The sequence below is a fragment of the Oceanobacillus rekensis genome (assembly GCF_002153375.1).
In the GTDB taxonomy this organism is placed as follows: Bacteria; Bacillota; Bacilli; order Bacillales; family Amphibacillaceae; genus Oceanobacillus; species Oceanobacillus rekensis.
This window is the reverse complement of sequence record NZ_MTBQ01000004.1, coordinates 403699-461369: the sequence shown is the minus strand read 5'-3', so window position 1 is coordinate 461369 and position 57671 is coordinate 403699. Positions and strand designations below refer to the sequence as shown.

Genomic DNA, 57671 nt, shown 5'->3' with positions numbered 1-57671 from the left:
TCTCTCTCCTTAACTTGTGCTTCAAAACGCTCCCGTTGATCAATTGGGTCATTCAATTCACTAAATGCATTGGCATGTTCTCTTCCTACAATGAATAATTCAAAGCGATCTGTAAATCGATCATCTTCTTTATTTTTCTTAGCCAGCGGGGAAATCTCCACAGGGTGGCCATAGATAAACGTCGGCTGTATTAATGTTTCTTCTACCTTCTGCTCAAAGAATTCATTGACGACATGACCAAATGACATTGTTTCTCTTATTTCTATACCATGTTCTTTAGCTAAAGCACGTGCGTCCTCATCTGACATTTGCTTCCAGAAGTCCACACCTGTTTTCTCTTTTACTGCATCTACCATATGAAGTCTTGTCCATTCTGGTTCTAAATCAATTTCATAGTCACCATAAGTAACTGTTGTCGATCCAAGTACTTCTTTTGCAATGTGTGCCACCAGATTTTCCGTTAGTGCCATAACATCATGATAGTCTGCATATGCCTCGTATAGTTCAATCATCGTAAATTCCGGATTATGTCTTGTCGATACACCTTCATTACGGAAAACACGGCCGATTTCATATACCTTTTCCAGTCCACCAACAATAAGGCGTTTTAAATGCAGTTCAATTGCTATACGCATATATAACTCGATATCTAGTGCATTGTGATGAGTAATAAATGGACGCGCTGAGGCTCCACCTGGAATACTGTGCATCATTGGAGTCTCAACCTCTAAGAAACCTTGTCCATTTAAATACTCTCGCATGGATTGAATAATTTTACTGCGCAATACAAACGTTTCCCTGCTGTCCATATTAGTAATTAGGTCCAAGTAACGCTGACGATAACGCTGCTCGATATCTTTTAATCCATGATATTTTTCAGGCAATGGTCGAAGTGATTTGGTTAGCAAGTGGAATTCTGTAGCTTTTACAGAAAGCTCCCCTACTTTCGTTTTGAACATTAATCCCGTCACACCAACAATATCACCTAAATCAGCAGAATTAAATACTTCATAGGCATCGTCACCAATTGCATCCTTACGCACATACAATTGAATTTGCCCACTCAGATCCTGAAGATGTGCAAAGCCGGCTTTTCCTTTGCCACGTTTTGTCATCAAACGGCCAGCAATCGTAACTTTATCAGTCAATGCTTCCAATTCTTCTTTGGAATATCGATCATATTTTTCTATAAGTTCGTTTGATAAATGTGTTCTTGTATACTTTCCGCCGAAAGGATCGAGTCCTTTTTCCTGGTATTCGCTTAGTTTGTCGCGACGTACGCGCATCTGTTCATTTAATTCTTCTGACACTTATATCACTCCAGTCATTAATAATAGTAAGTATATAGTAAAACGCCTATTCTTTCACGTCTATTCCCTTGATTTCTCCTATATATGATTGTTAAGAAGTCCGGTAAAAATGACACTTCGAATTTCGCACGTATGCTGCTTTTCCGTTACTCACGTATTGATAACCTACGTTGAATAGCGTTGAATAGAGTCCTGTACCTCCGCCTACAAGCAAATTTGCTGAACTAGGCTCGCCGCCTCGAACTTCGGACGCACAGGACGTTGCGAACTTAGCCGACCTTGGTCCTTTTTATTCTCCTTTTCGAACACACAGTATATGTAAGCAGAAAAACCTGCCATAAAAAAACGGCAGACTCCCAACTTTAATAAATAAATGATTAGGAAACCTGCTCCGCATCAATTTTGTCTGCAAAGGTATATAAAATATCCAATAATTGCTCGCGAGTTTCTGCCGCATTAATAATTTTTCTTACACTGTCGTTGCCTTTTATCCCTTTTAGGAACCATGATGCATGTTTGCGTATTTCCATGATAGCAACATTTCACCTTTAATTTTAACAAGGCGTTACATATGTAGGCTGCAAACATCAATCTTTTACCTTGGAGATGGGTTTGGAAGGCATAATTACTCACACCTGCCATCGGTGCTAGTGCCACACGATTAAGAATTGTAATATCCCCAATCTAATTCATCTTGATGTTCTCACAGTTATTTTATTCTTTTGTCTCTGAACCGGACTTTTCCAATGTAAGCTCGTCCCTTGGTATGGATAGCTTCCCAGCAATTTGATCTAGCAATTCATCAGATGCTAGCTTTGTTCCCCGTTCTATATTTCCGAGCTGCGCAACAGATACATCTATTTCCTTTGCAAAATCTATTTGTGTAAATCCTTTAAGTTTGCGAAATGCCTTTACTCTTCTCCCAATTCGTTTTTTGTCCATAATCTTACATCCTTTATGTCTGTATCAGGAAGATCTTTAATAAAATCCGTGATTGGTCGGTTCCAGACAGGCAGTATCATATCTGGTACGATTTCCTGCAACGGAACAAGCACAAACGCACGCTCATGCATTCTCGGATGTGGTATTATCAATCGTTCTACTGTACTATTTTCTTGATTATATGTCAAAATGTCAAGATCTATTGTTCTGGGTCCGAAGCGAATATTCCTTTTACGGCCTAGCTGTAACTCCACTGATTGGCAAAATCCCAGTAGTTCCATAGGGGGAAGGGTTGTCTCCACTTCGATGACCATATTTAAAAAATCAGCCTGATCGGTATAACCAACGGGAGCTGTTTCGTAAATTGATGATTGTTTTTTTATTGAAATAGACTCACTTTCCGCAATGTTTTGCAAGGCTTCCCAGAGATGTTCTTTTCTTGGTTCAATATTCGTCCCTAATGCTACGTATGCTATATTCATTCTTTCTTCTCCCGATAGATTTCTACTGCTACAGACTGATAATGTCCAGGTATCGGCGGATCAGGTTTAATGACCTTCACCCTGCATGCCTCCAACAAATCAAAAGTAACGAGCAGCTTATCTGCGACTCCTTCTGCAACTGCTTCAATAAGATTTTTCGCTTCCCCTTCCACTACTTCCTTTACAGCGTTATAGACATGACCATAGTGGATAGAATCATACATATTGTCTGTCCGACCAGGCTTTCTCAAGTCTAGATGAAGTTCTAAGTCAACATTGAATCGCTGTCCAAGCTTATTTTCCTCTGGCAATAAACCATGAAATCCATAAAACTGCATATTGTTCAGTAAAATTTTATCCAATGTTGTTCCCTCCTTCGGCAAGCATGGCATCCATCATTTTGGCAACCTCTGCATTCCCCTTTACATCATGTACTCGTACAATATGTGCACCCTTAACAATGCCAAGAGCTGTCGTTGCAACAGTACCAATATCTCGTTCTCCAGCAGGTAGATCAAGCACACTACCAATAAATCGCTTTCGGGATGTCGCTAAAAGGAATGGGAAATTCATTGCAACCAATTGTTCTAGATTATTCATTACAACAAGATTATCTTTTGCAGACTTTGCAAAACCGACACCAGGATCTAGAATGATACTTTCCTTTAGTACACCTGCATCGACCGCAATTTGAATGCTTTCCTCGAGATCCCTTCTCATATCATCGATGATAGAGATATAATTTTCATCTGTCCGGTTATGCATTAAAATAATTGGAACTTGGTAATCTGCTGCTACTTTGGCTATTTCTGGTTCCTTTTTCGCACCCCAAATATCATTGATGATATCTGCGCCTGCTTTAACAGCCTCTTTAGCTGTTTCTGCCTTGTATGTATCAATAGAGATGGGTATATTAATTTTTTCCTTTAACGCTCGGATAACTGGGACAACTCGTTTAATTTCCTCTTCTATTGAAACCGGATCATGTCCTGGACGAGTTGATTCTCCACCAATGTCAATGATGTCTGCACCTTGCTTTTCCATTAGAAGGGCTTGCTCAATTGCCTTTTCAATTGTTATATAGTCCCCCCCGTCAGAAAAAGAATCTGGTGTCACATTTAAAATCCCCATAATAAGTGTTCTTTCCGATAAATCATATGTCCTTGTCTTTGTTTTTAAAATCATTACTATAAAACCTACCTTCATTATTTATAGTGTGTGATGCATCCACAGTATGTATTCTTCTCTATCGTACCGTATCTAAAACAAGAAAAAAAGGACCAGCAGGTTTATGCCAATCCTTTCCCTCTAATTAATTTGATTAGTTTTCTTCAAATTGATATAGCGCCGTGGACAAATATCTTTCCCCATTATCCGGTAAGATTGCAAGTACTTTTTTACCTTTTCCTAACTGTTTAGCAACCTTTAAAGCAGCGGCTATGGCAGCACCAGAGGAAATCCCTCCAAGAATACCATTTGTTGTAGCAACTTTACGTGATGCTTCAAATGACTCTTCGTTTTCTACTGTTAACACTTCATCATAGATTTCCGTGTCTAGTACTTTAGGTGTAAAACCAGCGCCAATTCCTTGAATTTTATGTGGCCCAGGTGATTTACCGGATAAAATGGCAGAAGCTGTAGGCTCTACTGCATATATTTTGACGTCTTTAAAATTTTCCTTAAGGACTTTACCAGCACCAGTTATTGTACCACCCGTTCCGATTCCAGATACGAAGGCGTCTAAACCGTCACTCATTTGCTCAACAATTTCCTTACCTGTCGTAAGCTCATGAATTTTAGGATTTGCAGGATTATTGAATTGTTGCGGCATAAAATAGCCGTTCTCATTTTTCAATTCCTCTGCTTTTGCAATTGCACCCTTCATCCCATCAGCTCCAGGTGTTAATACAAGTTCAGCTCCATATGCACGCAATAGATTACGACGTTCCTGACTCATCGTATCAGGCATAACCAAAACAGCTTTGTATCCTTTGGCAGCCGCAACCATTGCTAGACCAATACCTGTATTTCCACTGGTTGGCTCAATAATGGTGTCACCTTCACTTAAGCCGCCTTCCTTTTCTGCTGCTTCAATCATGGCAGCCGCAATCCGATCCTTAACAGAACTTGCCGGATTCATAAATTCAAGTTTTACATATACATCTGCACTTTCAGCGTCTGTCAGGTTATTCAGTTTAACAATTGGAGTTCCACCAATTAATTCAGTAATATTATTTGCTACTTTCATGTTAACTCCTCCCAATCCTGAGTAAATTTATATGATTTATTATAATGTACGGCTTTTTTGCAAAAATGTCAATAAAAAAATCTGAAAATACTGGGTAATTACTCATATATCCACTCAACATCTAACTTTTCCCATAAGGAATCTGCATTCAATGTTTGTCCAAGTTCCTGTAATGCCAATTCACTTTCCATATATGGTTTAATTTCTTCATATGTAAATTCAATAGCTGGCAGCTTTTTGTGCAGATATAGGATAGCTACACCACTTTCAGCCTGAAAAGGTTCACTATAATTATGTTCGTCCATCTTAGTTGCTTCTTCCTCATAACTACTTGGGAGGAATTGACTTGATGTATAAATCGATCCTAAATATCCACCATCATTCTTTGTTTCCTTATCGGTAGAGTACTCTCTTGCAAGTAATTCAAAAGAAGCCCCCTGATCTAACTCAGCGTAAACCTTTTCTGCTGTCTTAAAGTCATCGACAAGAATATGGGAAAGCTGTAAAGATGATGAAAAATTATATTGATCACCGTACTCATTGTAGTAATTTTGTAGTTCTCCCTCAGGAATGGAAGTATCTGTAGTTAACAACTGTTGTAGTTGGTAACGATATACAATATCTTCTCGCCATTTTTCTTCTTCCTTTGTTGCTTCCTCTTCTGTCATAGGTCCTTGCATGGTATAAAGAAAAGAAATATCTCGCTGCACAAGCTTTTCATCAACCTCAACCTGTCCCTCATCTGCTAATTCCTTTACTGCTTTATTATCAATCATTGCCTTTAACTGTTTTTGACCATGATTTGTCCGGAGTTCATCCATCCATTGCTGATAGGAAATTTCCTCGTCTGCAATGGATGCCACTGGTTCATTGCTATTAAGTTTCGTTTCATCATTTCCATTAACGGAAACATTTTCACCTTGATTCCAGATTATCAGGGAAGCAATATTTGTGATAAGAAGTACAACAATGATACCAAGTAATAACTTTTTTGACATAATTGTTAACTTCCTTTCTAGCTTTTCAGTTCTTCTAGCTCTTGCTCTGTGAATAGGTATGTTTCATTACAGAAATGACAATTTGCTTCTGCACCATGATCTTCATCAATCATGCTTTGAATTTCTGCATTTCCAAGACCGGTAATTGCATTTGCCAATCTTTCTTTTGAACATTTACAACGAAACTCGATTGGCATGGTTTCGTGAATCTTCACTTCTTCTTCGCCAAATAATTGCTGTAAGATTTGTTCAGGAGTCTTTCCCTCACGGATAAGACCTGAGATGGCTGGGAAAGATTGAATCTGTTCCTCAAGACTCGTGATCACTTCTTCATCTGCACCAGGCATAACTTGAACGATAAATCCACCAGCAGCCAAAATCGTATGATCCGGGTTCACCAATACACCTGCCCCAACAGCTGAAGGCAATTGTTCAGATGTAGCAAAATAGTACGTAAAATCCTCACTAATCTCTCCGGAAACGATTGGTACTTCACCAGTAAAATAATCTTTTAAACCTAGATCTTTGATAACACTTAGACTTCCTTCTGTTCCTACTGCACGAGCTACATCCAATTTCCCCTTTTCATTCAGTTCGAAATCCACATGTGGATTGTTAACATAGCCACGTACGTGTCCCTTTGCATTTGCATCCGCAATAATAGCTCCGATTGGTCCATTTCCCTGTATTTTAATCGTATTGGAATCTTCGCCTTTAAGCATTGCTCCCATTATAGCTGTTATCGTAATCGTTCTTCCAAGTGCTGCAGAAGCGGTAGCCCAAGTATCTTGTCTTCTCCGTGCTTCTTCTACAGTATTGGTTGACGTAATCGCATATGCTCGTACATATCCATTATATATTGTTGTTTTTACAAGGTAATCTTTCATCGTTAATATTCTCTCCTTTTTGAACACACACTTTATCGTTGTTGATTTACTTTCTGATGGATTAAGTAAAGTCCTTTTAAAGTTAAATGCGGATCAACGATATCAATCGTCGTCGACTCATCAGCAATCAACTTGGATAGTCCTCCAGTTGCAATAACCGTTGGACTGGTCTTTACCTCTTCTTTTACCCGATTAATTAGACCATCAACCTGTCCGATATATCCATAAAACACACCCGATGTCATTGCTTCGACAGTCGATCTCCCTATTACATGATCCGGTGACTGTATCTCAATCTTCGGTAGCTTGGACGCCTTACTATATAGTGCATCCATTGAAATATTAATCCCTGGCGTAATAATGCCACCAGAATATTCTGCGCTTTCGTTAATATAGCAATAGGTCGTGGCAGTTCCAAAATCAATAATAATTAATGGTGACCCATGTTCGTATATTGCCCCAACTGCGTTAACAATTCGATCTGCACCAATTTCCTTAGGATTTGGATAGTTCATTTTTAAATAAGTGGCAAATTCTTCCTTACCAATAACCATTGCTTCTATACTAAAATAATCCCTGCTCATTTTTTCCAAAGCAAACATAATAGGTGGTACAACGGAAGAAATAATAACTCCATCTATATCTGAAAAAGTAACATCTTTATGATCAAATAGAGATTTAATCAGCATCCCAAATTCATCTGCTGTTTTATGGCGATCTGTTTTAATCCGCCATTCATACTTTAATTTATCATGTTCAAATACACCAAGAACTGTATTTGTATTCCCTACGTCAAGTACAAATAACATGTCCCACCATACCTTCCTAGCATTTCTATTTTTTAAATATAACATACTTTGGAATTCATTAGAAATAGTAGCATAAAGCCTTTATGAACCAAAACAAAAGCAGCCACATAACTGGGCTGCTTTTGTTTTTGATTACTTATTGTTCTTATCTTCTGAATTACTCTCAGAATCTTTATCGTCCATAATCGGATCGTCGATATAACTATTATCTTTTTTAGCTTCTGTTTTTTCTTTAGCTTCTTCATACGATACAAATTCTGCTTCTTCATCATCTTTTGATTGAATGGTTACTTTAACATCCTCTGGTTTTACCGGTTCTGGTAGTTTACCTTCTTCAAATAATGATTTAATTTGTCTTGCATCCAATGTTTCAACTTCAAGAAGTGTTTTAGCGATTAACTCCAGTTTATCCTTGTTTTCAGTCAGGATTTTCTTCGCACGATCATAACAATAGTTAATAAAGTTTTGCATTTCTTTATCGATTTCTTCCGCAATGGCATCACTATAAGTTGATTCACTATTGATATCACGGCCCAGGAAGACATTACCGCCCCCACCACTTGTGAATTGAAGTGGTCCAATCTTATCACTCATACCATACTCGGTAATCATTTTATTAGCAATCGATGTAGCACGTTGGAAGTCATTGGAAGCACCCGTACTCACTTCTCCAAAGATAACCTCTTCCGCTACACGTCCGCCTAAAAGACCTGTTATCTTATCAAATAGTTCTGGTTTTGTCATGAAATAGCGATCTTCCCTTGGAAGCATAACTGCGTATCCTCCAGCTTGACCACGTGGCACAATGGTAACTTTATGCACCATATCTGCATCATCTAAGACCATGCCAATGACAGTATGTCCACTCTCATGATAGGCAACAATGTTTCTTTCTTTTGGCGAAATAACTTTATTTTTCTTAGAGACCCCTGCAATTACACGGTCAGTAGCTTCATCAATATCTAACATGCTAATCGATTTACGATCACTTCTTGCGGCTACAAGCGCAGCTTCATTTAGCAGGTTCTCAAGATCTGCACCAGAGAATCCTGGCGTGCGCATTGCAATTACTTTCAAGTCAACCGTACTATCAAATGGTTTATTCTTAGCATGAACATTAAGTACAGCTTCACGTCCCTTAACATCAGGGCGGTCTACCATAATTTGTCTGTCAAAACGTCCTGGACGTAGTAATGCAGGGTCAAGAATATCTGCACGGTTTGTTGCAGCTATAATAATGATTCCTTCATTTGCTCCAAATCCATCCATTTCAACAAGTAGCTGGTTTAGCGTTTGCTCACGTTCATCATGCCCACCACCGAGGCCTGCACCACGTTGTCGACCAACTGCATCAATTTCATCAATGAAAATAATACACGGGGCATTTTTCTTCGCATTTTCAAATAAATCACGTACACGGGAAGCACCAACACCGACAAACATCTCCACAAAGTCTGAACCACTTATCGAGAAGAATGGTGTTCCAGCTTCACCTGCTACTGCACGCGCAAGCAATGTTTTACCAGTACCCGGAGGTCCTACAAGCAGTACCCCTTTAGGAATACGTGCACCTACCGCCGAGAATTTGCGAGGATCCTTCAGAAAATCAACAACTTCGACCAGTTCTTGCTTTTCCTCATCTGCTCCTGCAACATCTGTGAAACGCACCTTTTGTTTTTCTTCACTATACAGTTTAGCTTTACTTTTACCAAAGTTCATGACACGGCCACCACCGCCGCCACCTTGAGCTTGACTAAGTATAAATAAGAAGAAAAGACCGATTAATAAAAATGGAACGATCCCAGTAAGAAAAGTTAGCCATGCACTTGGCTGCTCTTCTTCAGCAACATTTAAAATACTTTGTTCTGTTGCTGAATCCGTTATTTCTGCTATGATTTCTGTATTATCGGGAACCTGTGCAATAAAAGTTGTTTCTCCATCCGTCAAAGTTCCGTTAAAACGGATAATTCCATGCGACGGTTGATATGTCAACTCTTCAATCTCACCGTTATTTAATGCATCCATAAATTGCTGTACATTATATTCTTCTGCTTCTTCACCTTGCCCGTTGAATACTCCAATTACGCCAATGATTACAAAGAAAATGAGCATCCAAAATAGGACATTACGAAATATTTGACTCATTGCCAACCTCCTCCCAAGCGGGGAAAAACTATAGTATATCGTATCATACGAAAAAGTTGAAATACAACTTATATAACTTAAAATGGAGTTTTATTTTTTCCTTGTCGGGATATTGCCTCCCTAGAGGGAAATTACTCCTTATCTTCTTAGCCGTTACTTATTAAAAACGGTTATTCGCCACCATATACTTCCGGTTTCAATACCCCGATGTATGGTAAGTTACGGTATCTTTCTGCATAATCCAACCCATAACCAACAACGAACTCATCAGGTACATGAAAGCCGATTAAATCCGCCGAAATGGCCGCTGTTCTTCCAGAAGGCTTATCCAATAAGGTTACAATCTTAATGGATTTCGCTTTACGGTATTTAAATAAATCGACCAGATAACTAAGTGTCAAACCACTATCTATAATATCTTCAACGATAATCAAATCCCGTCCTTCAACCTTTGTGTTCAGGTCCTTGACGATTTTTACTTCTCCTGAAGATGTTGTCCCCCCACCATAACTGGAAACATCCATGAAGTCCATTTCCAAATGAACCTCCGTATAGCGAAGTACATCGGACAAAAACGGCAGGGCTCCCTTGAGTACGCCAATCGCAAGTGGGAATTTACCATTGTATTCCTCAGTTAGCTGCTTCCCAATTTCCTGACATTTTGCTTTTATTTCTTCTTCTGTAATTAATATATGGTCAATCTCCCCATGCATGTTGTCCTGTACCATTTGAAATCCTCCTAAGTTTTCCCTTTTTCAACATATAATTGAATGGTCTTTCCATGTTTCCATGGTGCTTTCGGTTTTCCCTTTTTCAGTCCGATGAGCCACAAGATTTCTCCCTGGTCATCTGTAACAACGGGCCAACGGTCCCTTTCACTTAATGGTATTTTGGCATCTATTAATATGTCTTTCAGTTTTTTGCTACCACTAAGTCCTTTCCAGCTCATTCTATCTCCTGGTTCTCTCGTTCTGATATGTAGGGGTAGTGTAACCTGTTCAGCAGAGAAAATATAGGAAAGATTTTCTTGTATGTTATTTTTTTCAACGAAGTTTGCTGTAATTGTAGAACCATCCGGCAAATCAAGTTTACCAGGAATATTCAACGTATAGTGATAAGAATGATTAGGAACCGTTTGTTGGTCAGAAAAGTAAAGAGACATTCTACCATATGAATTTTCCAATTTTAAGGCAGATGGAAAATCAAGTCGCACATTTCCTTCTTCACGTTGCAACAATGCAAAAAACTGTTCTTCATGTACATAGGATAAATCCTTTGGCAGGTCCTTGTAAAGATAGTTTAATATTAGATGATAGGCTCGTCTTTGTAAAGCGCGGGCGTGGTTTTTGAGCAATTTTGTATCGAAGGTTGCCAACTTGTTTCCAGCTTGGAATTTTACGATCCGTCCAACCACTATTTCCGCTTCTTTTCTGAGAAATTGCTCATCCTCCGAAAGTGTTTCACTTAAATGTTGAACAGTATTATGTATATTGCTATTTTTTTCTTTTATTAATGGCATAACCTTATTACGGAAAAAATTTCTTGTGTATTCCGTTTCATAATTGGTCGGATCAATTCTTACTTCAATTTGATGTTTCCTACAATATGCTTCAAGCACATCCTTCGTTATACAAAGAAACGGACGAATAATGTTGCCTGTTGCGAACTCTCTTCGAACCGGGATTCCCGCAAAAGAACTGGATGATGCAGCACGACTAAGTTTCATCAGCATTGTTTCCACTTGATCGTCCCCATGATGACCAAGTGCTAAAAAATCGGCTTGGAATATTTCCATTTGTTTCTTAAAAAATTCGTATCTAAGTTCCCTGGCTGCCACTTCTGTACTTATACCATTCTTTTTCTTATATGAAACAACATCTATTGAAGTACCGACAAACGGAATACCCCATTCGTCACAAATTCCTTTAACATACTCAAGATCTGCTAAGGACTCCTCCCCTCTTAATTGATGATCTACAGAAACAGCAATGAGCTTCAAATTCCATCCATGTTGAAGGGTCGATAAAAAATGCAGCAATGCCATGGAGTCCGGCCCCCCCGAAACACCAACAAGAACGGTTGTATTTTCTCTCAATAACTGATTTTTTTTTATAAAAGTAAGGACTTCTTTCTTCATTGATCACCAACTCCAACACTATTTCGCTTTTTAGTTATATACCCATTTTTACTTGTTATCTCCATCATAACTGTTAACGCTAAAAAAGTAGAGATAAAAGGTAATAAAGTACAGCAAGAATTCCAATTCCTCCTGGTTCAGCAAGTTGGAGTTTCGTTTTCGGGAATTTCTTCGTTCTGTGATAGTTTTGTCGCTTTTTCGTAACGTTTAAAACGGTTATAAGTTCTCTTTTCATATTTGCGCTCGACGCATAGGTACCCTTGACTGCCTTTTTCAATACAGTTCGATATGGATATAGATCCTTGACTTGATCGATTTTCTTGAATAGCAGCTTTTCAGATGGCTCTCCATTTTTAATGAACCGATTCGGATAATAGATGTTTAAAAACACCATTACAAATGCAAAAAGGTCATAACTAGGCTCCGCACGTCTTGTACCCATACCCCAATAACCACGATCATAAAACTCTGTATATTCCTTGATTGCTCTTCCGGTTTTGGTCGTTCCACCTACATCCACCCAGCGAATTCGTGGAGGTGGTGACAAGATAATTAAATTCTCCGGTTTTAAATCTCCAAATATCCAACCTGATTGATGCAATCTATCCAAGTCCTCCAGTAATTGGATCATAAAAACACCGAGCCAATCTTTATCATTAGCTTTAATAAAATGAGGTAATGTTTCACCATTCAAATATTCCATAACATAAAATGAATAAACTTCGCCTCTAGGATTCATCCAGTCATCCACATCAAGTAAAGAAGGTCCAAGATGATTTCCTTGGACCTTCTTCAATGACTTCAATACATTAACTTCCACGGTCATCGAAGTACCCTTCTCACTAATTTTAAGTGCTGCAGGCTTTCCATTATGTTCACATAGATAAACCGTTCCAATTGCTCCAGCTCCAAGCTTTCGCCCGATGGTATACTTATTTTGATGCCATTTCCCTCTAACAGTTGTTCCTGATCTTAGTTCAATTCCCTGTTTCTTCGATGCCGGATTCATCTTCATACCTAAAGCTCCTTAATAAGCTCTTTTTACCAAATTGATACATTGCTTCGCGAATCGCTGGTCCCGTAGGTGTAATTCCACCACTCGTCAGCTTAGGAAATACAGTTGAAATTGTATCTAGTCTCGGAGACCAGTCAAACACTTTTTGAATATCTTTACGCTTTCCTGGGAAACTGTAAATAGAAAAACGATTCCTGCCAATCCTAGAGTTCAGACTGATAGAAAGATCTATTAAGGCTTCTTTAACAGTTGGAAGTTTACGATTCATACTTGCACTCGTATCGACTAATACAAGAACTTCAAGATCACTAGTCTCACCAAGATCCTCAACAACCTCCATAATTTCACCGCGCTTTTCGGGATCTAGATTTTCAAGACTTTGATTGGAACCAAGTATCTGTCTTAACTCTTTATTAACAAAGCCCTGTAGTGTTTGCGTCATTGCTTGTTTTGTTACCATTTGAACGGTTTGGGATAGGGATTCACTGTAAACAATTTGACTAACCCCTCCACCAGATAAAGCAATATCTTCCACTTCTTGTAAACCATCTGGACTTTCAGTTTGATCATCATCAAGTATACCAATTACATTCACCGTTATACCTTGCTGATATGCAAGTGCCGCAGTAGCTGAAGGGTCCTCCCCCTTATTCGAACAACCATCCGTAAGCAATAATATCTGTTTCAACGTCCCATTCTTCAACGCCCCAACCTCCCTATTTAATCCACTACCATCATCACCAGAAATAATAGGGATTATACATAGAAAAGTGGAGGCGACTGGTTAGAGGCGAACGCATAAGGAAAGGACGTAAAGCGCATGAACTTGTGCGCTTAAGTGTCCATTGCTTATGACGGTAGCCTCTAGGAGCCGCAGCTGGACATAGAAAAGTATAGTGGGCTTGCCAGCCGCGGAGGCATAGTCAAGAGACTGTAGAGCGCATGATCTTGGCGCTCGGAGTGTCTATTGATTATGTCCGTACACGCTAGACCTTGCGTTACTAGACATGGCATCCTTACTCCTTATAATGCCTTATTACCATAAATAGGCACCGCCGCCCATTTCGGTGTGTTCTTAGCAATTTTGGCAACAAGAACGGTCATATCATCATTTATTTCACCTGACCTTGTCCGAATTACTTCCTCAAGCAGCAGGTCTGCCACTTCCTGTGGGTCATCTGTTGCCATCTCCCTAATCTTCCGCTTTAACCAGAGATCAATATTTTCTACATGTTTTGGCCCTTCAAAGATGCCATCACTCATCATAATGAGCAAGTCATCGGAATATAGATTTTCACTTACTATCTCTACATCAAATTCTTGAATTATACCCATTGGCAAATTGCTTGCCTCAACCTTCATCATGTTGTCTCCACGTTTAATGAAACTTGGTGTTGAGCCTATTTTCAGGAATCGGACGGATGCATCATGTAAATCAATTACAGCCAGATCCAGTGTGGCAAACATTTCATCAGTCGTCCTTAGTGAGAGAATGGAATTGATTGACTTAATGGCCACATTTTCTGGGATTCCCGTTTGCAGTATTTGCTGCAGTAAGCGAAGTGTCTCCATACTCTCTTCCCTCGCCCTTTTTCCATTCCCCATGCCATCACTAATTGCCATCGCAAACTTACCCGCTCCAAGTTCAATGGTTGTAAAACTATCTCCGGATACGAGACCTCCCCCTTTTGCTGCACTTGCTGCCCCCGTTTGAATTGCATATTCTTTTGCTGAACCAAATGCAAGATGACTGTAACCATTCGGAAAGGGTGATATCTCCTCCTGTTTGACAACAATCATTTCACTTAGAATATCGGAAAGTACTGGTGCAATTAATTTAGCCCCTTCCCCATGATAATTATAGAAAGATGCTGTCATTTCAATATCCACATTTCCTTTTTCCAATTGATAAATATCCAACTTTTCCAAATCAATCCCCATATGCTTTAACGCATCGATGATTTGGCTTTCCTGTATGTCGTGATGCTGGCGTTCCTTTAATATTTCCTTGGCAAAATCATCCATTACTTCAGATACTCCCTGCAATTGGTCTGCTACTAAACGCTTACTTTCCAGTACCTGTTGTCTCAGCTTGCGATTAGCTTCATAGGTTGTCATTTCTTCTTTCATCGCTTCTACTACTTTTCTTGATTTCACACAATGATTCTCAAACTCCCGCATTACCTTTCGATTTGGCTCCAGCCCTTCCGTGATATCACCCTTCATCTCTTCCATGTAAGAATAGGTCTGATCAAACTCTTTTTGCCAGCACCTATCCTTCATAAAGCAATTTTGGCATGTCTTTTCGGTAATTTGACTAAGAAAATAGTCTGTTTCCCGTCTCGCCTCCTGCTCGTCCGTTGGAAATGTTTCCGATACGGCGAAACTCTTTGACAACGCATGGAAAACTCCAGAAAACTGTTCGACTCTTCTTGCTGTCACATTTCTAACCTTCTGCAAGTACTGCTCTTGCTCATTGGTATACTCTTCCGTACCAGGTATATACCTGGAAATCCTACTAATAAAAGATGCAGGTGTTAGTAAAAAGAATAGGATTGCTATAGATGATTCAATGAGAGAAGGAATTAACGTAACTGCGTTCCCATAAATACCAATTAAAAAGGTACCGACAAGAAGGCCGACAGCCGTCCCCGGTTTCTTTCCTTCTTTTAGAAGACCACCAAGTAACCCGGAAAATGCAAGTAAGCTCATTTGATAAAGATTTGCCACATTTGCAAGCGATAAAATCAATCCAGCAACAACCCCTACTGTTGAACCAATGGCAGCGCCACCAATATAAGAAAAAAGCAGTACAAAATAACGAGAAAAAATCTGTTCTGCAGAAGCACCATAAAGTTCCCAGCCAATCATTCCTGTTAGTACAGAAGCGATAAGAATGATCATACAAACAATTTCTTCATTTTTTAATGCTGGTTTGTACCTTTTAGGTGATAATAGTGGAATACTCTGCATAAATATTAAAACTAGGACGGTCCCCAATACGCCTTCGACAATAAGTAGCATCCATTCATACGATGTGATCGTATCACGTAAAGAGTACAAGAACATTCTCGGAAGTGATGTCGAGGCGAATACAACAAGAGGTATGATAACCTGCTGATTTTTAAATTTTTTACATAAGGCTGCAAGTAAAATAAATACCGCCATTGACAACCCTATAAAAATAGAATGTGTCATGGAGTAGCTCAATGCTCCTGCCAAAACGGCAAGCATTGCTTTAAAACTCTTTTCTCTGTGAATAAACCACATGGAAGCGACAAACGCCACCGCAAACGGAGAAACCGCAGATAAAATAACAGCCCGTCCAAGTAAAAAACCCCCGATATAGAAAAGCCACCCATTCTCCAGCAGAATTAATCTTAGCTTCAAATAGATCCCTTTGCGGAATTTTCCTTTCTTTTCGGTTTTCTCCACACCGTAACCTTGTGATTCTACCCTTGGAATTGAACCCATCATTTTCACCCACTCCTATCTTTCAAACTAGTAAACCACATTACCCATTATTTTTTTGTCAAAATGGCAAAGCTTAATACATAAATCGTTCGACGTCTTTCTAAATAAGAGGCAGGTTTCAACAAATTCTTAGAAATAAATATATAGCCAAGCCTTTAATGAGGCTTGGCTATATATAGTAATCGCTGGCTTTTGCCGAATTCCAAGATGTTCTGACGAATAAAGTGTTCAAATTCCATGTAACACGCATTTATTCTACTAAAAAGTCACTTGCTAAAGTGGTAAAATATAGTTATAGTTGTTCATAGGCGAATTGTTCATGCATGAACCTTTCTAGTTACGAAGGAGTTGCGATATGGAAAAGGATGAGAAAATCACAAGCATTATTTCCTCTTTTAGAGAAGTAGATAAGTTTTTTTATAAACAGATGTGGCATCATGCGAATGAGTTAGGGGTTACCCTTGTTCAATTGCGAATACTTAAATTAATTTCTAAAAAGCCAAATTTGAGTTTACAGGAGCTCACCGAGAAAATGGAGATTAATAAAAGTACAGTGAGTGCAACGGTTGATCGCTTAGTAAAGGCTTCCTACATTATGAGAGAACAATCCACAATTGATAGAAGGGCGATTGTATTAAATTTGACAGTGTTAGGGAATGAGAAAGAAAAGGAAGGCCATGAATTATTTTATAAACGATTACACGGTTTAAATGATATTAGTGATGAAGATGTCAAAAGTCTGCTGAAGCTTCACCAGTTAGTAAAAGAAAAGATGAATGTAAATGGAGATGAGTAAACTTGAGAGATAGAACTGCTTTTGTAGATGCTTCGGAAGTGCCTAAAGGACCAATAATCTTTGTCATGGTATTAGGGGCTTTTGTTGCTATTCTAAATCAAACGCTTTTAAACGTAGCATTACCAGTGATGATTGTTGATATGGGTATGTCAGCGAATGCTGCTCAATCATTAACTACCATATTCATGCTGGTAAATGGAATATTAATTCCAATTACCGCTTTTTTAATGGAAAGATTCTCGACAAGGCATTTATTCCTCACGGCTATGTCACTCTTCGCCCTTGGTACACTTTTTTGCGGAATTTCATTTTCCTATCCATCCCTTCTTGCAGGGAGAATTGTCCAAGCTGCTGGTGCGGGAATAATGATGCCACTATTAATGAATGTCGTTTTAAGTTTATTTCCGATTGAGAAACGTGGCTCTGCAATGGGATATATTGGGCTTGCAATGATGTTTGCACCGGCAATTGGTCCTACACTATCAGGTATTGTCGTACAAAACTACTCATGGCGTGTTTTATTTTTCATTGTATTGCCAATTACAATTATTGATATTGCTCTTGCATATTTCCTATTACGAAATGTAACAAAACTATCCAATCCGAAAGTGGATTATAAATCAATCATCCTATCTACTCTTGCATTTGGTGGGTTACTCTACGGCTTTAGTAGTGCTGGTGAAAAAGGGTGGACTAGTGCCGGGGTATATATTCCATTAGGAATTGGCACAGTTATTATGTTTTTCTTTATAACACGACAACTAAGGATTAAAAGACCAATGCTCGAGTTCCGAGTGTTCAACTATAGTATGTTTTCCTTAACAACCATCATTAGTGTCGTTGTTACCATGTCAATGTTCGCTGCAATGATTCTGATACCGATCTATTTACAAAATATCCGTGGATTTTCACCACTTGAGTCGGGTTTACTCTTATTGCCAGGAGCACTCATATCCGCTTTTATGTCTCCGGTAACAGGTAAGTTGTTTGATAAAATTGGTGCACGTCCATTAGCATTAACAGGGCTTGGGATTACTGCAATCACGACATTCTTGTTTTCTAATCTTACGAATGAAACTGGATATTACTTTTTGATGTTTGCCTATAGTTTGAGAATGGTTGGTATATCGATGATTATGATGCCGATCATGACTGCCGGATTAAATCAGCTGCCAAGGAGACTATACTCCCATGGTACAGCAATGGCTAACACATTGCGCCAAATGTCAGGATCCATTGGTACAGCTTTTTTAGTGACAGTCATGACTAGCCAGACAGCAAGATATATGAATGATTCGATGTCTGCTTCGGGGATAGCTACGGAGAAGCAGCTCATAACACTTGAAAATATGGCAACCATTCAAGGAATAAACGACTCCTTTATGGTTGCGACATTATTTGCTGTTTTAGGATTTATTATTTCTATCTTTATTAAACGGACGGCCCCTGTCGAAGAAGATGAGGAATATAATCATCAAATTACTAGCAAGGGAACACAAAAAGTACAAGGACCCCACCAAGTAAATACATCACAAACTAGATAGGAGAATTATAATGCTCTGTACATAGGAGCATTATGACTCCCCCTTAAACATGATAAAATAGAGTTTTAACTGATTTTAGATGAAATCTATTGACACAACCCTTTCTCTGTTGTATCATAATTTCTGTTGACTTAATTTGGCGGCGTAGCTCAGCTGGCGAGAGCGTACGGTTCATACCCGTGAGGTCGTGGGTTCGATCCCCTCTGCCGCTATCATTAAAAGGTCCACTCAGGGGGTTGTATCCTTGGGTGGACCTTTTATTTATTTGCTGTTTTCTAAAAAATTGGGACTGCGGTTCACTCATCCCATCATAAATGACACAAAATCTATAAAAAACTTCAAAGTAGCTTAAGCGTGACTTCCTTCCATCCTTTAGAAGATGAGTGTTTTTGCCGCCGTCCGGGATCGCTCTGGGAAATACACGGAGACTTCTGCGTGAGGAAAGGCATCGGTGAGCCCGCGAAAAGCGTGGTGTATTTCCCAGAGCGGTCACCAAAGTATATCTTAAGTTCGTAGTTTATCTCAATTCTGCGTTTCCTATAAAGCAAGAATTCTTTTCGGGATGACGAGTAACGACAGTCCCAAACATTATAATTCTACACACAAAAAAGCAGGCATCTATTCGATGCCTGCTTTATATATATTAGAGCATTGTCCATAGACAGCATTGCTACCCTCTTTTGGCACCTCGACCTCCACGTTTGGATTCCGTGTGCTTTTTCAAAGAGGCCAAACGATCCTCTGAGTCTTTGAGAAAACGGTTCATTTTAGATTCGAAATTTTCAGTCCGTTCTTTCGGGCTTTTTTGACGTACTGGTCGATCCTTTGCCTTTTTAATGGATAAACCAATTTTACCGTCTTTTTCGACATTAATGACTTTTACTGTTACCTCATCACCAACACTCAAGTGTTCGTTAATATCCTTAACATAGTTATCAGCAACCTCACTAATATGGACCAGACCCGTTTTACCCGCTTCCAATTCCACGAATGCTCCAAAATTAGCTATACCGGTTACCTTCCCCTGCAGCTTACTGCCTACTTCGATTGACATAAAAAAAATGCTCCTCCTTAAAAGATTAAATGTAGTAGTTCTTATACAATATGAGTTCAAAGAAGAGGATAAAAAGGACCAAGAAGTTCCTTTCCCAAAATACGCTTATAGACGAAGGTACAGGAGTTCTATTCAACGTATGTTTTTATTTTCTCGCACGTTGGAGAGGGTAGCTTTTCTTTCTAGGAATGGAAAAGGCAAGCTAACTAGAAACATCGATGTGTCATTTTTATCGGGCTTTTTGAACATCCTCTTAATATAGTATATTAATCCACTTCAAAAGTGTCAATATGACGGATCTTCATTAGGAATCTTGAATATTTGTTCACCTTCTTTGGAGAAGAAGTAATTCGTTCGGGCAATATCCAGTACATAATCCTCATCTTGCAACAGTTCAATTTCTTCCGTTAGATATGCTTCCTCTTTCTCCAATGTTGCTAGTTCTTCTTTCAATTGTTCATATTGTTCTATTTTTTCCGCTTGAAGCTCACGCTGATTAAAATGGTATACAGCAGTGCTGCCAATAGCAATCGCTATGATTATAGAAAATAACACAAGACGTCGAATTAACCGCTGCTTTTTCCTCTTCTGTCTCTCTATGTATGCATCATACTGCTGCATATAATTCGAGTCTAATCTTGTAATCGTTTTTTCCTCGGACGACAAAGCCACTACCTCCTTTTAAACTTTAGATACTTCAGCCACTTATAACATATATTCTTTATTGTACTATAAAATCCTGCTAATTTGTGTGAAATGTTTTTGAAATTATTAGGCATTAATCGATAAATACCAATTAAAATCCATCTGAATGGAGTCAAAATCACTTTTAACGCGAAAAGGACAATCGAACCAACTAATGTAATGATGAATACAATAATACGTAGAATAAACTTAATGATCCATGTAATTGGCGTGATAATCAGACCTTGAATCAAGTTCCTGAAAAACCGAAGAATAGATGTCGCAATTCGTATAATCGATTCCAGCAAGCGTTTGTATACAGCCTTTCCAAAAACTTGATACATCGAAAATCCGAGAAAACAGGCCAGGAAAACATAGAGCCTTAGTTCCCCGGCATTCACACGAAATAGGACATAAAAAATGATTCCCGTTTGAGTTATCCAAAAAATTATTTCCAACAGGTATGTTAAAAATATACTTTTCTTCCAATACGGTGTAAAGCGCCGGAACGTTTCTTGTACGATACCCAAATAAAAGCCACTTGAAACCATGGCAATCAAAGTTAGAAATTGGACACTGAGTGTCATCGGAATAACTTGCTAAAGAATCCTTTAGCTTTCTCCTGTTGCTGTTCATCGACATAGGAAAGCTCATAAATTTTCCCTTTTATAGTAACGATACCCTCTGTCACGTCAAGGTTCTTCAATTGTAGATTTTGTCCACGTATTATCAGGTAACCCATAACTGTCTCCAGCAAAAACTCCTCATTGTCAAAACTGTCCACTTCTTTTACTCCAGTGATCTCCAGGTTTTTACGGTTATTCATTTTTACAGAGTGGTCTGTTTGCACACGATTTACCGTGTCCTTGTTCTCATAATAGTTCATTAAAAAAACCCTCCTTATCACTATTAATTTATGATAGGAGGGACAAGTATAGAACTCTATTCAACCTTTTCTTCTTTGACGATTGTATATAATGTTTCTGCCTCATCTTTCTTTACATTTTCCCTTAAATCATTGACTTTCACTGTTACGAGTTTTTGACCAAATCGAATAATTAGCTCGTCGCCTGCAGAAAGGGTTGTGGAAGCTTTGGCCTGATTTCCATTTACCGTTATTCTGCCTTGATCAGCTACCTCTTTGGCTAATGTTCTTCGTTTAATAATCCGTGATATTTTCAAAAATTTATCCAATCGCATCGGATTCACTCCCTTTCCTTTGCTTGATTCCAGTAGGCATCCATCTCTTCAAGGGTCGCCTGATTGATGTCTGCCCGTTTTTTTTCAAACTGCTTCTCTATAAATGTAAAACGCGATAAAAACTTCTGGTTTGCTCTGTTTAATGCAATTTCCGGGTTAATTTTATAATACCTTGTCAAATTAGCCAGTACAAATAGAACATCACCGAATTCATCTTCTATTTCATGCTTGGATTTCGTTTCGATAGCTTCCTGTACTTCTTTCATTTCTTCATCAAGCTTCCCCCAGATATCTGTTACGTTCTCCCAATTAAAACCAACTTTTGCAGCTTTTTTCTGGATTTTAAAAGCTTTAGCAAGAGAAGGGAGATGCTTTGGAACACCATCGAGGACGGATTTGCGCTGATCGCCTTTTTCCTCTTTTTTTAGCTCTTCCCAGTTTTTCTTGACGTCATCAACCGAACCGATTTTCGTATTTGAAAAAACATGTGGATGGCGGAAAATCATCTTATCTGTAATGGAGCGGATAACATCGTCAATTGTAAAATATCCATCATCCGCACCAATTTGACTATGTAGCATGACATGCATTAGAATATCGCCCAGTTCTTCAATCATATTGTCATCATCTTCAGCATCAATTGCATCAATTAGCTCATATACCTCTTCAATCGTATATTCTCTGAGTGATTCATGTGTCTGCTCCTGATCCCATGGACATCCACCCGGGCCCCTTAATGTTGCCATTACTTCCCTTAGGCGGTTAAATGTATGATTCAATACTGTTGGTGGTGCGGGCGGGACATACACACTCGTTAGGTTACTGATTTCCATGGAATGATCGAGTTCTTCCAATGGAATAGTTGTAATTTTTTCCTGTTTACTTCCTGCAGCTTCAACAATGGTAACTTCATAATCGGCTGGAAGATCTTCTAATAAAGCTAGCTTTACATCAGAGGCAATAAATCGATCGTATACTTGGCAAAAAATCAGATGATGGCGGTAATCCAATGCAGAGCGATTAAATGCAGTTCCATCAACAAATTGGAATCCATCAATCGGATCTATCTTTAGAGAAGTAAATAAATCATCCAAATAACTTTGTCCCCCAACAACAGTTACTTCCACCTCATTTTGCTCTAGTAAGAGTTGTACCGTCTTCTCAGCAAGCATCGGATGGCCTGGAACCGTATAGATAAGCGTGTCGTCTGAGCCTAATGCACACTTTAGTAAGGTTTCTGTAATGCGATTATATACAGCTCCAAATTGTTCTTCTTCTTCATACATTGCATCAAAGGATTCAAATCGGATTCCTTCTTCAATCAATGTTTTAATAACTGGATGGTCGATGGTACGTGTAAAGATAATGCTTTCCGTATTTGTTAATTTTTTATAAATACCTAATGGAAGCTGATCTACATCTCCAGCACCAAGTCCAATGATTTCAATTTTACTCATTTATTTTCCTCCCTTGTAAATCCAAATAAAAACCCGCGCCTTTGGAAGCATCGCTAATTGATCCTCTGTAAAAGCTCTCCCTCTTAGAAGTGTAATAATAAAAATGAGTCCTCCCGTTATTGAGATAAATAAAACATAAACCAATAATAAGACTCGAGTTGCCTCTACAGCATCGGAAACAATCCAATCAATCAATATAATATAAACTACCATTGTGATGCTTGCTTGAATAAGTGCCAACCAATTAATCCGGTTTATAAACTCTAGTCCTGGCAATTTCCTTTTCAGCTCTATCATTACGATGATAAATAACACAAGTAGGCTACCGATCGTTGCAACTGCACTCCCCATAATTCCCCAGATTGGTACGAGTAATTGATTACCCGTCCATTTTACGAAAAAGGCAATTAAAATAAACCCAGCGGTCCGTTTAATATGCCCCAAACCCTGAAGGATAGAAGAAGCGGTAATGGCAACCGAACAGAGGAATATCGCGATCACAAGTACTTGTAATTCCATTGTTCCCTTGGTATCCTGGAACAATAAAAGATTTGTCTCCGGGAAAATAGCAATTAATCCAATGGTCGCACCGACGGCTAAGTAAAAACTAAATAGCAGTGCAGTGCGGATATAGTTGTAAAAAGTGACCGGTTCTACTTCCAGCTTCTCTTTTGAAATGGATGGGATCAATGCCAATGCAAAAGATGATCCTAGAACAGTTCCAAGCTGAATGAGGGGTTGTCCACGATCAAAGATACCTTTTGCTTCCATGGCCTCCATTTGAGTTAACCCAAATTCCTTCAGGCTTTGAATCAATGTAAATGCATCGGCAAATTGAATAACAATCAATACCATATGATTAAATGCTGCAACAATACCGAGAATCAGTAAGGTTCTTAAATAATAATTCCAGGGAACCTCATATTTGTCACTGGAAACAGGTTTTTTTTTGATAAAGAAAAATACCAAAATAACAATTCCAACGATACCACCACATATGGATGCTAACGCTGCAGCCTGTCCAATTTGATATAACGGATGATTACCAAAGGCAATGTATAATGCTGCCAATATAATCATAAACACACGGACAAACTGTTCCCCTATTTGGGAAAAGGCTGTTGGCTTCATATAGTATTTCCCTTGGAACACACCTCTAAATAAACCAGCAAATGGTACCAGCAGAAAAACAAAAGCTGTAAGTTTATACGTATGTACTAGATTAGGATCCCCTACCCAACCCGCAATCGACTCTGCATTTAATAGTAAAAAGAGAAATGCAGATCCATTTATTGCAATTAAAATTAAAAAAACCGGAAGATAAAAGCTCGTAAAGGAGAGGCTTTTACCTGAAGCCTTTAAATCCACTGTCATTTTGGAGATGGCAGAAGGAAACCCGTATAACGATAGAATCATAACAATTCCAAGAATCGGATATACTTGCTGATATACATAAAATCCAATATCCCCTGTCAGATTCTGTAGGGGGATCCGGTAGCCTGCACTTAATACTTTACTGATGAGTCCTGCCAATGTTAGAAGCAATGCACCTTTCACCAGCTTATTTGTTTCATTTCCGTTCATAACCCGCGTCCTTCATGTTGATTTTACCTTATTATAACATAGGTTATAAATCCAAAAAAATCTGCCTCAAAGGAGTTGAACTCCTGAGACAGACACGTTCATTAAGTACTATTCCATCTGTTTAGCTAAAAATACTGCAGCTGTTTCTGCACTTTTTTGTTCTACTTTTCCGATTTTTTCTTCTTTAGAGAAGATCATCACACACCCGATAGGATCTCCATTTGCAATAATGGGACTGATACAATAGGAATTTATTTCCTGTTCCTGACCTTCGATTATTTCCATTGTTACCGGATCCACTTCAAATAGTTGTGATCTACTTTCTATCACTTTTGTTAATGGAGCAGCAATATTTTTATTTAAATAATCCTTTTTTGATTCACCCGCAATAGCAATAACCTCATCCCGGTCACTTATAATTACAGGTGATTGCAAAGAGTTAAACAGTGCTTCAGCATATTCTTTCGCGAAATGCCCTAACTCACTTATTGGGGAATATTTCTTCAGAATAATTTCCCCTGCTCTATCAACAAATATTTCTAATGGATCTCCTTCACGAATACGTAACGTTCTCCTGATTTCTTTTGGAACAACAACTCTGCCTAGATCATCAATTCGACGTACTATTCCTGTTGCTTTCATCTCTAAGCTGCCTCACTTTCTAATGATGATTACCATTTTATCCGTTCCTTTACTTAACGTGTAAAAATCACCAGGTGTGGTTTTAGTATAAATCATCCAGAAATAACTATACATTCCATGGAATATTTTATTTTTAAAGGTTGTTCAAAAGTCCAGAAGCATGTGATGTCGTATTTGTTTACTTGTCCCGATTAACGTCACTTAATTTCTTAATAAACTTTTCAACAACATCATATTTGCTGTGTTCTGTTTCTTTGGACCAACTGAACACAATTTTTAGGTTGTTATTTTCTGTCCCCAACCCGACATTGCGCCCAAAGGTATTTGCCAATTCAAAGAGCTTCGAACCATCAATTTGCTGGCTACGACTGTCATCAATAAGCAGCACAATTTTCTTATTTCGTTCCGTAATGGATTCCACACGTTGCTTTTTCGCATGAATCTTTAGAGAGGATACGATAAATAGATTTTCTACCTCTTTCGGATAATCACCAAAACGGTCAATTAATTCATCCTTTAGTTCTTCGATATCTTCGGTAAGGGTCATCCCTTGAAATTGTTTATAAATATCAATTTTCTGCTTCTCATCGTTAATATATTCATCCGGAATATATGCATCAAGAGTCAGTGTGAGCTCAGGCTCAAATGGCACAACTTCTTCAAGATCTTTACCTGCTTTACGTGCCTCAATTGCATCCATCAGCATTTGTGAATACATATCATAACCAACGGAATCGATGAATCCATGTTGCTGGGATCCCAACAGATTACCTGCACCACGGATGGAAAGGTCACGCATCGCTATCTTAAATCCTGAACCAAGCTCTGTAAACTCTTTAATCGCCTGTAAGCGCTTTTCAGCAACCTCTGTAAGTACTTTGTCCTTTTGATAGGTAAAATAAGCATATGCAACACGATTTGAACGTCCTACACGTCCCCTTAATTGATAAAGCTGACTTAATCCCATCCGATCTGCATTGTTTATAATCAAGGTATTTACATTGGGAATATCGACACCCGTCTCAATGATTGTCGTACTGACAAGGACATCATACTCGCCCTCCAAAAATCCAAAAATGACACTTTCCAATTCCGTTTCATTCATTTGTCCGTGGGCAACACCAATTCTTGCATTATCTACTAGCATGCCAAGATCACTGGCAACTTTATCGATATTCTCCACTCGGTTGTGAAGGAAAAACACTTGGCCACCTCGCGCCATCTCCCGTTCAATTGCCTCACGAACAAAAATTGGATTGTATTCCATAACATATGTCTGAATTGGAAAACGATTTTCTGGTGGCGTTTCAATCACGGACAAATCACGAACCCCAAGCATGGACATGTGAAGGGTTCTTGGTATAGGTGTCGCTGTTAGGGTCAACACATCAACATTTGTTTTTAACTTTTTAATTTTTTCTTTATGCTTAACCCCAAATCGCTGTTCCTCATCCACAATCAGTAGCCCAAGATCCCGGTACTCTACATCTTTGGATAATATTCTATGTGTTCCTATAACAATATCGACAGTTCCCTTCCTTAACCCGTTAAGTGTTTCGGTTTGTTGCTTCTTCGTTCGGAACCGGCTAAGAAGACCAATCGTAATCGCATGGTCCTGGAAACGCTCCTGAATAGTTTCAAAATGCTGTTGTGCTAATATTGTTGTTGGAACTAATAAGGCAACCTGCTTACCATCTGCTATCGCTTTAAATGCCGCTCGAATGGCAACCTCAGTCTTACCGTAACCTACATCTCCACAAAGCAGGCGATCCATCGGTCTTTCTCTTTCCATATCGTGTTTAATCTCTTCAATACAACGAATCTGGTCTTCTGTTTCCTGGTATGGAAAGGATGCCTCAAATTCGCGCTGCATCTCGGTGTCTTCAGAAAAGGCAAAACCCTTTCTCGCTTCTCTTTCTGCATATAGCTTAATCAATTCATCTGCTATGTCTTCAACAGAAGATTGTACCTTTCTTTTAACCTTTGTCCATTCAGATCCACCAAGCTTGTATAATTTCGGTTCCTTGCCTTCTGAACCGACAAATTTTTGAACAAGGTCAATTTGATCAATTGGAACAAATAATTTATCATCACCAGAATATCTAATCAGCATATAATCTTTATGCAAATCATTTACTGCCAGTGTCTCAATCCCCAGATATTTACCAACCCCGTGATTAGCATGGACAACATAGTCGCCAATTTTTAATTCTTGGTAGCTTTTTATACGTTCTGCGTTAGAAACCTTTTGTTGCCTTCTTGGGCGTTTTGCCCTCTTTTTGAATAATTCATTTTCAGTTACGACAGCTAATTTGTGCATTGGAAGCTCTATACCGTTTGTAATGTTACCAATTGCAATCGTCGGTATATCTACCGGTAGATTCAAATTCTTAGTCACCGTAGATTCAATATCATAATCTGCTAAAATAGAGTGGATTTTGTCTGCCCGCTTTTTGGTTGGAGCAAGAATTAAAACAGAGAAATCCCCCTTTTCCCAACGTTTTAACTCATTTTTAAATAAATGCATTTGTCCATGGAATTCCTGCATGACTCTTGACGATAGATTAATAATATTTTCTGGTTGGGTATTCGGAATATGTCTTAGGAATACAGACATATAAATACGTTGCTGTTTCATTATATCGAGAACTGTATTCCAATCCAATGAGAATTTACTATCTCTTACCATCTGGCCTGAATCAAGTAAACTGCTGTACCATTCCGCTTCTTCTGTATCAAGGTTTGTAGCCGTTTCTTGAATTCTGCTCATCTCATCCAGAATAATAAGACCATCTGATGGCAGATAATCTATTAAACTAGCAGGTTTTGAATAGAGGTAACCGATATATTTATACATTTCTGAAAATCGTTCTAAGTTTCTAAAACGGCTAATATCGTGTTCCATTACTTCCACTAGTTGTTCTTTTGCATCTGTGGCTTTCATTTTTTTAAGTGTTGCAGCAAGTGCATCTTCCAATCTTGTTGAAGCTGCTATGATATCTTCATCCGTTAAAAGTAATTCTGTAGCCGGACCGATAGTCACTTCTTCTACCTTATTCAGCGACCGCTGTGTTTCAGCATCAAAATAGCGTATCGAATCGATTTCTTCATCAAATAATTCAATACGTATTGGGTGCTGTTCTGTAATTGGGTAGATATCAATAATTCCTCCACGACGGCTGAACTCCCCAGGACTGGTAACCATAGAAGCATGTTCATATCCCATATCGATTAGAGACGTTAGGTAGGTATCGATCGGAATATCTTCTCCATTTATAAAACGCAGCTGATAATTTGCCCAATAACTTTTCGGAGGCAAAATTCGTTTCAATGCTGCAATAGGAGCGATTAATATGCCTGTTTTATTCTGAGACCATTCTGTCAGCGCTTCGATCCGTTGTGCCCTTAGTTCCGGACTGGATATAGAGACTTCAGAAGCTATTAACTCATTTACCGGGTATAAATATACGTTTTCTTCGTCCATGAACTCGGATAGATCATCATAGAGCTGTTGTGCTTGTACCAGTTGATGTGTTACTAGTAGAACAGGTCGATTAATTGATTGATTAATGACCGAAACAAGCATACTTCTTGCAGAGCCAGAAAGCCCTGCTATAAGCTGTTCATTCATTCCCCCAGTAATTCCACTTAAAATCGAATGGATATCTTCTTTCGTTTTTAGATAGTTATTAATGCCCCTCATCGTTCTACCCCTCTTAACATGCATATATAAGCGCAAAAACGCTTTGGTTTACTGAACCAAAGCTTCTGCCACTTATGTTATTGTATAAAAAAATCCAACTCGTGATAGTTAGGATGCTGGCCTAAGGCTTGCTCACAGTTCTCACAAATTGTATGTATTTGAATATCACCATTACTTTCATAATGGATCATTTCTTCCAATTCTTTTTTATTTAGCTGCTCGAAACCAAGCATAGATGTTTCAATCACCTTTTGCTCCAGTTTTCCAATTGTATGCCCACAGTGTCTACAGTTATAAATAATTGACATCATCAACCACCTCGAATATCTTTCTACCAAAATAATGTTCAGGAAGGAAGATAAAAAAACTAAGAAGTTGTTTTTTACCGGACTTTTTGAACATCTTATTAAAAGTTTATCCGGTTGATGGCATATTATACATAATAAGCATATGTATCAATTATTATATTCATTCATCACTTCAATGAATGACTTTCCTTCAAGCCAGGATATACTTGCATCTGCAGCATTTTTAATACTGATGATTACATCCTCATGCTCTTCTTTCGGAAAAGACCCCAATACATAGTCAACTACTGGAATCGGTGATATTGGTCTACCGACACCCAATCGAATACGTTTAAATTCCTTGGTACCAAGTTGGTCAATTGTCGACCTCACTCCATTATGACCGCCATGGCCACCCTTTTGGCGAAGCCGTATTTTTCCTGTCGATAAATCGAGATCATCATAAATAACAAGGACATCTTCCAGATCTACATTATAATAATCCATTAACGGACGAATGGATTCACCAGAAAGGTTCATATAGGTTTGAGGTTTTAGCAGTATTACTTTCTCACCTTCAAACATTTCCATGGAGTAATCGCCCTTAAACTTTGATTTGTTTAAGCTCCAATGGTTGCGTTCCAAAAGTTCATCAATAACCATAAAACCAATATTATGCCGTGTCTGTTTATATTTATTTCCTGGATTGCCTAATCCTACAATACATTTCATTTGGCTCTTCCTTTTAATTTCGTAATATTTAAAAAACAACAACCCCTCCTACTAAGAAGCAATATTCTTAATGGAGGGTAATTCGTTGTTTATAATAAGTTACCAGAGTTTACGCTTTTAGTCTTATTTTTCTTCTTTATTATCTTTAGAGCCTACAAGTTCTGGCTCAGCATTCTCATCATTATCTGTTTCAAGATCTTCTTCTGTAGTTGATGGAACAACGGTAGCAATTGTTATGTCCTGCTCATCCAGAATTTCATATGATCTTTCTGTTGGTAGATCAGCAATAGTAAGCGTATCTCCAATATCTAACTTCGTAACATCTACTGTAATTACTTCTGGAATATTGCCAGGTTTTGCTCTTACTTGAATTTCGTATAATGGTTGCTGTAAAACACCACCAGCTTTTGAGCCTTGTGCCTCTCCTTCTAAATGAAGTGTGACAGCTACATCCATTTCTTCGGACATATTAACGACATAAAAGTCTGCATGGATTAATTGATCCTTAATTGGATCGATTTGATATTCATGAAGCATAACATCCACTGTACTATCGTTTTCGACATCCAATGTAATAATTGCGTTTCTTCCTTCATCCCGAACAGTTTTAAGTAATTCAACATTATCTACTGCAACACTCTTCGTTTCTTTATCTTTTCCATAGACAACTGCCGGAATCTTTCCGTCTAATCTAATTTCTTTCGTTGCTGACTTCTTAAGATTTTCCCTTTTCGTTGCTGTTAATTTCGTTGACATATTAATCACCCTCCAAATTTTTAAAAACATCTCTTCGAACAGTTAAGTATTTTATCTATTCATTACATATGTTTATCGTAGAGCATGTAATAGATCAATATAATTATTACCCGAAAATTGGTCTATCTAAACAATCAATCGAATAAGACACTAACGGATTTCATTTCATGCACGCGGATAATCGCTTCCCCGATTAAAGGTGCTACGGAGAGAGCCGTGATTTTATTGCTCTGTTTTTCTTCCGGAAGCGGTATGCTATTTGATATAACAAGCTCTTTAATTTGAGAATTATTAATACGCTCAATTGCCGGACCTGAAAGTACTGGATGTGTACAACAAGCATATACTTCTTTCGCTCCATTTTCAATTAAAGCATTCGCTGCAAGCGTAATTGTTCCTGCCGTGTCAATAATATCATCAATTAAAATAGCTGTTTTTCCTTCAATATTACCAATAATGTTCATGATTTCAGCTACATTCGGACGCGGTCTACGCTTATCGATGATTCCGATAGGTGCCTTCAAGCGATCGGCCATTTTACGTGCACGCGTCACACCACCATGATCAGGCGATACGACAATGACATCCTCCAAGTTTTTATCTTCAAAGTGACTAGATAAAATTGGAACACCTTGTAAGTGATCAATCGGAATATTAAAGAACCCTTGAATCTGTGGAGCATGTAAATCGAGTGTTATCATTCGGTCAGCTCCTGCAGTTTCAATTAAATCAGCTACCAATTTAGCTGCAATTGGTTCGCGTGACCTTGCCTTTCTATCCTGTCTAGCATAGCCATAATACGGCATAACAATGTTAATTGATTTTGCTGATGCGCGTTTTAGAGCATCAATCATAATAAGTAATTCCATCAGATGCTGGTTAACTGGAGCAGATGTGGATTGAACGACATATACTTCGCTACCGCGTATACTTTCTTCAATATTAATCTGTACTTCCCCATCACTAAAACTTGATACTGTACATTCCCCCAGTGTTGTCCCGATATGAGCTGCAATCTCCTCCGCTAACTTAGGATTAGAATTTAATGTGAAGACCTTTAACGATGGATCTTTGTATCTAGATGTCATGAAATATACCTCCGTTAATCTTTTTTTCGACTTTTTAAATTTGTAACATAGTCCTCTTTATTCGTTTGCCTAGCTCTAGCGACAGACAATGCATCTTCAGGAACATCATCCGTAATAGTGGAACCAGCCGCAACGTACGATCCCTTACCGATTTTCACTGGGGCAATCAGGTTTGAATTACAACCGATAAATGCGTTATCTTCAATGGTGGTCAAGAATTTATTCGCTCCATCATAATTAACAGTAATTGTACCACAACCAATGTTTACATTGGTTCCTACTTCTGCATCACCAATATAACTTAAGTGAGAAACTTTACTGTTATCGCCAAGTTCTGTTTTCTTTATTTCTACAAAGTTACCTAATTTAGCATCATTACCTATCACCGAATCAGGTCTAATATGTGCGAATGGACCAATATTTACACGGTCACCAATTTTACTGTCATTTGCCACACTTTGTTTAACAATGGTAGCTTCTCCAATCGAGCAATTTGTGATTTCACTGTTTGGCCCGATTTCAGCATTCGTTTTAATGATGGTTTTCCCTTTTAAAATAGTCCCCGGGTAAATAATAACATCCGACTCAATCACCACATCAGGTTCGATATACGTGTGATCAGGATCAATAATCGATACCCCATTACGCATATGCTTCTCGTTAATACGTTTTTTCATCGTTTTTTCAGCTTCAGCCAATGCAACACGATCATTAACTCCCAACGTCTCTTCAAAGTCGGATGTTAAGAAGGCACTAACCTTTTCACCTTGATTTCGCATAATTTCAATGACATCAGGCAAATAATATTCTCCCTGTACATTATCATTAGAAACTTCCTGTAATGCCGCAAAGAGAGCCTGGTTATTAAAGCAATACGTACCAGTATTAATTTCGCCTACAAGCAGTTCACTTTCACTCGCATCCTTATGTTCAACAATTCGTTCTACTTCATTCGTTTCATTTCGAATAACTCTGCCATATCCCGCAGGTTTATCCGTTTTCGCGGTCAAAATCGTTGTCCCTGCGCCCGATTCTTCGTGATGACGGAATAGTGCCTGATATGTTTCTCCTTTAATGAGCGGCGTATCTCCACAAGCAACAATGGTAGTACCCTTTTTATCTTTCAATAATTCCTCTGCCTGTAAAACAGCATGTCCTGTTCCCAATTGTTCTTGCTGGATTACAAATTCACTTTCCTGGCCAATTTGCTCCTTCACCTTCTCTGCACCAAATCCGACGATAGTTACCATTTTATCTAATTTCACTGTATTTAATTGATCTATTACATGTTGCACCATTGCACGTCCAGCAACAGGATGCAATACTTTATAAAGCTTAGACTTCATTCTAGTTCCTTGCCCTGCCGCTAGAATGACAGCATAACGATTCGTCATAAGGAAACCTCCATCAATTCTAATTATCCACTTTAAAATATATCGTAAAAACCATACTATTTCAACAAGGACAGCAATGGAGGACAAATAAATAAAGAATTTTTGGAACTTCTTGGAATATCAAAACTACGGTTACTCGTCCCACTGAAAAGAATAGTAGATCTTTTAATCTTCGCAGCATTTCTAAAACGTAAGATAAACTTCGGCAACCGCTCAGGGAAATACACTGCGCGCATCCGCCCAGAGCGATCCTGGACGGCAACAATAGCACACGTCTTTGTATATCAGCCAGCAGTTACGTCACTTTTTATGAGTTTATAGATAAGATTTAACAAGGATAGAAGTTACTTCGAAGTTTACCTCCACTACGGGGCAGATAAAAAAATCTATACGGAAATACAAAAAAGAAGGTCAACCTGTTACAGGTTCGACCCCCTTGATTAATCATGACTGTCCCTATTAAGAAGCACCGGCCTCTTCGTATTTAATTTCACCTTCACTATCACTTTCACCTACACGACGGTATTCTTCTAAAACGGCATCTTGGATCTTTGACCTTGTTCCTGAATTAATTGGATGTGCTATATCCCGAAATTCCCCGTCTGGAGTTCTTTTTGACGGCATCGCCACAAATAATCCATTATTACCGTCAATTACGCGTATATCATGGACAACAAACTCCTGATCCAACGTAATAGATGCAATAGCTCGCATTCTGCCCTCTGTATTAACGCGGCGTAATCTAACGTCAGTTACTTCCATGATGTCTCACCACCTTTTCCCATTTGAACTTACACTAAACTATTTCAACAAAACAACCTTAAATTCCTGCTTGAAATACGAAAAAAATTAAATATTTTAAATAACATGTAAGTTCAAAAAGAAAGGTTAACAATTAATCAATCAAAATTAAGAAATTAGTTGATGTGATTCTCCACATAATTACCTGCTTGTATTTCAATATTATGATGTCTAATATCTACGTTAGTTATTTTCACTAAGGAAGTATAGCTATTTACGACACGTTCTTCTTCTTCATCATCCGCTTCGACAAGTACCCCTATTGCTTGTACATGCGCATCAAATTCAGCAAGCAGATTGACCATACCTGTAATGGTGCCACCTGCTTTCATGAAATCATCAATAATACAGACATTGGCACCTTCTTCAAGGCTGCGCTTGGGCAATACCATCGTTTGTATTTTCCGTGACGAACCCGAGACATAGTTAATACTTACAGAGGATCCCTCCGTTACTTTCGGATCTCTTCTGGCAATGACAACAGGAACATTCAGGAAAGAGGCAACCGCATATGCCAATGGAATTCCTTTAGTTGCAACCGTGACAATAACATCGATATCCATCTTGGAAAAGGCAGATGCAAAAACACGGCCGATTTCTCTTACTATTGTCGGATCACCCAGTAAATCACTCATATAAAGATACCCACCAGGTAAAATCCGGGCGGGATCTTCGAGTTTATTTTTTAATTCATCAATGAATTGCATACTCTTTTTATGAGAGTACTCAGGTATATACTTAACTCCACCACTCGCACCTGTAGTACGTTGCAAGTAGCCCATACCCTGTTTTTGAAAAACATCATTTATAATATCCAAATCTTCACTAATAGAAGACTTCGTTGTCTCACAAAGTGATACAAAATATGGCAATTGTATATGTTTTCTTGGATATTCCAGGAAAAAATCAGTTAATATAACCAGTCGATTGCTTCTTTTCATTACTACACCCCAAAACCGTATATTTAATAAGTAATATACCATTATTATACGCGTTTTGGCAACGCTTATCCTAATAAACGAACAAGATATACTTCATCACAAAACCCACGCATGCCATTATAGATGCGGGTTGCTTTCCCCTGGTGTTCGACTAAACCATAAACAGTCGGTCCGCTACCACTCATAAGCACCCCAGCGGCACCAGCATGTATCATTGCCTCTTTAATCTGCATTACTTCTGGATGTAATGCAAACGTAATATCTTCAAGTGAATTTCCAATGTTTTTAGATAGTTTATTGAAATCCTTTTCCCTTAATGCCTCAAGAATCGTAGGTGTATCTGGATGTGCGATTGTTTCCACATTGATTTGCCCAAAAATAGTCCGTGTAGAAACACCAATGTCTGGTTTGGCTAAAATAATCCAGCAGGGAGGTGGGGATGGTAATTTTTCTATTTTTTCACCATAACCTCTTGCTATTGCTGTATTCCCATATACACAGAAAGCTACGTCTGCACCGATGGTAGAGCCTAGATCTGCTAATTCTTTAAGTGGGATATCCAATGACCATAGTCTGTTAAGCCCCCGCAACACCGCTGCTGCATCTGCGCTGCCGCCACCGAGACCAGCTGATACTGGTATCGATTTGTCAATCCTGATATGGACACCTTCCGAAATACAATAAGCAGCTTTAAAAACCTGTGCCGCTTTATAAGCTAAATTCCGTTCATCATTCGGTACATATCTGCTTTCTAAGGAAATCTCAATTTTATCTTCATCTATTCGTTCTAGTTCAATACGATCAGCCAAATCAACGGAAGTCATAATCATTTCCACATCATGATATCCATCATCTCTTTTTCTTAAAACATCAAGAGACAGATTAATCTTCGCTGGGGCTTTCTCTAATATAGTCATTGTTATCACCACCTTGTCACGTTCTAAGAAAATATAAGTAATTGTAACATAATAAAAAAACATAGGCGACCCGCGTGTTGTTAACGATGGGAAATAATTAAATACATGCATGTAATTATTCCAATTCCCCTAACCGTTATTATAAAACAAAGCTGTTTTTAGGAAGTTAGAACTACAGTTTATCCTTCCCAATTGCCACAAAGTCTATAAACTACGACATATCTTCGGCGAACGAATTGGGAATACACGAAGCTATTCACCGGGCTTGTGAGCCAAATTGTGCTATGGCAGAATATCAACTTCAGGGTAAAATGGATAAAAAAAGGCAAACCCGTTAGGATTTGCCTTTTTGCATACTTTCTTGGGCTATTTCAATTGCTCGTTTCACCATATTACCGGCATCCCTTGACTTGATGCCACCCCAGCCTTCTTGTTGTACCGTGTCGTAAAACCCTAACTCTTTGGCAATCTCTTCCTTCAAATGGTCTGACATGATCCCTCGGCGTCTACCCATGAAAGAACAACCCCTTTCTGTTTGAGCTTTCTTTACGACAATATTAGTTTATGCCGATTCCCTTTATAAACTCCAGTCAGATGTATGTAAAAAAGGAAATATTTATAACGTATGAGGGCAATAATCTTAGCTTTCTGTTTAAAAAGTCCAGTGAAAATGAATCCTTTGTTATTTTATCCTCTTTTTGAACACATACTAAAAGCAAAAAAACAGTAGACAAATGTCTACTGTTCCATTACCAATGCTTTATTTCCATCTAAAAAATTTAATTCAACCGTCTCTGTTAATATGTCTGCATAGCTGTACGAAACACGTTCGAATGCATTCTCGTCTTGGTCAAGCTCAACGATAAAAACGGAAGGATATGTTTCTGCCAGAATTCCTGACCGAATAATCGTCTTTCTTCTTCCGCCGTTAGCCTTTAATTTCAACCTTTTTCCAACATGACATTCAAGACCTTGCTTAATTTCGATTAATGTTTTAGCCACTACACTCCACCTCACTAATTATAGTTTATCACAAACCCGTCCAATAGTCAAATAAAACTTTATATTATATCAGTAAGTCTTTTTCCCTGTCAACAATTAAATTTGCCTATTTCCTATATTATTTGTAATTGTTAGCAATATATGTATTATTTCATCAAATTTTTTAAAAATAACTTGTCCACAGCAAAGATTGGGACCTTATCACTTCAGGATAAGGATAATTTCCCAAATTTACTCTTCATTTTCCTCGAGATATGGCATTCCAGTTCGAAGCAAACCTCTTGTTTCAATTCCACCCATTCCTTTTTCCCCTGTCAATGTGTTTCTTAAGGCATCCCAAATACTGACACTTTCCATAAATGGGGTATAAGCAATTTTAGCAGCGATATAGACAGGGTCTAGCGCATGAATATTAACTCGTAAAGGTGAACTGGCGTAGTTGGCCCCTGCACGGATAAGGGATTCAAAATGGGACTGGCAAGCTCCAGCAAAGATGACGAGTTGATCAAGATTTGGATTGATTCGCCTTGCCTCTCTCACCGTTTCTGCAAAATATTTGGAATGTCTATATGCATGGAGATTGTTTTTCATACCTTTACTTTTAGAATAGGAGTCATGGCCGGTTATCACAATAATATCTGGTTGTATTCGCTCCACAAGGCTTCCGATTTCATTCGGCATTTCTTTCTCATTGATATGAACACCATGAACCTGTAGACCAACACGCTGGTATAAAGAAATGCATTTTCTTAAATAGGTTTGATCCCCATCCATATGAAGTACCTTTGCCGGCAGTTGAAAAAACTTACCTTCGTGAAGATAGCCATCTGTTGTTTGATAGGTTCTTTTTTCTTTCATAAGCTGATAATCCTGTCTAAAAAGCCGATAGGAAAACTCTTCCTTCTGTTTTTCCCTTTCCTGTCGTTTCACAACTTCTCTGCTGTCTGCTATAACAAGGTCATCCATCGGAGCATCTGCTTCCAGCCTTATGTCAGCTCCATGTAAAATTACTGTGTCTTTTTTAATTGCTGCTACACGAAACAGTAAGTCATGTTTGTATGATTTTCGTGTAACGAGTTCACCAATAGTAATATCCATATATCCACCTCTTAGACTTCGTTCTCCTATAGACTATGAGGATATCAGGGCACCTGTTCCTCACTGGATTTATTAGGATATGAAAAAGAATGCAACTATTACCCAGTCATGAGCAATAGCTGCATTCTTAATGTTCTTCCTTATAGAACGTATTGGCAATTAGCGCAAACTCCTTCATATCAAGGGACTCGCCACGTCTTGTACCATCAATATTACTTTGTTCAAGAAGGTCGTTAATTTTTTCCTTTGTGTATCGTTCTTTAAAATAACTCGTTAAGTTATTACGCAATGTCTTCCTTCGCTGAGCAAAACTTGCCTGAACCAAGTTAAAGAAAAACTCCTCATTCTCAACATATACGGGTGCCTCTTCACGCATAACCAGTTGCAAAATACTTGAATCAACATTTGGCTGGGGCATAAATACACTTTTAGGCACCGTCATAACAATTTTTGCTTCTGTGTAAAATTGCACAGCAATGGTGAGTGAACCATAGCTTTTGGTGTTCGGTTTAGCAGCCATACGTTCTGCAACTTCCTTTTGAATCATAACAGTAAAGCTTGATACCGGTAATTTATCCCTTACAAGCTTCATTAGGATTGGGGTTGTAATATAGTACGGTAAATTTGCTACAACATGTATGTCCTGCCCACGCTCAAACTGGGATTGGATCACTTCATTTACATTTGCCTCCAAGATGTCCTGGTGGATAATTTCAACATTCGAATAATCCCCAAGCGTGTCCCTAAGAATTGGCAAGAGCCGCTGATCGATTTCAAATGCGACAACCTTATCAGCATGAATCGCCAGTTGCTCCGTCAATGCTCCCATTCCAGGACCAATTTCAATGGCACCGGAAGACTTATTAATCCCTGTGCTCTTAATAATATTTTCCAATACATTTACATCAATTAAAAAGTTCTGGCCTAGACTCTTTTTAAAAGAAAATTTGTATTTATTAAGTATTTCTTTCGTCTTTGAAGGAGTTGCTATATATTTTTTAGACATTCTTTTCCTCCTGTTGCAATACGTTTATTGCTTGCTCAAATTGCTGTTTTGTAACTTGAAATTGGGTTAGCCGCTTCAAGAGTTGCTTTCCATTAGTATGCCCGATTTGCAATAACTCACCAAGCTTTGCGCGTCGCATACTTGATTGCGGACCACCAATAAGTCCATATCTTACCAGATCTGCTCTGGTTATCCCACTATCCCTTATATCGGCTAATTCATAAACATCTTCCAACGCATGACGAATTGACTCAATTGTTGCATGTTCAATTCCTAGACTTTTATTTGCTGAGTTTTTAGCTCTGGCCTGGTCCCTAGTCAAAAAAGCATGTTTACAACCAGGTACAGCCTGATCTACAATATGTCGTATACGTTCTCCTGGATAATCGGGATCGGTAAAGATAATGACACCACGTTTATCTTTTGCATGCTTAATACGGATCAAAATATCCTTATTAACAGCAGACCCATTGGTTTCAATTGTATCCGCATCTACCGCCAAGCGGATTTTCGCTGTATCATCTCTGCCTTCCACAACTATTATTTCCTTGATCTTCAAAAGATTTCCTCCAATAAATGCGGTCATACGAGTTATAACCTGTTTGTGAAATAGAATGTAAAAGCTCTTATCATCATAGCATGATAAGAGCATCTTTTCCCATTTTATAAAAATATATAATTACATCATTAATCCAGAACTTTTACCTGGACCGTTTTAATCCCCCATGAAAAAGCTTCTGATTTATTTGGAACATGAATATCAATACGATTCCCTTTAATATTTCCACCAGTATCACCAGCAACCGCTTCTCCATAGCCTTCCACCCATACTCGTGTTCCTAAAGGAATAACGTTTGGGTCAACGGCAATAACTTTTTTATTTGGGTTTGCTTTCAAGTTAATTCCTGTAGCAGTCATCCCAGAACACCCACTACATCCTGCAGTAAATGCACTAGCGGTCATGGTTAACGTTTTACCACCTGAATTACTCGCCGATGTGGCTTGTGCATTTGATTGATTACTTGCAGCTGTAACAAGATTTGATTCCTGTTTTTTTTCTTTCGTACCAATAGCAACAATTTGGGCAACACTTTCGGTAACCTCTTCATTAACAAGCTCACGTTCCGCTTCTTTACCATTTTCTTTTATAACTTTATATACTTTCTTAACGGTCCCTTCTTTACCTTCTGAAATAACCTTTTCATTCCCTTTTAGGAGGGATCCATCCTCACGTTTTTCAGTTTTATAAGCCAATGGTTCAATCAAGACCTCTTCTTCCTCACTAACACGAACTATCGAAACTTTGTCACCCTTTGTTATTACTTCATCAAGCGCAGGTTCGACTTTGTCTTCACTATTTTGGTCGTATTTTACTTCGGCTTTATTCAATAAGTCTTCTACAGTGCCATCGGTTGTCCAAATCTTCTTTACTTTACCACCATCATTGATGGCAACCTCGTATGCAGTTAACACTTCAATATGTAATCCATCTTTGGTTGAGTCTTTCGCATTATGTGATATGATATCTTGTTCTTTAAACGAAAGATTTTCATCTGCCAAAAAGGCTCCCACTGTCTCAGTGGTTGTATAGTAGGTCTCTTCTACTCCATCAATACTAACGTTTATTTCCTTAGCAGCCTCGAATTCAACAGACATTCCATGTTCAATGGGTGTGTCCATTTCATGGGATAATTCATCATGCTGTCCAATGGTAATTCCTAATTCATCAAGCAAGTCTTCAACTGTATTTGTGTGCGTGCTTACTGTTTGTTCTTTTCCGTTCTCTGCAAAAACTACTTCCGCTTTCGTTGCTTCAAATAGTACAAATCCAGAAAATACAAGTAGTGCTAAAACACCAATACTTGAAATAACCAGCTTCATTTTCGATGCCGGCAATAGCTTTGAATAATTTCGCATGCTCCTGCCCCCTTATTACCAATTGATTATATAAACTGGTGTATGCAAAGTCAAAGCCATTCATTTTACGGTTTGTTTACAATTAGGTTACAACGGACAAATGCGGAGGCAACGGAACATAAAAAGCCGCTGAACGATCCACTGTTTCTGAGCTTGAATGAATTGATTTATCTGGTACGTAATCGAGGTAAACTACTAACCAAATAAGAAGCTTCGGCGACGCTCTGGGAAATATACTTCGCGCACTTAGGGCGGCTGGTGAGCCTCTTCACGCTAACGCATTTCAGAGTCTCACCGATGCCTTTCCTCCCACTGGAGTCTTCGTATATTTCCCAGAGATGGTTAGAAGTTTACAAATTAGTAACTGCATTAGTGATTGTTAAAAAATGTATCATACAACTTCACCAGTCCGGCATCGCTGTGGGCGGTGACTCCTTGAAAATACAAACCAATTTTCTTACGAAGATGCAAAAGCTGCCGAAGCCTTCCTTGTCCTGCTTAGAACAGCACGTGTCCGAAGACCAGAAGAGTGGTTTTCTCTTCGGGGCTGAGGCCGTGCCCTAAGGTGCGCATCCACCCGTAGCGATCCCGGACGGCGGTAAAAGCACATACTAGCAGTTAGTTCGCACTTTATATAAACTATGAAAGGAGACTGACTTGGTATCAATCTCCTTTCATAGTTTATATAAATATTAAAAACATTTTAACAGTTATTTAATTCCAAATAATGATAGTCCGTTCTTAGTTGTACGTTCACTAAGTTCTTCAACATCCATCTCTCTTAATTCTGCGATTTTTTCTGCAACCAATTTAACGTATGCAGGTTCATTTCGCTTACCGCGGTTTGGGTGGGGTGCTAAATATGGTGCGTCTGTTTCAATCAGTAATCGACCCAATGGTACCTGTTTAGCTACCTCTTTCGGTAATGGCGCATTTTTAAAGGTTACAGGACCACCGAGGGATATATAAAAGTTCATATCCAAACATGCTTGTACATAGTCTACAGAGTCATTGTAGCAGTGCATAATTCCACCGACCTCTCGAGCCTCTTCTTCTTTAAGTATTTCAATGATATCCCCTGTAGCTTCCCGATTATGAATGATAATCGGCATATTCACTTCTTTTGCGAGACGGATTTGTTTACGAAAGACTTCCTTTTGAACTTCCTTCGGTGACTTATCCCAATGATAATCAAGGCCCATTTCCCCAATCGCAACAACTTTTGGATGTGCTGACAAATCTTTGATCCATTGCAGATCCTCATCGGTCATATCTATGGCATCGACGGGATGCCAGCCGACCGCAGCATAGATTGTTTCATTCTGTTCAGCGATCTCAATGGCGAGTGGAATGGTTTCCCTATCAAATCCTACGACAACCATATAGCGAACCCCTGCATCAAGAGCCCGCTGTATCGTTTCTTCCCTATCTTCTTCAAATTGCCTTGCATTTAAATGCACATGTGTATCAAATAACATATTGCTCATCCTTTTTAATATATTTAGGCTCTGTCGCGCATCGCTCACTATTAACTATGCGAAATAACTTTATGCATATTCCTAAAGGTATTACGCTAGTGCTGCCGTCCGGTATCGTTCTTGGTAGAGGTGCGTCTTAGGGTACAGCCTCGAGCATTTACGCCGAATTCAAAAACAAACACCCTGCTAAGTTTTCCAGCAGGGTATTTATTATTTATGAAATTTCAGATCCGTTTGGCGCATTGATTGGTGCTTCAATAACTTGTAATTTACCATCTTTTTCGGAAGAAAGTATCATACCTTGACTAATTTCACCGCGCATTTTCCTCGGTTTCAGATTTGCTACGATTACCACTTTTTTACCGATTAACTCTTCCGGATTTAGATACCACTCCGCAATTCCCGACAAAATTTGACGGTGATCTTTATCTCCAGCATCGAGGCGGAATTTGAGTAATTTATCGGCACCTTCCACTTTGCTGCAATTAATGACCTCAGCAACTTTTAATTCAACTTTATCAAAGTCATCATATTTTATTTGTTTATCTTTTGTTGAAATCAATTCTGTTTCAGTCGGATCCCAATCTGATGCGTCTTCCTGTTCCTCATCAGAAGTAGGAGTACCACCAGACATTTGTTCACGGATATATGCTACTTCTTCCTCCACATCTAGACGTGGGAAGATTGGAGTTCCCTTTTTAACTACCTTCGCATTTTCTGGGAATCCACCAAAGCTAACAGTATCCCAATCCCCTGCCGCTTCTCCATTAACACCAAGTTGATTAAAGATTTCTTTTGGTGCATGCGTTAAGAATGGCTGGAGCATGATAGCAGATACGCGTAAACTTTCAGCAAGGTGGGCCATGGTACTTGCTAATTCAGCTTTTTTCCCTTCATCTTTAGCAAGTTTCCATGGTTCTGTTTCATCTATATATTTGTTTGCACGTGCAATTAACGTCCATACATGGCTAAGTGCATTACTAAACTGCATGTTTTCCATTTCTGCTTGATATCCTGTAATTACTTTTTCAACAGTCGTTTTCAGTGCTTCATCGAAATCTGTCACATTTCCCTCGTAAGCTGGAACGTCTCCAGCGAAGTATTTGTTAATCATCGCAATGGTGCGATTTAATAGGTTTCCTAAATCATTCGCCAAATCATAGTTCACGCGGGAAACGAAATCCTCAGGTGTAAACACGCCATCACTACCAAAGGCAACCTCACGCATTAGGTAATAACGTAATGCATCTAAACCATAGCGTTCCACTAACATTTCCGGATAGACGACATTTCCTTTTGATTTCGACATTTTACCGTCTTTCATCAACAACCAACCATGTCCAAAGACTTTCTTCGGTAATGGGAGATCCAAAGCCATTAACATGATTGGCCAATAAATCGTATGGAAACGAACGATTTCCTTTCCAACCATATGCACATCTGCAGGCCAGTATTTATCGTATAACGTTGCATCATCTGTACCATAGCCAAGTGCGGTAATATAGTTTGCTAATGCATCAATCCATACATAAACAACATGCTTGGGATTACTCGGCACTTGAATTCCCCATGAAAACACAGTACGAGATACAGCCAAATCTTCTAAACCTGGTTTAATGAAATTATTGATCATTTCATTTTTACGTGATTCAGGCTGAATGAAACCTGGATGAGTATTGTAATAATCCAACAAACGATCTGCATACTTACTCATTTTAAAGAAATAAGATTCCTCTTTAATCAATTCAACCGGATGTCCACTATCAGGTGATTTCCCACCAATTATATTACCTTCTGCATCATGTTCAACTTCAACCAATTGCGTCTCTGTATAGAATGTTTCATCTGGAATGGAGTACCAGCCCTCATATTCATCAAGGTAGATATCTCCTTGCGCTAAAAATTGTTCAAAGATATTTGCAACCACTTCTTTATGAGCTGGGTCTGTTGTTCGAATGAACTTATCATTACTGATTTCAAGCAATTCCCATAATTTCTGCATACCACTAGCCATATCATCTACGTATTCCTGTGGCGAGATATTCAATTCATTAGCTTTGTTTTCAATTTTTTGCCCGTGCTCATCACTGCCTGTTAAATAGAATACATCAAACCCCTTCATTCGCTTATAACGGGCCATGACATCACAGGCGATTGTAGAATAAGCATTACCAATATGTAACTTACCGCTTGGATAATAAATCGGTGTCGTTATATAAAACGTTTTATCATTTTTTGACATATACTTGCCTCCTTAACCATCGATCAAAATCTTATAAAATCTATTGTAGCCATTATAACGTAATTTGCCAAATACTGCGCAAATCCTATCTATTCTTGAAAAATTAATTAACTAAATAAAATTTTCTTATTATATAGCAAAACTCTATTGACACCCTTGGCTAAACTTGGTAATCTATTTTTAAATAATGTCGAATAATTGCGGTTTTTTGTGTTGAAAAATTATAGATAAGTAGGAGAATCGCTTTTATTCCTATTTACCAACATTGGGGTGGAAACAATGAAGTCTACTGGAATTGTGCGTAAGGTCGATGAACTGGGTCGTGTAGTCATACCTATCGAAATTCGCCGCACACTGGATATCCAGGAAAGAGATACAATAGAAATCCATGTGCAAAACGATAATATTATCTTAAAGAAATATAGACCTAATATGACTTGCCATATTACTGGTGACGTTTCAGATGACAACCTGTCATTTGCAGATGGTAAGCTGGTGCTCAGTCCCGTGGGTGCAAACGCATTGATGGACGAAATTCAAACACGTTTAAAATAACCAACTGCATACGTTGGTTACTTAATAAATCAATACCTAAGTCTTACTGAGAGTTGACGCCTGCAACTAGCACGTCAACTCTTTTTATTCTGACCTTCTGCTAATAGGTTTAAACCGCAGTTACTCGTCCTACCAAAAAGAATGGTTGCTTTTAACAGAATAGAGTTAAACTACGAACTAAGATATGTTTCTTCGACGACCGCTCTGGGAAATATACTTCGCTTCCCGCGGGAGGCTGAGGCCGTGCCCTAAGGTGCGCATCCGCCCGCAGCGACCCCAGATGCGGGAAAAGCACGTACTTAAAGAACCTAGCATTTACTTCGCACTTTATAGAAAGTATGAAGAAAGAAAAGTAAAATATTTTATAAAAAGCCGATTTATTTAATGTGATAGGCTTGATATACATCTCGTTTAGGAATCTTTCTATCAACAGCCGTCTGCTTGATCGCATCTTTACTCGAATAACTTTTCTCTCTAATATAGTAGTCCACATGATCCACAACGCTAAGTTCCTCCCACCAATCAGGATCAGCTTGGTCTTCTGTAGATTCATTGCCGCCTTCTACTATAATAACAAATTCGCCCCTCATTTCATTCTCTTCTGCCCAAGTAATCAGCTCTTCAGTAGTGCCGCGTACAAACTCTTCAAATCGTTTCGTCAATTCACGGGCGATTGCAATGCGCCGTGTTCCAAGCTGTTCTTGGATAGCTTTTAAAGTATCTTTTATCCGATATGGGGATTCATAAAATAAGAGGCTTGCTTTTAGCCGTTTCAAGCGTTCTAACTCTTCCATCTTATCTTTTTTCTTTCGTGGCAAGAAACCATAGAAATAAAACTCGCTTGAAGGAAGACCAGATCCTACGAGTCCACATAATGCTGCATTTGCTCCGGGCAAGACAACCACCTTTAGATCTCTTTCAATCACCGCCTGAACGATTTCAAATCCAGGATCAGATATTGCCGGCATTCCTGCATCACTGACGACAGCAATTAATTCACCTCGTTCAATCCGCTCTAGTAATTGTTCCTCGCGAGCTAATTTATTATGTTCATGGTAACTGATTAAATGAGTAGGAATATCAAAGTGATTAAGTAACTTTTTCGTATTTCTCGTATCCTCTGCAGCGATTAAGTCAGCAGAACGGAGAACCTTCAATGCTCGGTATGTAATATCTTCCAGATTCCCAATTGGGGTTGGGACAACGTAAAGTGCCCCTTTTGTTTCATCATCAAAGCTTTTTTGTGTTTTCATGCGGTAAACCTTCCTTCGACAATTCCCCTATGAGCAGTTGTTTATCTTTTCGGGAAAGTTTTTTAATCTGGTATTCCATCTTCATGGCTTCTTCTTTTGTACTAAATGTTTCGACATACACTACTTTAAATGGTCCTCTGCCTCTTGTATATTTTGCACCTTTGCCACTTTCATGCATGTTCAGCCGGTTTTCTAAATTATTTGTATATCCAGTATAAAGACTATCATCCTTACAGCGTAAAATGTAAACGATATGTTCACTTGCCATAAATAATTTCTCCTGCTTCTTTCGTATAGGATCCGTCTCCCTCATATATATATAAAGGTGGCAAGATTTTCAAATCTGACTTTCCATCCCGAATGCCTTCAACCAATAGCATATTCGCATTCTTTCCCTTTTTAGGGTAGACAAGTTGCATTCGTTTCGGTTCAAGCTTATATTTTCTAAATTGCTCGATGATATCAACCAGTCTTCCAGGTCTGTGTACCATCGCGACCTTTCCCCCTGGTCTAACATGCAATTTACATGCCTTTATAACATCTTCCAATGTACAACATACTTCATGTCTGGCAATCGTCAAAAATTCATTATGATTATGTTCTGTGTCTGACGGTGTTTTAAAATACGGTGGATTACAAGTCACTACATCAAAACTGCTCTGGCCCAACACTGGTTGCATTTCTTTTAAATCTCCATGGATTATTTGGAGTTGATCGAACATATCATTCAATTCTACATTTCTTTCTGCCATTTGAAAGATTCTTTCCTGGATTTCTACACCGATAATCCTTGCATTCGTCCTTTTTGTGAGGAGAAGTGGAATAACTCCATTTCCCGTACATAAATCTAATATTCTTCCCTTTTTTACTGGTACATAAGCAAAATGGGCAAGCAAGACAGCATCGAGTGAAAAAGCAAAAGCAGTGGGACTTTGAATAATCCGCATGCACGCGTCGTTCAGTAAATAATCAATCCGTTCATCGTCAAATAACTGTACCATCATTAACTCCTTACATCATTTACATTATTAATAAGCGTTTACGAATTTCCGCTTAATTGAAAAGAAAGCTGCCTCGGGTTATGAGACAGCAATTGTTACTCCCTATAAAGAATACAGAAAGTAAATTTATTTTGTTTTGTCGAAGAAATCAAGACAGAAAATACAATCTTCATTTCTTCTTGGACTCCCAAATTCAAGATTACAAATGTGGAACCCTTCTTCATATAGCCTAGCGAGATTGTCGTATCCTTCACCAGGAAGATTCCCTTTTGTAGATCCTTTTTTGACAGTCTTATCTTTAACTGCTTCCGTATGATCCAGGTGATGACGCAAATTGTGGTTTTCAACAGCAAGACGGTGATTCTCCTCAAGCAGATCACTTAATCTTTTCTTTAGATCACCAAGTTGCTCATACAACTCGCCAATTTGCTTCTCCATATCAGAAACCTGGTCAAAAATTTCTCTGTTCCCCACGCCCACTCACCTCATCATTCTGTGGCTTGCGCTAAAATTCCCTCTTCTATCAATTCATCTAATGTATATTCAACAACGCGTTCCTTTTCCGGGATTTCGATTTGGACAAGTCGTTCGAGTATATTCAATCCAACGACTTTTCCTTTTCCAAATGGGGTTTTAATAGCTTCCCCAATATCCGGTAAATCACGCTTTGCTGTTTCATAATCATCGTTTTCATACTTCAGGCAACACATCAATCTGCCACATAATCCTGATATTTTTGCTGGATTTAGTGAAAGGTTTTGATCCTTTGCCATTTTGATGGAAACTGGCTCAAAATCACCTAAAAAAGTGGAGCAACAGAGCATTCTGCCACACGGACCAATACCACCAAGCATTTTTGCCTCATCGCGAACTCCAATTTGGCGCAGTTCAATTCTTGTTTTAAACATGGAAGCCAGATCTTTTACCAGGTTGCGGAAATCGACCCTGCCATCTGCCGTAAAATAGAAAATAATTTTATTACGGTCAAATGTATATTCAACTTCTACCAGGTTCATATCCAACCTATGTTGCAATATTTTATCTGAACATATATGAAAAGCCTTTTCAGCTTGTTCTTGATTCTCGACAACTGACAATTTATCTTTCTCATCAGCTACGCGAATAACCTTTTTCAAGGGAAGGACAACATCTTCTTCATCCACTTGTTTATTCGTAATGACAACTTTTCCGAATTCAATTCCGCGAACTGTCTCCACAATAACATAACTATCGCTGGAGATATTTCCTTTGCCTGGATCAAAATAATATATTTTACCCGCTTTTTTAAAGCGAACACCGATAACCTCTATCATTATTTCACCTCTGTATTTGAAGTGCCAATTGTTCAATCACAAGTGTTGGTTGAACATTTTGCTTCAATTTCCTTTTTGCCTTCAGAACGAGATTCAACGTATTCACTAATTGTTCCTGGGAAAAGGACATTGCAGCCTTCTCAACTAATTCATTATTAAGGGTGAAAAAGGCGTATGCACCTTCATTTCCTATATGGTTATAAAGGATATCTTTAAAAGCCAAAAGCAATAAATCCAATCCCTGCTCCTGTTCTTTCCGATCCTTAAAATGAGGAACCCAGTGATTGTGAATAAAAAGATAGACGTCTTCCGGCTTTATTGTATACATTTCTACTAATTGTACCACTAATTTTCTTGCTTCTGCAAACCACGCATCTTCATTCCATCTAAATGCCTCTGCAAAGTTATTGGTCAACGCACTCATTAACACGGCATCATTTCTTTCCATCCCATTTTCAATTAATTGATTTTGGAAGGTTTCCGTATTTAGCGGCTGCAAATCAATAACCTGACAGCGTGAACGGATGGTAGGAATGATGGACTGACTATTCTCCGTTAGCATAATCGCTGTAGTCTGTTTACTCGGTTCTTCCAAAAATTTAAGTATCCTGTTTGCAGCGTTAACTGTAAGTGTATCTGCATCCTTAATAATATAAACCTTTTGATTCGATTCCACACCTGAATAAATAAACTCTTTTTGCAAATTTTTTACTTGCTCTATTTTAATCGATTGTCCTTCCGGTGCGATCCAATGGACATCTGGGTGATTACCGGATTCAATCCGCTTACAATTATTACATTCATGACACGGTTCCACACTTGATTTACTCGTACAGAATAGCCCTTTTGCAATCAATAATGAAATGGCTTCTTTCCCCGTTCCATGTTCACCTTGAAGCAAATACGCATGAGAAACCCGGCCTTTTTTTATACTGTTTATTATTATTCTGCTTGCGAGTGGCTGCACCTTGGCAACCTCTGACCATGTCTTCATATGTGTACCCGCCTTCAAAGTAAAAAGATTCATTCACACTGTAATGCTTTTTAGCAGTGTGAAAAACTACGTATATATATTAATCAGTAATCCCTTGATTTCTCCAATAAGGCCCAAGATATCTACTGTCTTCTTTTCCTGATTCATCAATTCTTCTGTAAGCTCGACTAACTTTTCATCGACTTGCTTGACAATAGTTAAATGGCGATTTCCATTTAATCCAAAGCTATGTGATTTCTGCATGCCATAGCCATTCTTAACTGTTTCCTGTAAAAATCCCTTTACCATTCGCTTAAATTTAGCGAATTCCCGAAATGATCGGTATCTGGCTAATTTATTTCCTTGTGCAATAATATTCTGTATCAACTGCTGTAATTCCTGCTGTTTTAAACTCTGGGTCTGGGTCTGAACCATCTTATTAAAAATCTGATTGTCACCGTTTGTTTGCCTTGTATATATCGGCTCTGTCTTGGTGTGGAGCTCATTCGTAATTTTCATCGGCTCAGCCCCCCTTTCTAGAAGTTACTCTATGATTATTTCATTAAAACTGGTAAAACGACTCAATCGGCAGAATAAATACCGTCGCTCCTCCAACCTCAACTTTTACCGGTCTTGGGATATAGGAATCAGCATTGCCACCCATTGGTGAAATTGGCGCCACCATTTGTTCGCGGTGGGAACAGTTATCTTTAATGATTTCTAGGGCATTATCTACTTCGTCATCATTACACCCTACCATCAATGTTGTATTTCCTTCTTTTAGAAATCCACCAGTAGTAGCTAGTTTGGTTGTTTGGAAATCCTTTTCTCCCAAAGCATTCACAAGACGATTGGAATCTTTATCCTGCACAACAGCCATAATTAGTTTCATGTACAAAAGCCCCCTTTAGTTTATATGAGAGATAATACAATCGAAAGCGGCTTGCTCTACAGCCTCCATGGATTGGTCTGCATTAATTGTTTGAATACGGTCGGGAAATCTGTCTGTGAGAATCGTATATCCTTCATATACCAATTTATGAAACTTTAGATTTTCAAGATCGAGACGATTTCTCTCTCTATCTTTATTCGCTGCGATACGATCTAAACCCTTCTTTGGCCCGATATCAAAAAACAAAGTTAAGTTTGGCATACAATCCTTGATGGCAAATTGATTAATGGAAAAGACTTCATCCATTCCAAGCCCCCGTGCATGCCCTTGATACGCAAGACTGCTATCAATAAAACGGTCACAAAGAATGATTTTCCCTTGGTTAAGCGCTGGTAACACCTTCTCCGCTAAATGTTGCCTCCGTGCAGCGGCATATAATAAGGCCTCTGTTCGCTCATCCATTTCGGTATGATCTGGATCGAGAATGACCTTGCGAATTTGCTCGGCGATTTCAATTCCACCTGGTTCGCGTGTTGCTAGTACATCATATCCCAGATCTTTTAGTTTTGTGTAAATGGCGTGAAGAATAGATGTTTTACCTGCGCCCTCGCCACCTTCAAATGTAATAAAATAACCACTCATATATGTGTCCCCTTCATGATATCAATAAATCTTGATGCCCTCTTCACGCTGCTGGATTCGTATTCCTTGTTCGCGAAGTTGTTCCATTGTTGCAATATGTGCTGCTGTGATTTTTTCACCTTTAAGAATGAAGGGAATCCCAGGCGGATATGGAATAACCGCCTCAGCTGCTATATGACCGATGCCTTCTTTAAAAGGTACGAGTTTATATGGTAATATGTTCATTGTTTGATAGGATAAAGCCAATTCTTGAATTGGTTCTGAAAAAAGCTTTCCTATCTCTATTGTAGCATGATTTGTATGATTTTTTAATTGTTCCCCAATGCTTTTTATTATTTTCTTAAATGCTTCTACCTGTTCAAATGGGGAAATCCCATGTATGAACAAAATTTGGTTATGTGTTACTAGCTCCGGATAAACGTTCCCCACCTCCAGTAAATTAGCCACTTGACCTGCCGAAAACGCTTGTTTCACGTGAAACGTTATTTTTAATGGGTCATCGGTCGGCAGTACATGACCAAAACTGGAGTCGTGTAAAATCTCCCTTACAGTTGATACACTCTCCATAATTGAATTTATCTCTTCTTTCTTTAATGTCGCTAAAAAGGACCGTGCTATATCCAGCGATGCCATTAGTGGATAAGAAGGGCTACTGGATTGGATCATTTGTAGAAAGTGTGCGACCCTTTCTTTTTTGATTAAAGTTGATCTGATATGTAAAAAGGAAGCCATTGTCATAGCAGGGGCCATTTTATGTGCCGATTGAACGACAACATCAGCACCTAAATCCAATGCAGATGCAGGAAATGGTTTGCCAAGTGAAAAATGTACACCATGCGCTTCATCCACAAGAACAGGAATGTCGTAGCTATGTGCGAGCTCAATCATTTCCTTTATTGGATACGTTTTTCCAAAATAGTCCGGATAAGTTAATACTAATGCTTTTGCATCCGGATGCTTACTTAAAGCCTCTTCTAATACAGATATATCTGGATTCGTGTACCGTTCAACGATGTCATCATAGATAGGAGCAATGAATACAGGTCTACCCCCACTTAATTCTAATGCATTCATAATCGATTTATGACAATTACGCTGCACAATTATCTTATCCCCAGCAGAACATGTTGCCAAAACCATCGCTAAATTCCCCGCAGTACTGCCACCAACAAGAAAGAAAGTATCATCAGCCTTGAAGAAATCAGCTGCTAATTGCTCTGCTTCAGCGATTGCCTCGGTAGGTGCATGAAGATCATCCAAGCCAGGAAGTTCGGTCATATCTAACTTTAAAATATTTTCAAAATAACCTACAGCATCCCCATGAAACAATGTTCCATTTTTATGTCCCGGTACATGAAAGGATAATGGCTGTTCAGCAGTGAATTGCTTTAGTTTTTGAAAAAGAGGCATTCTGTAGTGATCCTGTTTCATAATTTTAGTTCCTTTCTGGATTTTGTACTTTCATACTAAGGCAACAAAAAAAGCCTTTGCAAGCAAAGACTTCCATATTTCTATGGTAGATAGTATAAATATCCACGGACAGCTCTATGAATATAACTTTGGTTGATTGATATTTTTTAATTTCCTTAGGTAATAGTTATACTTTTCTTCCCTTGGTTCGGTATGAATCATATTATACTCACAATCTGTACAAATGAACATCGTGTATAAATGAATTCCAGTTGCCTTTTCTTCCTCACAAATACCGCAGTGCCCTAATGAATTTAACTGTTCCATTTCCCCACCTCCGTTTTTAAATTAGTATCTCCTATTCTACGGAAGTTATACGGGGAAACTTTGAAAATATTAGAAGAGAATGTTCAAAAAGTCCGGTAAAAATGACACATCGAATTTCTCACGAATGCTTGCCTTTCCGTTCCTTGGAAAAGAAAAACACTTTTCCTTGCATGCGAGAACGTTTACTCACGTATTAAAAGCATACGTTGAATAGATTCTGCACCTCCGTCTACAAGCGTATTCGGGGAAGGAAATTCCTCGGTGCAAGCAAGCTATGAAGCAAATTCACTGAAGTAGGATCGCTGCCTCGAACTTCACGGTCCTTTTTATCCTCCTTTTTGAACACATATTAGAGGATAAATAAATGAATTGCAGTTAGTGAAGCCAATCCAAATAACCCGAGAAAACCAGACACTACTGCAGTAAACAGATTAATAGGAATATGCAATCCTAGCATTCCTCCGAAAACATTAAAGAAAAATAAAATTAAAATTCCTATTCCTAGTTTTACTGTAGCCTGTCCAATAAACTTCATCGGTTTTACTGGTGCACCAACAAAAAGCAAAACGATAATTAGACCTACAATAATGGAAATAACGATCGAAGCACTCAACTAGAAACAACCCCCTTCTTATATGGCTCTCTTTATTACATATGAAAGAGGTAGCAGAAAAAGAACCGCATGATTAGGTGTGTCACCTTGCAATTCACCTGAAGGAAAGAAATCTACCAAAGTGATTATTTACGGTTCATCTCCATTTAAATTTAACTTTTTCGTTTTGTAATGATGTTCTACGAGATGTATTACTCATTCACCTTAGAACATCTTCATGGTAGTTGAAGATAAATATAACATCCTCTAGAAGGATAATAATATTACTCCCGAAAAACTTCCTCTCAATACTTGTTTCTCATTCTGATTTGCGCATAAGAAAGATGCCAAAATAGATATTCTATTATTAGCCTGCTTTTCAAACTCCTCGATTGTTACTTCACATATTATTGCATCACCTGTAAAAACCGGTCTCAAAAACTCGAAATTCATCGTACGAGCTAGTACATTGTTATCTCCACCAATTTTTGTTGGTAATGTAGCAGTTAACAATCCTTGAATAACTAATCTCCCCCTGTTCATCGGGATCAGTATGGTGCTTACCTTTATCCCCGGATACTTTTATAAACATTTCAACATCTTCCTTTGTAAATATCCGTTCAAACCTAATTATATCTCCAACTTTTAAATTCAACTTTAACTCCCCCTTCCAATTTAACTAAAGAACTGATAAATCCTATCCATATTCCAACATGTTAATATCTTTTCTCCCGAGTTCATATAACTTCCTAAAATAAAAAAAGACAAGGAAACAAATTTCGTTGTCCTTGCCTTTGGTGTATGTTTATTCAGGTTAAACTGTTAAACTCGCATTGCATTCATTTCCCGATATCTGGCTTCACGTAGCAGAAATAAATATTTTGACCGGGCAAGTTTCTCGTGCTGCATACCACTATGTGTTAGGTCGAAACTTTTTTCCACAATGGATTGGATTTGTTTCCATTCCTGTTCCGTTAGAAAAATTGCATTCATTAAATCGTTGTCCACATCTTTTTTCGTAAGCCTTTTACCCATGTTCCTCACCTAACTCCTATTAGAGGATAATTTTAAAAACTATACATCTCTTCTACCCTCTAATGCTTTCGATAATGTTACCTCATCTGCATATTCCAAATCTCCACCAACAGGCAGACCATGGGCAATTCTTGTCGTACGTATTCCTGATGGTTTCACAAGGCGTGAAATATACATTGCTGTTGCTTCACCCTCGATATTTGGATTGGTAGCAAGAATTATTTCCTTCACTTCTTCATCTTTCAGTCGATTGAGCAAATCAGGAACATTGATATCTTCCGGACCAATGCCATCCATCGGAGAGATTGCCCCATGAAGAACATGGTACTTCCCGTGAAATTCCTTCATTTTTTCCATTGCGATGACATCTTTTGGATCTTGGACAACACAAATAACGGAATTATCACGAGAAGTGTCCTGACAAATTGCACATGGGTCTTGATCTGTAATATGACCGCAAATCGGACAATGTGAAAGTTCCCTTTTAGCATTTACCAATGCATTTGCAAAGTTAAGTACATCGTCATCTTTCATATTCAAAACAAAAAATGCCAAGCGGACAGCGGTTTTCGGTCCAATCCCAGGCAATTTGGTAAAACTGTCAATCAACTTCGATATTGGTTCTGGATAATACATCAAGATTGCCTCCTACTACTATACATAGCTACCCGGTAAAAACCGGGTAGCTACATATGCGTGGACCCGAGAAGCTAACAACTTCTTTTCCACTTTTATTCCATAGATTAGAACATGCCAGGCATATTTAACCCTTTCGTAAACTGTCCCATCGTTGAGTTTGTCTTATCGTCAATTTGCTTCAATACATCATTTGTTGCTGCAAGAATCAAATCTTGAAGCATTTCAATATCATCTGGGTCTACTACTTCTTCTTTGATTTGCACATCTATAATTTCCTTTTTCCCATTAGCGATAACAGTAACCATTCCGCCACCTGCAGATGCTTCGAATGACTCTTCATGTAACTCATCCTGTGCCTGCATCATTTTCTTTTGCATTTTTTGCATTTGCTTCATCATATTGTTCATATTTCCCTTCATGGAAAATACCTCCTTATATTATTGCTTTAATTTTCCGGGCAAGCCCGCTTTAACTTTCCTTCATCATTCATGGATTTCTATTAGTTCTTCGCCAAAGAGTTTTTTGGCTTCTTCTACGATAGGGTCTGCTTGATCTTGGTCGATTTTTGGCTTGTCTTGTTTGTTTATATATTCCGTACGTAACTCTGTCCAATCTTTATCTGGAATTGGAATAATGGTCAATTGATTATCCATTACACTGGCAAGTACGGATTCAACTGTTTCCCTGTTGTCTAAAAACAAGGAACAGTGGATTTCATATTTAAATGCAACAACTAGTGTATCTGTGGACGCTGCTGCAGGCTTACTATCTTGTATTGTAGCATGTGCAGGTGCATTTATTGTCTTTAACTTACTTAGAAAATTAGCCCACTGTGATTGCACTTGCTTAAGTGCAGGTTTTTCAGCTTGGCTGAGCACATCACGGATGCGTTCAAACGGTATTTTATATCCATTTTTAGATGATCTTGCCGGCTGCCTTCTTTTCTCCTTGGCAGCTTGCGGTTGTGCCGGTGCAACCGGGTTTTCTTTTAGGTTAGATATTTCTTTTTCCAGTTGAGCCATTTTATTACTGAGTCTTGAAACTAATTCCGCATCCACTGAAGTTGCGGTCGGTTGTTGTTCTTCCGTATGATAGCGATTGGTAATTGTTAATACGGTAATTTCAATAAAAACCTTTGGGCTGTTAGTCCATTTAATTTCCTGCTGGCATTGGTTCAGTTGCATGATCGCATCTTGAATCCACTCGGTTGTTACAGATTCTGCTAGAGCAAGGAAACTCTCATCGACTCTCGCACGTTCAAGTAGTCCTTCCAAAGTTGGCGCACTCTTAAACAAGAGTAAATCACGCATGAAATAAATGAGATCATACACAAATCTACCAGGGTCTTTTCCACGTTGAATCAAATCATCTAATAACTTTAAGGCATCTTCTACATTTTTTTCATGCATTGCTTTAACGATTTCAGTCAGGATTCCTTGTGAAACCCCGCCAGTTACGGCCAGTACGTCTTCAAGTCCGACCTGGTCCTCACTATAGGAAATTGCCTGGTCAAGAATGCTTAATGCATCCCGCATTCCACCTTCAGCAGCTAATGCAACTGTATCCATTGCTTCTTCTGATACTGTTATACTTTCAGCTTCCATAATAGCTCGCATTCGATCTACAATTGCCTTGTTGGAAATTGGTTTAAAATCAAAACGCTGACACCTGGAAATAATCGTTAATGGGATTTTATGTGGTTCCGTCGTTGCTAGAATGAAGACAACATGTTTTGGTGGCTCCTCCAATGTTTTCAATAAAGCATTAAATGCGTTAATGGAAATCATATGTACCTCATCAATAATATAGACCTTATACGGTACAGAGCTTGAAGCATATTTTACTTTATCACGAATTTCTCGGATATCATCAACACTTGTATTGGAAGCGGCATCGATTTCAATTACATCTGAAATAGACCCATCCTGAATGCCACGGCATGCGGAACATTCATTACATGGTTCTTTTACCGGTGCATGCTCACAGTTAATGGTTTTAGCAAAAATCTTTGCAGCACTTGTTTTCCCTGTCCCTCTTGGTCCAGAAAATAAATAAGCATGCGAAAATTTTCCCTGCTCAATTGCATTCTGCAGTGTTCTAGTAATATGTGTTTGACCAACAACATCCTCAAATGTTCTCGGACGCCAAACGCGGTATAATGCCTGATAGCTCATGATTCAGATTCTCCTCTATGATCTATTTCTAATTATACCCGATTTTAGGGGTGAATGTGAACCTTGGAAGGTTAATTATATTTTTTAAAAAACAA

Annotated in this window: 60 protein-coding genes, 1 tRNA gene and 1 pseudogene (1 of these 62 running past the window's edge); 4 read left to right on the top strand and 58 right to left on the bottom strand. The window is 38.6% G+C overall.

Annotated features, from left to right (window positions below; genetic code table 11):
* The 16 genes from lysS to spoIIE all read right to left on the bottom strand — a co-directional run.
* A protein-coding gene (gene lysS / locus BV906_RS13030; RefSeq protein WP_087974060.1) for a lysine--tRNA ligase crosses the window boundary here: on the bottom strand, positions 1 to 1310 show its 5' portion. The gene continues 172 nt to the left of window position 1, outside the view; the window shows 1310 of its 1482 coding nt (coding positions 1-1310); it begins with the start codon at positions 1308 to 1310; the stop codon falls past the left edge of the window.
* A gap of 377 nt (positions 1311 to 1687) precedes the next feature.
* Entirely contained in the window at positions 1688 to 1840 is a 153-nt protein-coding gene (locus BV906_RS19510) for a hypothetical protein (RefSeq protein WP_176330342.1), read from the bottom strand.
* 184 nt (positions 1841 to 2024) lie between these two features.
* Positions 2025 to 2252: a helix-turn-helix domain-containing protein gene (locus tag BV906_RS13025; protein WP_087974059.1), complete on the bottom strand. Its 228-nt coding sequence runs from the start codon at positions 2250 to 2252 to the stop codon at positions 2025 to 2027.
* A complete protein-coding gene (gene folK, locus BV906_RS13020) occupies positions 2222 to 2734 on the bottom strand; it encodes a 2-amino-4-hydroxy-6-hydroxymethyldihydropteridine diphosphokinase (protein ID WP_087974058.1) in 513 nt (170 codons plus the stop codon). The genes BV906_RS13025 and folK overlap by 31 nt, the downstream gene beginning before the upstream one ends.
* A complete protein-coding gene (gene folB, locus BV906_RS13015; RefSeq protein ID WP_087974057.1) occupies positions 2731 to 3096 on the bottom strand; it encodes a dihydroneopterin aldolase in 366 nt (121 codons plus the stop codon). The genes folK and folB overlap by 4 nt, the downstream gene beginning before the upstream one ends.
* Positions 3089 to 3919 (bottom strand): dihydropteroate synthase, encoded by an 831-nt coding sequence (gene folP, locus BV906_RS13010; RefSeq protein WP_087974056.1) that lies wholly within the window; start codon positions 3917 to 3919, stop codon positions 3089 to 3091. The genes folB and folP overlap by 8 nt, the downstream gene beginning before the upstream one ends.
* 136 nt (positions 3920 to 4055) lie before the next feature.
* Positions 4056 to 4982, bottom strand: a complete 927-nt coding sequence (gene cysK / locus BV906_RS13005; protein ID WP_087974055.1) for a cysteine synthase A — start codon at positions 4980 to 4982, stop codon at positions 4056 to 4058.
* Positions 4983 to 5080: 98 nt separating this feature from the next.
* Entirely contained in the window at positions 5081 to 5980 is a 900-nt protein-coding gene (locus BV906_RS13000) for a peptidylprolyl isomerase (protein ID WP_087974054.1), read from the bottom strand.
* A gap of 17 nt (positions 5981 to 5997) precedes the next feature.
* Positions 5998 to 6867: an Hsp33 family molecular chaperone HslO gene (gene hslO / locus BV906_RS12995; RefSeq protein ID WP_087974053.1), complete on the bottom strand. Its 870-nt coding sequence runs from the start codon at positions 6865 to 6867 to the stop codon at positions 5998 to 6000.
* 32 nt (positions 6868 to 6899) lie between these two features.
* Positions 6900 to 7676: a type III pantothenate kinase gene (locus BV906_RS12990; protein WP_087974052.1), complete on the bottom strand. Its 777-nt coding sequence runs from the start codon at positions 7674 to 7676 to the stop codon at positions 6900 to 6902.
* Positions 7677 to 7808: 132 nt separating this feature from the next.
* The gene (ftsH, locus tag BV906_RS12985; protein ID WP_087974051.1) at positions 7809 to 9821 is read right to left on the bottom strand and encodes an ATP-dependent zinc metalloprotease FtsH; all 2013 of its coding nucleotides are present in this window, start codon (positions 9819 to 9821) and stop codon (positions 7809 to 7811) included.
* 170 nt (positions 9822 to 9991) lie between these two features.
* Positions 9992 to 10534 (bottom strand): hypoxanthine phosphoribosyltransferase, encoded by a 543-nt coding sequence (gene hpt / locus BV906_RS12980; protein WP_087974088.1) that lies wholly within the window; start codon positions 10532 to 10534, stop codon positions 9992 to 9994.
* Positions 10535 to 10560: 26 nt separating this feature from the next.
* Complete coding sequence (gene tilS / locus BV906_RS12975) at positions 10561 to 11958, bottom strand: tRNA lysidine(34) synthetase TilS (RefSeq protein ID WP_087974050.1); 1398 nt, start codon at positions 11956 to 11958, stop codon at positions 10561 to 10563.
* 79 nt (positions 11959 to 12037) lie between these two features.
* Positions 12038 to 12973, bottom strand: a complete 936-nt coding sequence (locus BV906_RS12970; protein WP_087974049.1) for a protein kinase domain-containing protein — start codon at positions 12971 to 12973, stop codon at positions 12038 to 12040.
* Positions 12936 to 13676 (bottom strand): VWA domain-containing protein, encoded by a 741-nt coding sequence (locus BV906_RS12965; RefSeq protein ID WP_087974048.1) that lies wholly within the window; start codon positions 13674 to 13676, stop codon positions 12936 to 12938. The genes BV906_RS12970 and BV906_RS12965 overlap by 38 nt, the downstream gene beginning before the upstream one ends.
* Before the next feature lie 320 nt (positions 13677 to 13996).
* Positions 13997 to 16450: a stage II sporulation protein E gene (gene spoIIE / locus BV906_RS12960; RefSeq protein WP_087974047.1), complete on the bottom strand. Its 2454-nt coding sequence runs from the start codon at positions 16448 to 16450 to the stop codon at positions 13997 to 13999.
* A gap of 352 nt (positions 16451 to 16802) precedes the next feature.
* On the opposite strand from spoIIE, the gene BV906_RS12955 reads away from it, so the two are divergent.
* The 3 genes from BV906_RS12955 (at position 16803) to BV906_RS12945 (ending at position 18999) form a co-directional block, all read left to right on the top strand.
* Positions 16803 to 17243: a MarR family winged helix-turn-helix transcriptional regulator gene (locus BV906_RS12955; RefSeq protein ID WP_087974046.1), complete on the top strand. Its 441-nt coding sequence runs from the start codon at positions 16803 to 16805 to the stop codon at positions 17241 to 17243.
* A 2-nt stretch (positions 17244 to 17245) separates the two neighbouring features.
* The gene (locus BV906_RS12950) at positions 17246 to 18787 is read left to right on the top strand and encodes a DHA2 family efflux MFS transporter permease subunit (RefSeq protein ID WP_087974045.1); all 1542 of its coding nucleotides are present in this window, start codon (positions 17246 to 17248) and stop codon (positions 18785 to 18787) included.
* Positions 18788 to 18925: 138 nt separating this feature from the next.
* Positions 18926 to 18999 (top strand) — tRNA-Met (locus BV906_RS12945).
* 458 nt (positions 19000 to 19457) lie between these two features.
* Here BV906_RS12945 and BV906_RS12940 read toward each other — a convergent pair.
* From BV906_RS12940 to metG, 25 genes are all read right to left on the bottom strand, one after another.
* Entirely contained in the window at positions 19458 to 19841 is a 384-nt protein-coding gene (locus tag BV906_RS12940) for a S1 domain-containing RNA-binding protein (RefSeq protein WP_087974044.1), read from the bottom strand.
* A 285-nt stretch (positions 19842 to 20126) separates the two neighbouring features.
* Positions 20127 to 20507 (bottom strand): FtsB family cell division protein, encoded by a 381-nt coding sequence (locus BV906_RS12935; protein WP_087974043.1) that lies wholly within the window; start codon positions 20505 to 20507, stop codon positions 20127 to 20129.
* A gap of 5 nt (positions 20508 to 20512) precedes the next feature.
* Positions 20513 to 21112 (bottom strand): spore cortex biosynthesis protein YabQ, encoded by a 600-nt coding sequence (gene yabQ, locus BV906_RS12930; RefSeq protein ID WP_087974042.1) that lies wholly within the window; start codon positions 21110 to 21112, stop codon positions 20513 to 20515.
* Positions 21109 to 21411, bottom strand: a complete 303-nt coding sequence (yabP, locus tag BV906_RS12925) for a sporulation protein YabP (RefSeq protein WP_087974041.1) — start codon at positions 21409 to 21411, stop codon at positions 21109 to 21111. Before yabP ends, yabQ begins: the two co-directional genes overlap by 4 nt.
* A gap of 56 nt (positions 21412 to 21467) precedes the next feature.
* Complete coding sequence (locus tag BV906_RS12920) at positions 21468 to 21725, bottom strand: RNA-binding S4 domain-containing protein (protein WP_087974040.1); 258 nt, start codon at positions 21723 to 21725, stop codon at positions 21468 to 21470.
* Between the two features lie 5 nt (positions 21726 to 21730).
* Entirely contained in the window at positions 21731 to 23182 is a 1452-nt protein-coding gene (yabN, locus tag BV906_RS12915) for a bifunctional methyltransferase/pyrophosphohydrolase YabN (protein WP_087974039.1), read from the bottom strand.
* The gene (locus BV906_RS12910) at positions 23183 to 24766 is read right to left on the bottom strand and encodes a putative polysaccharide biosynthesis protein (protein ID WP_087974038.1); all 1584 of its coding nucleotides are present in this window, start codon (positions 24764 to 24766) and stop codon (positions 23183 to 23185) included.
* 108 nt (positions 24767 to 24874) lie between these two features.
* On the bottom strand, positions 24875 to 25408 hold the full coding sequence (gene spoVT / locus BV906_RS12905) for a stage V sporulation protein T (RefSeq protein ID WP_087974037.1): 534 nt from the start codon (positions 25406 to 25408) through the stop codon (positions 24875 to 24877).
* A 178-nt stretch (positions 25409 to 25586) separates the two neighbouring features.
* A complete protein-coding gene (mfd, locus tag BV906_RS12900; protein WP_087974036.1) occupies positions 25587 to 29111 on the bottom strand; it encodes a transcription-repair coupling factor in 3525 nt (1174 codons plus the stop codon).
* A gap of 77 nt (positions 29112 to 29188) precedes the next feature.
* Positions 29189 to 29419, bottom strand: a complete 231-nt coding sequence (gene fin, locus BV906_RS12895; protein ID WP_087974035.1) for an anti-sigma-F factor Fin — start codon at positions 29417 to 29419, stop codon at positions 29189 to 29191.
* Between the two features lie 147 nt (positions 29420 to 29566).
* Positions 29567 to 30130 (bottom strand): aminoacyl-tRNA hydrolase, encoded by a 564-nt coding sequence (gene pth / locus BV906_RS12890; RefSeq protein ID WP_087974087.1) that lies wholly within the window; start codon positions 30128 to 30130, stop codon positions 29567 to 29569.
* A gap of 123 nt (positions 30131 to 30253) precedes the next feature.
* Entirely contained in the window at positions 30254 to 30886 is a 633-nt protein-coding gene (locus BV906_RS12885; protein WP_087974034.1) for a 50S ribosomal protein L25/general stress protein Ctc, read from the bottom strand.
* Positions 30887 to 31020: 134 nt separating this feature from the next.
* The gene (locus BV906_RS12880) at positions 31021 to 31974 is read right to left on the bottom strand and encodes a ribose-phosphate diphosphokinase (RefSeq protein ID WP_087974033.1); all 954 of its coding nucleotides are present in this window, start codon (positions 31972 to 31974) and stop codon (positions 31021 to 31023) included.
* A gap of 14 nt (positions 31975 to 31988) precedes the next feature.
* Positions 31989 to 33368 (bottom strand): bifunctional UDP-N-acetylglucosamine diphosphorylase/glucosamine-1-phosphate N-acetyltransferase GlmU, encoded by a 1380-nt coding sequence (gene glmU / locus BV906_RS12875; RefSeq protein WP_087974032.1) that lies wholly within the window; start codon positions 33366 to 33368, stop codon positions 31989 to 31991.
* 459 nt (positions 33369 to 33827) lie between these two features.
* Positions 33828 to 34130 (bottom strand): septation regulator SpoVG, encoded by a 303-nt coding sequence (gene spoVG, locus BV906_RS12870; RefSeq protein WP_087974031.1) that lies wholly within the window; start codon positions 34128 to 34130, stop codon positions 33828 to 33830.
* A 155-nt stretch (positions 34131 to 34285) separates the two neighbouring features.
* On the bottom strand, positions 34286 to 35110 hold the full coding sequence (gene purR / locus BV906_RS12865; protein WP_087974030.1) for a pur operon repressor: 825 nt from the start codon (positions 35108 to 35110) through the stop codon (positions 34286 to 34288).
* 65 nt (positions 35111 to 35175) lie between these two features.
* Positions 35176 to 36027 (bottom strand): 4-(cytidine 5'-diphospho)-2-C-methyl-D-erythritol kinase, encoded by an 852-nt coding sequence (gene ispE, locus BV906_RS12860; protein WP_087974029.1) that lies wholly within the window; start codon positions 36025 to 36027, stop codon positions 35176 to 35178.
* A 334-nt stretch (positions 36028 to 36361) separates the two neighbouring features.
* On the bottom strand, positions 36362 to 36541 hold the full coding sequence (locus tag BV906_RS12855) for a small, acid-soluble spore protein, alpha/beta type (protein WP_087974028.1): 180 nt from the start codon (positions 36539 to 36541) through the stop codon (positions 36362 to 36364).
* Positions 36542 to 36765: 224 nt separating this feature from the next.
* Entirely contained in the window at positions 36766 to 37029 is a 264-nt protein-coding gene (veg, locus tag BV906_RS12850; protein ID WP_087974027.1) for a biofilm formation stimulator Veg, read from the bottom strand.
* Positions 37030 to 37260: 231 nt separating this feature from the next.
* Positions 37261 to 38127: a sporulation peptidase YabG gene (gene yabG / locus BV906_RS12845; protein WP_087974026.1), complete on the bottom strand. Its 867-nt coding sequence runs from the start codon at positions 38125 to 38127 to the stop codon at positions 37261 to 37263.
* 127 nt (positions 38128 to 38254) lie between these two features.
* A complete protein-coding gene (gene rsmA, locus BV906_RS12840; RefSeq protein ID WP_087974025.1) occupies positions 38255 to 39133 on the bottom strand; it encodes a 16S rRNA (adenine(1518)-N(6)/adenine(1519)-N(6))-dimethyltransferase RsmA in 879 nt (292 codons plus the stop codon).
* Positions 39126 to 39692 carry a ribonuclease M5 gene (gene rnmV, locus BV906_RS12835; RefSeq protein ID WP_087974024.1) on the bottom strand — a complete coding sequence of 189 codons (567 nt, stop codon included), beginning with the start codon at positions 39690 to 39692 and terminating at the stop codon, positions 39126 to 39128. The genes rsmA and rnmV overlap by 8 nt, the downstream gene beginning before the upstream one ends.
* A 128-nt stretch (positions 39693 to 39820) precedes the next feature.
* The gene (locus BV906_RS12830) at positions 39821 to 41050 is read right to left on the bottom strand and encodes a resuscitation-promoting factor (RefSeq protein ID WP_087974023.1); all 1230 of its coding nucleotides are present in this window, start codon (positions 41048 to 41050) and stop codon (positions 39821 to 39823) included.
* A gap of 710 nt (positions 41051 to 41760) precedes the next feature.
* Positions 41761 to 42528, bottom strand: coding sequence for a TatD family hydrolase (locus BV906_RS12820; RefSeq protein WP_087974020.1), 768 nt, complete (start codon positions 42526 to 42528; stop codon positions 41761 to 41763).
* A 214-nt stretch (positions 42529 to 42742) separates the two neighbouring features.
* On the bottom strand, positions 42743 to 44770 hold the full coding sequence (metG, locus tag BV906_RS12815; RefSeq protein WP_087974018.1) for a methionine--tRNA ligase: 2028 nt from the start codon (positions 44768 to 44770) through the stop codon (positions 42743 to 42745).
* A gap of 279 nt (positions 44771 to 45049) precedes the next feature.
* Between metG and BV906_RS12810 the strand changes: the two genes are divergently transcribed.
* Positions 45050 to 45325: an AbrB/MazE/SpoVT family DNA-binding domain-containing protein gene (locus BV906_RS12810; RefSeq protein ID WP_087974016.1), complete on the top strand. Its 276-nt coding sequence runs from the start codon at positions 45050 to 45052 to the stop codon at positions 45323 to 45325.
* Positions 45326 to 45702: 377 nt separating this feature from the next.
* On the opposite strand, the gene rsmI is transcribed toward BV906_RS12810, so the two are convergent.
* The 17 genes and pseudogenes from rsmI to dnaX form a co-directional block, all read right to left on the bottom strand.
* Complete coding sequence (gene rsmI, locus BV906_RS12805; RefSeq protein ID WP_087974014.1) at positions 45703 to 46578, bottom strand: 16S rRNA (cytidine(1402)-2'-O)-methyltransferase; 876 nt, start codon at positions 46576 to 46578, stop codon at positions 45703 to 45705.
* Positions 46556 to 46846 (bottom strand): GIY-YIG nuclease family protein, encoded by a 291-nt coding sequence (locus tag BV906_RS12800; protein ID WP_087974012.1) that lies wholly within the window; start codon positions 46844 to 46846, stop codon positions 46556 to 46558. Before BV906_RS12800 ends, rsmI begins: the two co-directional genes overlap by 23 nt.
* Positions 46836 to 47579: a tRNA1(Val) (adenine(37)-N6)-methyltransferase gene (locus BV906_RS12795; protein WP_087974010.1), complete on the bottom strand. Its 744-nt coding sequence runs from the start codon at positions 47577 to 47579 to the stop codon at positions 46836 to 46838. Before BV906_RS12795 ends, BV906_RS12800 begins: the two co-directional genes overlap by 11 nt.
* A gap of 126 nt (positions 47580 to 47705) precedes the next feature.
* Entirely contained in the window at positions 47706 to 48053 is a 348-nt protein-coding gene (gene yabA, locus BV906_RS12790) for a DNA replication initiation control protein YabA (protein ID WP_087974008.1), read from the bottom strand.
* Between the two features lie 14 nt (positions 48054 to 48067).
* A complete protein-coding gene (locus BV906_RS12785; protein WP_087974006.1) occupies positions 48068 to 48892 on the bottom strand; it encodes a PSP1 domain-containing protein in 825 nt (274 codons plus the stop codon).
* 4 nt (positions 48893 to 48896) lie between these two features.
* Complete coding sequence (holB, locus tag BV906_RS12780) at positions 48897 to 49886, bottom strand: DNA polymerase III subunit delta' (protein WP_087974004.1); 990 nt, start codon at positions 49884 to 49886, stop codon at positions 48897 to 48899.
* 66 nt (positions 49887 to 49952) lie between these two features.
* Positions 49953 to 50384: a YaaR family protein gene (locus tag BV906_RS12775; protein WP_087974002.1), complete on the bottom strand. Its 432-nt coding sequence runs from the start codon at positions 50382 to 50384 to the stop codon at positions 49953 to 49955.
* 43 nt (positions 50385 to 50427) lie between these two features.
* Positions 50428 to 50757: a cyclic-di-AMP receptor gene (locus tag BV906_RS12770; protein ID WP_087974000.1), complete on the bottom strand. Its 330-nt coding sequence runs from the start codon at positions 50755 to 50757 to the stop codon at positions 50428 to 50430.
* A 15-nt stretch (positions 50758 to 50772) separates the two neighbouring features.
* Complete coding sequence (tmk, locus tag BV906_RS12765; RefSeq protein ID WP_087973998.1) at positions 50773 to 51399, bottom strand: dTMP kinase; 627 nt, start codon at positions 51397 to 51399, stop codon at positions 50773 to 50775.
* A 21-nt stretch (positions 51400 to 51420) separates the two neighbouring features.
* The gene (locus tag BV906_RS12760; protein WP_087973996.1) at positions 51421 to 52830 is read right to left on the bottom strand and encodes an aminotransferase class I/II-fold pyridoxal phosphate-dependent enzyme; all 1410 of its coding nucleotides are present in this window, start codon (positions 52828 to 52830) and stop codon (positions 51421 to 51423) included.
* 114 nt (positions 52831 to 52944) lie between these two features.
* Entirely contained in the window at positions 52945 to 53136 is a 192-nt protein-coding gene (locus tag BV906_RS12755; RefSeq protein ID WP_087973994.1) for a sigma factor G inhibitor Gin, read from the bottom strand.
* A gap of 349 nt (positions 53137 to 53485) precedes the next feature.
* Positions 53486 to 53749, bottom strand: a complete 264-nt coding sequence (locus BV906_RS12750) for a pro-sigmaK processing inhibitor BofA family protein (protein ID WP_087973992.1) — start codon at positions 53747 to 53749, stop codon at positions 53486 to 53488.
* A 246-nt stretch (positions 53750 to 53995) separates the two neighbouring features.
* Positions 53996 to 54383 (bottom strand): annotated as a pseudogene (locus tag BV906_RS12745) (hotdog family protein).
* Positions 54384 to 54550: 167 nt separating this feature from the next.
* Entirely contained in the window at positions 54551 to 54763 is a 213-nt protein-coding gene (locus tag BV906_RS12740; protein WP_087973990.1) for a YaaL family protein, read from the bottom strand.
* A gap of 39 nt (positions 54764 to 54802) precedes the next feature.
* Positions 54803 to 55399, bottom strand: coding sequence for a recombination mediator RecR (gene recR / locus BV906_RS12735; RefSeq protein ID WP_087973988.1), 597 nt, complete (start codon positions 55397 to 55399; stop codon positions 54803 to 54805).
* Between the two features lie 107 nt (positions 55400 to 55506).
* A complete protein-coding gene (locus tag BV906_RS12730; protein WP_087973986.1) occupies positions 55507 to 55821 on the bottom strand; it encodes a YbaB/EbfC family nucleoid-associated protein in 315 nt (104 codons plus the stop codon).
* 63 nt (positions 55822 to 55884) lie between these two features.
* Positions 55885 to 57576: a DNA polymerase III subunit gamma/tau gene (gene dnaX / locus BV906_RS12725; protein ID WP_087973984.1), complete on the bottom strand. Its 1692-nt coding sequence runs from the start codon at positions 57574 to 57576 to the stop codon at positions 55885 to 55887.
* Positions 57577 to 57671 lie beyond the last annotated feature (95 nt).

Coding starts and splice junctions, on each gene's coding strand:
- fin (WP_087974035.1), bottom strand. CDS start 29,419: ATGTCAATTATTTATAACTGTAGACACTGTGGGCATACAATTGGAAAA.
- hslO (WP_087974053.1), bottom strand. CDS start 6,867: ATGAAAGATTACCTTGTAAAAACAACAATATATAATGGATATGTACGA.
- yabQ (WP_087974042.1), bottom strand. CDS start 21,112: ATGACACTCAGTGTCCAATTTCTAACTTTGATTGCCATGGTTTCAAGT.
- recR (WP_087973988.1), bottom strand. CDS start 55,399: ATGTATTATCCAGAACCAATATCGAAGTTGATTGACAGTTTTACCAAA.
- tilS (WP_087974050.1), bottom strand. CDS start 11,958: ATGAAGAAAGAAGTCCTTACTTTTATAAAAAAAAATCAGTTATTGAGA.
- BV906_RS12795 (WP_087974010.1), bottom strand. CDS start 47,579: ATGGTACAGTTATTTGACGATGAACGGATTGATTATTTACTGAACGAC.
- spoVT (WP_087974037.1), bottom strand. CDS start 25,408: ATGAAAGCAACAGGAATAGTACGTCGAATTGATGATCTAGGCAGAGTT.
- BV906_RS12785 (WP_087974006.1), bottom strand. CDS start 48,892: ATGATAGAGGTTATCGGTGTTCGCTTTAAAAAAGCGGGTAAAATATAT.
- BV906_RS12770 (WP_087974000.1), bottom strand. CDS start 50,757: ATGAAACTAATTATGGCTGTTGTGCAGGATAAAGATTCCAATCGTCTT.
- BV906_RS12820 (WP_087974020.1), bottom strand. CDS start 42,528: ATGTTATTTGATACACATGTGCATTTAAATGCAAGGCAATTTGAAGAA.
- BV906_RS12990 (WP_087974052.1), bottom strand. CDS start 7,676: ATGTTATTTGTACTTGACGTAGGGAATACAAATACAGTTCTTGGTGTA.
- cysK (WP_087974055.1), bottom strand. CDS start 4,982: ATGAAAGTAGCAAATAATATTACTGAATTAATTGGTGGAACTCCAATT.
- BV906_RS19510 (WP_176330342.1), bottom strand. CDS start 1,840: ATGGAAATACGCAAACATGCATCATGGTTCCTAAAAGGGATAAAAGGC.
- spoIIE (WP_087974047.1), bottom strand. CDS start 16,450: ATGATGGGTTCAATTCCAAGGGTAGAATCACAAGGTTACGGTGTGGAG.
- hpt (WP_087974088.1), bottom strand. CDS start 10,534: ATGCATGGGGAGATTGACCATATATTAATTACAGAAGAAGAAATAAAA.
- BV906_RS12730 (WP_087973986.1), bottom strand. CDS start 55,821: ATGAAGGGAAATATGAACAATATGATGAAGCAAATGCAAAAAATGCAA.
- yabG (WP_087974026.1), bottom strand. CDS start 38,127: ATGGATATTACTATTGGTGAACTCGTTACACGAAAATCATACAAACAT.
- rsmI (WP_087974014.1), bottom strand. CDS start 46,578: ATGAAAACACAAAAAAGCTTTGATGATGAAACAAAAGGGGCACTTTAC.
- BV906_RS12800 (WP_087974012.1), bottom strand. CDS start 46,846: ATGGCAAGTGAACATATCGTTTACATTTTACGCTGTAAGGATGATAGT.
- BV906_RS12910 (WP_087974038.1), bottom strand. CDS start 24,766: ATGAACGGAAATGAAACAAATAAGCTGGTGAAAGGTGCATTGCTTCTA.
- BV906_RS12880 (WP_087974033.1), bottom strand. CDS start 31,974: ATGACATCTAGATACAAAGATCCATCGTTAAAGGTCTTCACATTAAAT.
- BV906_RS12885 (WP_087974034.1), bottom strand. CDS start 30,886: ATGTCAACGAAATTAACAGCAACGAAAAGGGAAAATCTTAAGAAGTCA.
- BV906_RS13025 (WP_087974059.1), bottom strand. CDS start 2,252: ATGGACAAAAAACGAATTGGGAGAAGAGTAAAGGCATTTCGCAAACTT.
- folK (WP_087974058.1), bottom strand. CDS start 2,734: ATGAATATAGCATACGTAGCATTAGGGACGAATATTGAACCAAGAAAA.
- folP (WP_087974056.1), bottom strand. CDS start 3,919: ATGATTTTAAAAACAAAGACAAGGACATATGATTTATCGGAAAGAACA.
- BV906_RS12955 (WP_087974046.1), top strand. CDS start 16,803: ATGGAAAAGGATGAGAAAATCACAAGCATTATTTCCTCTTTTAGAGAA.
- tmk (WP_087973998.1), bottom strand. CDS start 51,399: ATGAGTGGTTATTTTATTACATTTGAAGGTGGCGAGGGCGCAGGTAAA.
- glmU (WP_087974032.1), bottom strand. CDS start 33,368: ATGACGAATCGTTATGCTGTCATTCTAGCGGCAGGGCAAGGAACTAGA.
- BV906_RS12760 (WP_087973996.1), bottom strand. CDS start 52,830: ATGAAACAGGATCACTACAGAATGCCTCTTTTTCAAAAACTAAAGCAA.
- BV906_RS12755 (WP_087973994.1), bottom strand. CDS start 53,136: ATGGAACAGTTAAATTCATTAGGGCACTGCGGTATTTGTGAGGAAGAA.
- BV906_RS12830 (WP_087974023.1), bottom strand. CDS start 41,050: ATGCGAAATTATTCAAAGCTATTGCCGGCATCGAAAATGAAGCTGGTT.
- pth (WP_087974087.1), bottom strand. CDS start 30,130: ATGAAATGTATTGTAGGATTAGGCAATCCAGGAAATAAATATAAACAG.
- mfd (WP_087974036.1), bottom strand. CDS start 29,111: ATGAGGGGCATTAATAACTATCTAAAAACGAAAGAAGATATCCATTCG.
- purR (WP_087974030.1), bottom strand. CDS start 35,110: ATGAAAAGAAGCAATCGACTGGTTATATTAACTGATTTTTTCCTGGAA.
- BV906_RS12775 (WP_087974002.1), bottom strand. CDS start 50,384: ATGAAAATTACGAATGAGCTCCACACCAAGACAGAGCCGATATATACA.
- rsmA (WP_087974025.1), bottom strand. CDS start 39,133: ATGTCTAAAAAATATATAGCAACTCCTTCAAAGACGAAAGAAATACTT.
- BV906_RS12810 (WP_087974016.1), top strand. CDS start 45,050: ATGAAGTCTACTGGAATTGTGCGTAAGGTCGATGAACTGGGTCGTGTA.
- BV906_RS12970 (WP_087974049.1), bottom strand. CDS start 12,973: ATGAAGATGAATCCGGCATCGAAGAAACAGGGAATTGAACTAAGATCA.
- spoVG (WP_087974031.1), bottom strand. CDS start 34,130: ATGGAAGTAACTGACGTTAGATTACGCCGCGTTAATACAGAGGGCAGA.
- BV906_RS12940 (WP_087974044.1), bottom strand. CDS start 19,841: ATGTCAATCGAAGTAGGCAGTAAGCTGCAGGGGAAGGTAACCGGTATA.
- yabP (WP_087974041.1), bottom strand. CDS start 21,411: ATGAACTATTATGAGAACAAGGACACGGTAAATCGTGTGCAAACAGAC.
- BV906_RS12740 (WP_087973990.1), bottom strand. CDS start 54,763: ATGGGTAAAAGGCTTACGAAAAAAGATGTGGACAACGATTTAATGAAT.
- holB (WP_087974004.1), bottom strand. CDS start 49,886: ATGAAGACATGGTCAGAGGTTGCCAAGGTGCAGCCACTCGCAAGCAGA.
- BV906_RS13000 (WP_087974054.1), bottom strand. CDS start 5,980: ATGTCAAAAAAGTTATTACTTGGTATCATTGTTGTACTTCTTATCACA.
- ispE (WP_087974029.1), bottom strand. CDS start 36,027: ATGACTATATTAGAGAAAGCCCCAGCGAAGATTAATCTGTCTCTTGAT.
- BV906_RS12855 (WP_087974028.1), bottom strand. CDS start 36,541: ATGGGTAGACGCCGAGGGATCATGTCAGACCATTTGAAGGAAGAGATT.
- BV906_RS12920 (WP_087974040.1), bottom strand. CDS start 21,725: ATGCGATTGGATAAATTTTTGAAAATATCACGGATTATTAAACGAAGA.
- yabN (WP_087974039.1), bottom strand. CDS start 23,182: ATGAGTAAAATTGAAATCATTGGACTTGGTGCTGGAGATGTAGATCAG.
- metG (WP_087974018.1), bottom strand. CDS start 44,770: ATGTCAAAAAATGATAAAACGTTTTATATAACGACACCGATTTATTAT.
- dnaX (WP_087973984.1), bottom strand. CDS start 57,576: ATGAGCTATCAGGCATTATACCGCGTTTGGCGTCCGAGAACATTTGAG.
- ftsH (WP_087974051.1), bottom strand. CDS start 9,821: ATGAGTCAAATATTTCGTAATGTCCTATTTTGGATGCTCATTTTCTTT.